This is a genomic window from Nostoc sp. LPT (assembly GCF_017115165.1).
In the GTDB taxonomy this organism is placed as follows: Bacteria; Cyanobacteriota; Cyanobacteriia; order Cyanobacteriales; family Nostocaceae; genus Nostoc.
This window is the reverse complement of record NZ_JABXKF010000112.1, coordinates 1-41,688: the sequence shown is the minus strand read 5'-3', so window position 1 is coordinate 41,688 and position 41,688 is coordinate 1. Positions and strand designations below refer to the sequence as shown.

The following is a 41,688-nucleotide window of genomic DNA, read 5'->3' as shown; positions in this document are numbered from 1 at the left end:
GTACCGTCAAGTGATGCCGTAGCGATGGTTTTGCCGTCCGGGCTGAAACTCACACCCCTGACTAAGCCTTGATGCCCTTTGAATTCTTGCAGCAGTTGCCCTTGCAGGTTCCACAACCGCGCTGTACCGTCAAGTGATGCCGTAGCGATGGTTTTGCCGTCCGGGCTGAAACTCACACTTGAGACAGGAGCTTGATGCCCTTGGAACTGGTTACGTTCTTTAATTTTATCGAGAATACTATCCAAAGCAAAAATAGGGCTAATAGCTGGATATTTTTCTAAAGGGCGACCATCTTTTACCAAAGTTTTTAACTCTTTCCCACTCTGCACTGCTGCCACCAGCGATTCTAACTCGCCCGCATACTCAAACTGTCTTAAGACGTTAGTACTTGCCCGTTCTAATTCCGTTCCCTTTTGTGCTTCTTTACGTGCTGCTTCTGCTGCTGCTGTTGCTTTCTGTGCTTGTGCAAGTTTTGCTTGCGCTTGGTTAAGGGTGGTTTGGGCTTGTTGAGCTTGAGATTCTGCTTGCTGTTGTTTTGTCGCTGCTTGTTGTAATTTTACTTCAGCAGTTTTTACTTTTTCGCTTACCGTTTTAATTCTTTCCTGTGCTTGGGCATTTTTCTCTTGTAATTCTGAGGCTTTCTGGTTTACCTCTTCCAAGTCTGCTTTAGCAGCCAGTAAGTTTTGGTTCGCCTGTTGAGTTTTCTGTTTTGCTAATTTTGATTCTCCTTCTGCGGCTTTCTGATTCTTCTGCGCTGCTTGAAATTTTTGCTCTGCAACTTTCTTCTTAGTTTCTAATTCATCCGCTTTATTTTGTATTACTACCTGTTGCTTTTGTGTAGCTTGCAAGCGTTGAGTTACTTGATTGTACTTGGCTTGAGCAGTTGTAAAGTTTTTTTCTGCCTGTTGCTTTTTATTACCAGCATCTTCAGCCACTTGAATTTGACTCAATGCATATCTTGATGATATACCTGCCAATAATAATAGACACACCGCTAAACCAGAACTCACCGTCAACTGCATCCGTCCTTGGCGAATTTGTCGCTTGGCTTCTTGTTGAGCATCAACTAATATCTGCCTCGCATCTTGTTCACGCTTCAGCTTCTCTTCTGCTTGCAGGCGTTGTTCTCGCTCTCTAGCTAGTTCTGCTAATATTTCATTGCCCTGTTGTTGGCGAATAAACGACACGAGGTAATCATGCACCAGTTGATAACGGTCAGCCGGAGATTCTGGTAACTGCAATACTAACCTTGAGTCCACGAAAATCTCTAACACCAAATCTAGTTTCTCAACTTCTGCTGGCAAATCTGCTGCTAACTCAGCACGAGTCTTCAGGGGACGAGTACCATTTTCATCTGTGAGTAAATATAAAACCAGTCGTGCAACCTGTTCATTCTCCGCCCCACAATCATCGATGACTTCTTCTAAAAATCGCTCAACCAGTTTTTCTTTAGTGCCAAACTGACGATACTTTTCTAAAGTTGTAATTTTATCAGTTTGCAATTGCGTCCCCACAATTTGTAACTCAATCGGGCGAACTTCCCCCAAATCACCTGCTAAATCCTGGACTAATTGCTCAATCAGTGCAGGCTCTAAATAAAAATGAGAGCGTGCTGTTAAACTTTGCACAACAGCTTTAGCATCATCGGGCGAAAAGTTACCCAAATAATAGCGAATATTTTTATCGAGAATATTATTATTAATTGCAGTCAAATTAAACAGACGCTCTAACTCTAATAAATTAGGTAAATAATCTTCCCGTAAAGATAGAATTACCTTGACAAAAGGAATATCCAGACAAATTCGTAAAAACTCATAAAATTCTCGTCGTTGACCCTGGTCTGGATAAACAAAGAAAAACTCCTCAAACTGGTCAAACATTAAAACCGTCAACAAATTTCGGTCAGCATTTCTCTGCAATTGTTCTAAAATAGCGGCTGAAGAATCAAGATTAACAGATAATTGAATACCTCTAACTTCCTCAAAAGCCTTAGCTAAACTCTGCCCCAACACTCCCACCCAATCTGTATAAACTCGCAACAAAATGGGTAAAGCATCTCGCTCACCAATTGCTTGCTGTTGCAGTGCTGGTATTAATCCACCCTGCAAAATCGAACTTTTTCCCACTCCTGACTGACCATGAATTACAGTCAATTTATGCTCAGTCCCGCCAATTCTTTCTCGCAACCGCTTCACATCTTGTCCCCGACCAGAAGCGGCAATTTCTTCAGCAATGGTTTCAGGATTTTCAACTTGTAACTGTGTAGAATTAATTGCCTGTCGCTGAGGATTTAAATATGATGCCCCAACAAAGGCGCGAAAACCATACTGCTGTTCAATTTGTAATTGCTCTTGTTTAATATGAAAAGCTTTGAGATATTCACCTTGTTCAAAGTAGAGTAAACGCAACCTTTCTAATATAGATATATATAATTGTGGGTTGTACTGATGATTGCTTTCCAGTTTTGCAGCTTTTAAACTATTAATTGCTACTTGATATTCACCTAATCCCTGTTGAGATTTGGCTAAAATAAACCGATATAATCCCAATTCATCTGATTGAAGATTAGGGATATCAGCTAATATTTGCAATGCTTGTCCAGCAAGTTGATTAGCTTCTTGCCAGCGTGACTGTTCTAAGGCTACTTCTGCCAAAAAACCATAATCTTTACCCAACTGCAACGGCGTGCCATAATTTTGATGTAGCGGCAGAGATTTTTCCACAAGGCTTTGCAACTCTGACCATGCTTGTAAACGTCGTAGCACTTCACCCAGTTTAGTAATATGTTTTGCAACTAAATCTGAACGTTGTGCTTGTTCAAAAATCTCAATAGCTTGCTGAAAGTAATTTCTCGACTCTTGCCAATAGCGTTGATTTTCTGTCTGATTTTTTTCCGATTGGCGGTTATAAGCTGAAGCAATATTAACGAGTAATATACCTTGTCGCTCTAAATAATTACTTTGTCGCCAGAACTCTAAACTTTGTTGATAATGTGATAGAGCAGAATCTATCTGGTCATGTAGATAATCATTTAAACCAAGCAAAAACTCTAAACTTGCTTGAAGTGCTGCTTCTAATACTTCTCCTCGATTTTGCAAATCTTCACGGGCGGTTTCTAGTTCCCGGCACATTTGGGAATTGGGCGTGATATTACCAGCAAAGATTTCATCAGTTTTTTGCTGAAGGAAGTTGACTAACTCATCAGTAGGGTTTTCAAACTCAATAATAGTTGCCCAATTCTCTAAATCAGTTGCTAATCGAATAAATTTTTGCAGAACTTGGTCATTAACCCACAACAATATCGGAAACGGGAAGTTCTTTCTAAACTCCTCCCGTACTTGGTTAGCTGAAGTCAGAACTGTATCAATATCTTTAACCGACTCTAAACCAAAAATCATCAATGCAGGTGGCTGTTCATCTCCCAGTTGTTCGCGTATATTTGTGTAAAGCGTTTTGACTGATGCAGGTAAGGTAATTTCGCAAATGTGTACAGGAGATAATTGGCGCAGGCGTTCTACCATACGCTGACGTAAATCAGCATAGTTACAGCGCAGTAAAATCAGCGAAAATGTTTCCTGAGAAAGGGTAATTGTTCGCACCAGAGTTTGCAATGAATGCTCATTGTCAAAGGCTAAATTTTCTGGCTCTTGCTGATTACTCATAACATAAAGCAGTTTTCTTTTGCATGAAGTATAAAGCTACGGGTTTTGAGGCAGGAGGCAGCAGGCAGGAGGCAGAAAGGACGATTTCTGCTAGTTGTAAAAAGCTGTAGTTGTGAAGATGACAACTGACACGGCTCCCGCACTTGCTGATGTAGCTCCCACACTTGCTGATATAGCTTCCACACTTGCTGATATAGCTCCCGCACTTGTTGATGTAGCTCCCGCACTTGTTGATGTAGCTCCCGCACTTGCTGATGCAGCTCCCGCACTTGTTGATGTAGCTCCCGCACTTGCTGATATAGCTCCCGCACTTGCTGATGTAGCTCCCGCACTTGTTGATACGGTTCCCGTAATTGCTGACCAGAAAGAAAAAGGTACAAGCCCCGAAATTTATTTATGGGATTCAAAATTTTTGACTTTTGACTTTTGACTTTTGACTTCCCCAAAGGGGCTGACGCCTCTACTGCCGATTTATAACCTAAATTCTTTGGCTTCTGCCAAAATCGGATTGATATCAAACCACGAACCATCCTCATTCCGGTATTCAAATACAAACATACTGCGGAGCAAAAGTTCGTATCTTTCGTGACCTCTCAAGTTTTTCTCTTGCGCTACCTCACGTAGTAATTCCCATTCATCAGGCGTAATTGCCAAAGTTAGCTCATTGCGGCGTTGTTTAATCACCCTATCCACACACTCTTGCGACAAAGGTGGGTCTTCTTGCTGAAGACAACGAAACAATAACATTAACAAGTTACGCAAATGACCACCGCTAACTTGGCAAAGTCGCTCTAAAGTATCAGGATTATCAAAAACTTCAGTAATTAAATTCCGACTTTGTTCCCAACTGACACCAGGAAAAGCCCTGGCCATAACCATCTGTTGCAGCAGTACAATTCCCTGTGAAAATTGCGAACCATCTTGTAATTCCACAGGAACCATCGGCAAAACCTTGGGGTCTACGCCAAAGCGATTTGTTAACCTTCCTAAAGCGTTGGAAAAAATCAACACTAACGGAATGGTATAAACAACATGACAATTTAGCTGGTTTAACTGTTCGCCCCGTTCCACAAAGAGATATTCTGGCTGATAATGACCGGAAGGTTTTTGAGAATTATCCACTCTGTCGAGATTATCTATAATTACCACTAGTCCTTTTTTCCCCTGCTGCTTGAGTTTTTCTCTAGCAGGCTTGAGCAATTCTTTGTTAATTGATTCTAAAATGCCATTGGTGCGCGGTTCTAAATATTGCCGTAACTGAGAGCGAAGTTTGGGACTATCTTTAGTTTTGGCGGTAATCTTGGCAATACCTACAGATAATTCCGCCTCAACGCCTATATCTAGCGGCGTTTGCAAAAACTCAGAAATTTCTGTAAACAGATTTTTAAAGTATCCTGGTTTGAGGTTAATTTTGATTGCTTCCAGACTTTGACTAACTTCACGAGCTACTGCTAATAAAATATCTGTAACATCAATATCAGCCATATCCAGGCTTTGGCTAGACTCGAAATAAACCACATGAAATCCCTGCTGCTCTAACTCTGCCTTTAGCCGCAGTAATTCAGTGGATTTGCCACAACCGATATGTCCGGTAAACAATTGACAAGTGGGTTGCTCAGGTGAAAGGCGGGTGATAGTTCGCCCAAGTTCTTCAATAATCTTGGCACCACGCACTTTGGAGAAATCAATATAATATTGTCTATCCTCCGGTTTGCTCACGACCAGAGTTTTACTGGGGTTGCAAGCTTGAAAAAACCTGACTAAATCTAGTTTCATCACAAATTACCCAAAATCAGCTTAACGCTCTTGCCCATTTCAGTGATTATACAGACGATAAAGCGGCTATTTCGGAAAAAACTTCTTCAGATTGAGTGATTATTTTTGTCTGTTTAGTTTCGCGTTAGTAATCTTAGTCTCCAAACCCTTACTAGCTTGGGTTTAGGCTTGCGATCGCAACCGTTTCAGGGATTAATTTTACGCGCAGACTACGCAATTCCACTGTTTGAAGTAGATAATAAAGGTGACTCACTGCAAGATAATGGATTTAATTTCTCAGTGCGCTATCAACATTTTTAAGTGTTTGAAGTTTTAAAGAAATTGTCAGACTATTTATTGTTATTAAATATAGATGTGCATAAAGTTGCAGTCTAAGTAGTAAACTTATGCACATCAATAAGCAGAAATGGTGCATGAATTCAGTTATCAATAACTGTAATATACAAGTAAAGCAAAAGTAATTGAGTTACTCATTAAATTACTCGAATTGAAAATAAAGAAATGCCAATTCAAAAAGCTAGTCTGTAACTTGGAGTAATTATTGTTTTCCAAGTAGTACTAAGTGCGATCGCATGTTTTTAAAACGCGCATTTACTAGATTTTTGCATAGTGCGATCGCTCGCATTCAATAATTAGAAAAAATCCTTGGAGTCGAAATATGGGTTCTGTTAAGCGATTTCTCCCAATTGTAATGTTTAGCTTTAGTTTTTTTACTGCATTTATCCTACTTGGCGTTCTAGTAAATAACAGCCTGACGGATGAAGTACAACTTTTCGAGGGAATTCTAATATCCGTTATTAGCAGTCTGTCATTTGTAGCTGGAAAATGGTTTGTTAGCAAGATTGAAACTGGTGATTATTTATCAGATAAAATGGATGATAACCTAGCACAATCAGTCCTCAATCTTTGGATTATCACTGGAGCAGCAGCGTTATATATCAGCTTTAATGCTCACAGAAATTTAGAAGATTTTGTATTGCTAGAAGTAATTGTCTTCTCTCTAATTATATGGAAAACTTCAACTAAACAATTGAAGTTGACTGACAACGATCTTAAAAGAATCAAGAGTGAGTTAGAAGTAACTGAGAGCAAGCTGAAAGCAAACGAGGATGAGTTAGAAGCAACTAAGAGTAAGTTGCAAGCCGCTGAGGCGGAACTGAAAACATCTGAGACTGAACTGAAAGCAACTAAGAGTAAGTTGAAAGCTGCTGAGGCTGAATTAAAAACAACTGACAGTAATCTGAAAACAACCAAGATTGAACTGAAAACAATTGAGAGTAATCTGAAAGCTACTGAGGCTGAACTCAATGCAGCAAAGGAACAACTCAAAGAAGCTAGTTTCGATAAAGAATACAGCCTCTAAAAGTATGTTTTCAGCGAACTAATTGCAAGCTTGAATGAAAATAGGAACGCAACATGATAGAAAATTTAACTGATTTCGTTAATACGTCTGTACACTGGCTGATCGGTGCGTTGGTAAGTATATTGAGTTGGAGTATTATTTGTGTACAGGCGATCGCTTCTGTAGTTTACTTTCTATATATTGCTGTAGTGAGAGTAGCGATCGCAGGATTTCACTGGTTAATTACCTCCTCAGAGTGGTTATTCAATGTCATCGCTACATTCTGTGACTGGCTGATCACATCTTTGGGAATTGCGGAGAATGGGCTTCCGTACATTTTAGGTCTGATAATAGTTGCGATGATAATTATGCTTTCCCAACTGATAGGTAAGATAGCTTATCTAAAATTGGAGAACGATCAACTTAAAAAAGATAGACAGGAACAAATAGAGCAAGAGAATAGAAAAGCAATAATCAACGGTGCTATGAAGCTTATACATTGGTTTGTACAACAGTAGTACGAAGACACATGCAATGAAACTCGAAGAAATTAGCTTTAGGCGGCTACTGTAAAATAATTTCACGTAATAATAAAATCCTTGCAGAGACGTTATATGTAATGTCTCTGCATACTAATTTATGCTGTGGAATAATTGGACATTGATATATCACCGAGATAGTTGGGTAAAGCACCTCCACCTGTAATGGTGATGTAGCACCTTATTATAAGTCGCTCGAAACAGCAGTCATAAGGCTTTCGTTTGTTTGGCTTGCGCTCCATTTTAGCCAATCATCAAACAGTTTTCTGACTTGCGATCGCAATTATTCGCATGGACGACTCATTACCAGTCGTCCGTCGGAGAGTCGATATACACCAGTTGGTTCGACAATTGGATCGCCTTTTTTCCAAGGACGTAATGTAATTTCATTATTGACACCACGCACTCTATCTGTGGAATAGTTAGACATTAATACATCACCGGGACGGTTGGGTAAAGCACCTCCACCTGTGATGATGAAGCTATTTTCTTGTTTTTTATTTGCACGAGCTATGCAGCTATTAGCAATGAGCGTGTTGGTGTCAATCGCATTTGTGGGGAATGAGGTGAGGCTATTTTGAATTGAACTGTTATCAGGGGAGTTAACATCAACATTTCCCGATAAACCAACTCCCGAAGTGGCTGTGATGTATTGCGAGACATCGCTGGGCTGAGTGCCAACAAATACACCTTGGGCGTTGATTCTCACTTGACCACCGCGAGAGTTATCTGAGTTAGCACTGATGCGGCTATTTTCTGGAGCAATTAAAAATTTTGTATTGATGTTGATGTTACCACCAATGACATTCTCGCCTGTGGCATCGGTAGTAATGCTGCTACCTTGACGGAGAGTTAAATTTTGAGTGTTGAGGTTGATGGTGGCTTGTTCGCGGTTGGGGTCTTTATTTGGACTGCGGGTGTTGGCGTTGAGAGAGGCTTTATTGTCTAGGCGGATGGTGTTAGCGTTAATGGACATAATACCTGCATTACCTGTTCCTCTGGCATTGACCGATACTTCTGCACCATTGCGTACAAGTAATTGAGGAGTGTTAATTCTCATATCTCCAGCATTTCCTGTTGAGTTGGGTTCAGCTGAAGCTAACAAGCCACTAGGAAAACGACCATCAGCAGACCTACCAATCAACTCAACTTGGCGTGAAGCATTAACAGTTAAATTTCCAGCTTTTCCAGTACCAAATGTGCCAGTAAATACTTGTGCCCCATCTCGCACCAGTAAGTTTTGGGTATCAACCTGCAAATTTCCTGCATCTCCAGTTGACCCTGCATAGGCAGAAGCACTCAAACCACTTAAAAAACGACCATCAATAGATGTACCAGTTAGTTCCACGCTATTGGCAGCATTGACAGTTAAATTTCCTCCCTTACCTGCACCAAATGTAGCAGTGCTAATTGCTGCCCCATTTCGCACAAGTAAATCTTGGGTGGTAATCGTCAATTTTCCCGCATCGCCTGTCGAATCTTGGTTAGTGGAAGCACTCAAACCACTAACAAAACTACTATCAGCAGAGATACCAATTAGTTCTACCTTACCAGAAGCGTTTATAGTTAAATTACCTGCTTTACCTCTACCAGATGTTGAAGCAATTATCTGTGCCCCATCCCGTACAAATAAATCTTGGGCGTTAATTGCCAAATCACCTGCATCCCCAGTTAAACCTGCTTCAGCAGAAGTAGCCAAAGTAGTAAAAAGACTAACATCTGCTGATGTACCAATCAGTTCTACTTTACCTGTGGCATTAACAGTTAAATTTCCCCCTTTACCCTGACCAAATGTGGCTGCATCCACCTGTCCACCATCGCGCACAAGTAAATTTTGGGCGTTAATCGTTAAGCCTCCCGCGTTTCCTGTTAAGCCTTGGTTCGCAGATGTACTCAATCTACTGTTAAAAAGACGATTAGCAGACGCGCCAATTACTTCTACGCTACCGCTTGCATTGACTGTCAAATTTCCTCCATTGCCTGTACCAAATGTAGCAGTGATAACTGTTGCTCCATCTCGTATAAATAAATCTTGAGTTTCAATAGTCAAATTTCCTGCATTTCCACTTGAGCCTGTCTGAGCAGAAGCACCCAAGGCGCTAATAGTTCGACCATCCGCAGAGATACCAATCAGTTCTACTTTATTTGAGGCATTTACAAATAAATTTCCTCCCTTACCTGTACCAAATGTACCAGTACTAACCTGTGCCCCATCTCGCACAAGTAAATCTGGGGTGGTAATCGTCAAATCTCCTGCATTCCCAGATGAACGCGATTCAGCAGAAGCAGCCAAAGCACTAAAAAAACGACCGTCAATAGATGTACCAATGAGTTCCACGCTACGGTCAGCATTAACAGTCAAATTTCCTCCCTTTCCTTTACCTAAGGTAGAAGTACTGACTTGTCCTCCATCACGAATGCTTAAACGACCTGCGTTAATCCTCATACTCCCTGCATCTCCAGACCCTAAAGCACTAGTAGAGATAGCGCTGCGACCAGTGGGTGAACCACCTAAAACCTCTACATAGTCTTTGGCATTGATTATCAAATCTCCTCCGTGGCCAAGGTTACTACTTCTAGTTGTAATATCTCCACCATCGCTAATGCTTAATCGTTGCGTATTAATAGTTAATTGCCCACTATTTCCAGTACCCAAAGCGCTAGTTGTTAGCCTACTTCCTGTAGTACTTGTCTCTCCAGTTTGTGGATCAATAAATGTTGTTATGCCGCTCAAAGTTACGGAGTTTGAAGTGTTCACTAATAGATTGCCACTATTACCACGTCCTGACGATTGCGTACCAATGTTTCCACCGTTAGTAAGTGTAAGCAATCGCGTTTCAAGCTGAATATTTCCAGCATCGCCTTGACCATTACTAGAAGATAAAATGAACGCAAGACCATTTAATAAAATTGAGTCCTCAGCGAAAATCTGAATATTGCCACCCCTTCCCTCATCAAGATTTGAAGAATCGATCAAGGTATTGCTACCATCAAGTGTGAGGTTTCTCGTGTTGATTTCAATATCACCGCTAGGCAGATCGTTAACCTGACCAAAAGCAGACGCAGTAGAACTGCTTGAAATATTACTTCCACTATTCAGCAAAATGGCTTCTTGAGCTTTTAGGGCTATTTTTCCACCTTGCCCTTGTCCAGTATTGGCAGAACTAATTCCAGATTGATTGCTTAAATTAATTTTTCCAGTTGTGATTGTAATGTCACCAGCTTTACCTATCGGATTGAAGATTCCACTGGTAGTAATAAAACTATTGCCATTGAGGCTAACATTATTTTTGGCATTTAAAATAATATCTCCCCGATTTTTCGGGCCATTACTATCGATTAGACTTCCGTTTGTGAGGCGAATAGATTGGGCATCAATTGCAATATTTCCGGTATCACCGAAAGAGTTTTCCGCACCCCGACTTGTAATATTACTAAGATTATCCAGCGTGACATTGCCAGTGGCATTAACTACAACATCTCCCGCAGCAACACTTGGTTGACCTTCCCCATTTTGAAGTAATGAACCAATAAAACTATTCCCAGATAGGCTTATGTTACGAGCGTTAACAGTAATTGCACTCCCTCCACTTGTCAAAGCAAAGGCGTTATTTTGCAGAACAATATCCGCTTTTGGTACATTTTCTGGGAAGGCTAACTGTATTTGATTACCGCTACCAATCAACTCAACATTTCCTGTTCCTGCAACTGCACCCAATTCCAAACTATTTCCTAACGAACTTGCAACACCACCATCAAATGTAATATCTCCACCTATTAAATAAAAACTTCCCAGTGTCGCAACTTGACGACTACGGTTAATTATTTCTCCTTGATTAATCTGATTAAACAGCAACGCTGAAGGATTCACCGATAACAAAGGTGCTGCTTGGGGATTTGTGGCACTAAAATTTCCCTGATTCTCAAACTGCACCCCATTTGCAGTTGTCGCAACGAACGAACCCTGCACATCTAAACTGGCTTTTTCTCCAAAAATAATCCCATTAGGATTTATTAGAAATAAATTCGGCTGCGAGTTGCCAGAAGTACCCAGCTTACCTAATATCTCAGAGCGGTTTCCACCCGTCACCCTCGCCAAAATATTCTGAATATCTGCACTAGGACTTAAAAAATAAGCTTCCCGTCCCTCGCTGATGTTAAATTCTTGGAAACTATGAAACAAGTTAATTCCGCGAGTTGCACCACCAGTAATTACTTCAACTGGTAAACCATTAAAATTAGTTACAACTTGGGAACTTTCAGCCCCTAATGTGTTGTCAGGCGCGATCGCACTTTGGGCAAAAACAGGAGTTGGAACAAATGCGACTATTCCAAATAAACTCCACGCACTTGCTATTTTCCAACACAGATTGAAGAATTTTTTATCGCTCGCAGCAGTTTGATTAAAAGATTGTGTTGTTGAGGATAGTTGCACAATAATAGCTTGATGCTGTGGCGATCGCGTAACCATAAGCTCTGATGAAAATAATTAATTTGATTTGTAGTATACCGCTATTTAGATAATAAACTTATGATTTTCTCTTGATAAGCGTTCATGACAGAAATGTTTTGCAAATTGGTGATTGCAGTTTTATGCAGTCTGCTTGGTTGAAATCTGCAACTAGATGAGCAACGAGTTGAAATATTTATTTTGAAAATCAGTTTAATCTAAAAACTATCAGGAACGATTAATTAACAAAAAAAACTAACTTACATATTAAATAGCAAAGAATTTAATCGTTTTTAATTTTTTCTATTTATTGGAGTTTTTCCTTTAATTTTGATTTCGTTTCATACTTGAATTTCAATGGAATGCTCACAAGAGATTCACCAAAAAATCAGTAGTTTTAAATATGTCTGCGTCTGAATATGTTATGCACAATATATTTAACAAAATTGTTAGTGAGTACCATCCTTTTGCGGAGTATCAGGGTTATGCAGAAGGAGAGAATGGATTCATAGTCTACTATCAAGGAACAAATGGTCAGCAACATATGGTAGTAAACACAGAGGGCAATATCATCTCTGATTCGACGATGGGAACCACTCGTTCTCTAGGCATATTAGCTGTGGGTGCAGCTTTTGTTTCGGCGTTGATGGGTGGTGAGTAGATTATTAATTGCTTGCCAAAGGAGTCAAAGGCGATCGCACTTATTATTCTGAGTATTTGAAATGCGATCGCTTTAGTGCCTCAGTAAAGAAAATGGATGCCTATTACAGTAAACAAAGGTGCGAAAAAATGAAAAAAATTTCTGGAAAATTGGTAGCAAGTTTATTTGTTGTCCCACTTACTGTTTTCAGCTTTTCACTTAAAAGTAATGCTCAAGCCTTTGATCCAGAAACGCTTACAACTATTCAAATTTGTAATACCATTATGAATTTGCAAGATGCCGATCCTGATAATTACGAATTGAGAATCGGACGTAGGGAATGTGACGTGCGTGCTTATTATGTTCAGCTTTGTACAGCTTCAGGCTACGATTTTGCAGCTTGTTGGGATGAAAATTATACTCAGGCTGTGAATGTTAGTACTCAAGAGCTTGAAGAGATTATTGCTAACAATCAATAAGCTGATTTTTCATCTCCATAATTATTACGGAGACTTTTGGTAAAAACTATAGCATTAAGAAAAAACGGTAGAATACGCCCAAATAACGAATGATGCTGCGATCGCTTAACTAGATTGCCGCCAATTTGTCGGTGCTTCGATATAATCAGGTAGACGAGTAGTGCGATCGCCAAGCGCCTTTCTAATCTGCTGCAACTCTAAGTTTTTCGCTCCTGTCAAAATAGTCCCTTCCAGTTTGACATCATTGAGATTAGCTTGTAAAAAGTTAGCTCCCATCAGGTTTGCCTGAGTCAGGTTAGCTTGATAAAAAGTTGCCCTATACAGGTTTGCTCCAATCAGATTAGCCTGATACAGGTCAGCTTCCGTTAAGCTAGCTTCCGAAAGGTTGGCAAAATAGACTTCTGTTTGGTGAAGTTTGGCTGCATTCAAATTAGCCCCAGAAAGGTTAGCTCCATTTAAGTTAGCCCCACAGAGGTTAGCACCAATCAAACCCGTTTGGTGCAGATTGGCTTTACCCAATTTTGCTCCTTGCAAGTTAGCTAAAAACAACTTTGCTCCAGAGAGGTTAGCAACTTTTAAGGTCGCTTGTTGCAAGTTAGCTTTATAAAGGTTCGCCCCCTGTAAATTAGCTGCACGCAGACTTGCACCAGAGAGGTTGGCTGAACGCAGGTTTGCTCCAGAGAGGTCAGTACGATTCAGGTTAGCCCAACAAAGGTTGGCTCCATACAAACTAGCTTTTAGTAATTTGGTTTCATAAAGAATCGACTTAATAAGTTTAGCGCCAGTAAGGTCTGCTCCACTCAAGTCAGCCCCACGTAAGTCAGCCCCACTCAAGTCAGCTCCACGCAGGTCAGCTTGTTGCAGGTTAGTTTTTAGCAGGTCTGCTTGTCTAATATCGGTGTTACGTAAATCAAGTTTCTGATCTTTTGGGTCTTCAAGTAAATTACGCCTGCCGATAACAGTCAGGGCTGCTTGAATATCGGTGCGTATTTTTGGGAATTCTTCATCGAGATTTTGCTCCAACTGCGGTGTCGGATGCGACCCACCTCTACGCCGACTTGAGTAAACTGCTCCTTGATATTCTGGCTGTTGTTGCTCCCCTTTTACCTGCTGGATAGGTGTATTCTCTCGCACAAAGGCAGTGAGGATTTCCATAATTGTCCAGTGTTCTTGAGGAAAATCCTGAGCAACCCTTTCCAATGCATAAATTGCGCCTGTCCGGGTTTCAACCTTTTCGTGGCCAAGCTGGGCAATTGCGCCCATAAAGCGCTCTGCAATCAATCTGTCTTGATTGAGTTTTGCATTTTGCAGGCCAATTTCTAAGTTTTTCTCAGATGCGATGGCACTCTTCTGCATCGCTTGGGCACGCCTTGCTGCATAATAAGTATTAAACATTGCTGCCGATGCCAGAAAAACTATAGCAGTAGTTGTTAAAGCTTGGTTTCTATACTGGATTTTTTCTTGAATTGACAATTCTTTAATACTGGACAAGGCGAAGAAAATTACAGTCAACGAGCAGCCAAATATAACTGTTAAAGTTATCAACCAATTCAACAGAGCGTCTGTCTTTTTAGAAGACATGGTAAAAATTTTCCTTACAACCTAGAATTATTACTTAGCTGTTGAGGAAAAATAGTATAGCATTTAGCAGAAAATTATAATAGGTGTCAAAACACTCATTGAACTAGGGAATGATATCGAATATAATTTTACGTCACTACATCAAGAAACCACCATTCCAAATCAATGAAACGCTTGTGGTACAAAAATTACGAATTCCACTGAAAATAGGGAATGGGGAATAGGGAAAAAATTTTCATTGCTTGCATCCTACTCCTTAATCCCGTCCTTTTACTAAGAGGATGGGAGACAAAGCTACGCTTTGGCAGGGTGAAGTTTTTAGGGTTGAATCAATAATCAAGCGAATATGATATTACTCAGAGAATTTAGTTTCTCTGAGGTTTGCGCCATTGAGTATGGTGTTATTGAGAATTGCCCCATGCAAGCCAGCTAGATATAAACTAGCACGATGCAGGTTAGCTCCAGAAAGGTTAGCTTCAGAAAGGTTGGCTGCACTGAGGATTGCTCCTTCTAAGTTCGCTAGATATAAATTAGCTCCTTCTAGATTAGCTGCACTAAGTATTGCCCCCGCTAGATTAGCTTTTCTGAGATTAGCCCCAGCTAGATTAGCTTGATAGAGATTTATCTGTTGTAGATTCGCCCCTTTCAAGTTTGCTCCTCTCATATCCGTGAAGCTCAAATCAAGTTGCTCATTTACTGGGTCTTTGTTTGCATCTCTTCTGGCGATAACAGTCAGCGCGGCTTGAATATCCACACGAACTTTTGTTGATAGGTTGCTCGTTACTTCTTCTTGAGGCATATAAGGAGCATTTTTTCGTACAAAAGTAGTAAGAATGTCTACGATCGTCCAGTGGTATTGTGGATGACTATGAGCAATTTGTTCTAAATCATTAATTACAGCTACACTGGTTTCTATAGTATTATTTCCAAGTTGTTCACTTGCTATTCTTAAACGTCGTTTTAGCGACTGATGCTGATTTTGTTTAACTTGTTCCTGGAAAGCAGGTATCCACAGGAATATTTTCGATAGCTGGATGTGATTTTTTGATAAAATGTTTTTCATGGCATTAAAAGCATTAATAATTAATGAAAATAAATTCAAACACTAATCTATTTTTTGAATGATTTATTTGTGTCTGCTATTGTTTCATACATAGTTAGTACTTAAATCTCCTAATGTAACCAACAAAATCGAAAATATAACTTTGGAGTAAATAGATATAAGCATATACAGACTCTTGCCATTTTCAACCATTTAGTCTTCACTGACAATTAACCATCATCATGATAATTTTGATTTGTTTATAATCATTGATTAACTAAAAATGACTATTAAAATTCAACAAAGTATACAACCAATAGTTAAAAATCTGGTGTTAGTTGGTGGCGGTCACAGCCATGCTATTGTTATGAAAATGTTCGGCATCAAACCATTGACAGGAGTACGTTTGATACTGATTACCACAGCATCAGAGACAGCCTACTCTGGGATGTTACCAGGACATATTGCCGGATTTTACAGCCACAATGAATGCCATATTGACTTGCGACCCTTGGCGAACTTTGCTCAAGCACAATTGTATATTGATACGGTAGTTGCCCTTGACTTGAGAAACAACAAAGTTCTCTGTGCTAACGGACTTGTGGTAGATTTTGATGTGCTGTCTATTGATATTGGCAGCACTCCGGCTACAATATCTGTATCAGGTGCGGCAGAATATGCGATCGCAGCTAAACCAGTATCGCAGCTATTAGAGCATTGGCATGAATTAGTTGAAACCGTAGGTAAAAATCCTCAAGAACCAATTAGGATTGCGATCGCAGGTGGAGGCGCTGGCGGTGTAGAATTAGCGCTATCAATGCAATCTCGTTTACATCGGATTTTCGATGAAAGTCAACAACCTATTCAAAACCGAGAAATTCATTTATTCCAGCGTGGACAAGAACTGATGCCCAATTATCATCAATCAGTACGGCATCAACTTCAGCACATTTTAACTGACCGAGGTATTAAGTTACATCTTGGGGAAACTGTATGTAAAGTCGCATCTATAACGCCCAAGGAAACTAAAGAAGTATTTGAAATAAAATGTGAATCTGGTTTGACAGTAGAGTGCAATAAAATCTTTTGGGTAACACAAGCATCAGCACCCGAATGGTTAAAAAACGCTGGACTAGGAACTGATGAGCAAGGTTTTATTTTGGTAGAAGACACGTTGCAATCTCAAACGCACCCGCAGGTATTTGCATCTGGTGACATTGCCACAATGGTAAATCATCCACGTCCGAAAGCTGGGGTATTTGCTGTTAGGCAAGGTAAACCTTTGTTTGAGAATTTGCAGCGAATTTTATTAGGTAAGTCACTCAAACCTTATAGACCACAGAAACAATATTTGAGTTTAATTGGTACAGGAGACAAACGAGCTAGCGCAACCAGAGGCACTTTTACTTTACCACCCCACAAACTCTTGTGGTATTACAAAGATTGGATTGACCGCCGCTTCATGGAACGCTTTCGCTTTGAATAATATCATGTCTGTATAATTTAGTTGCGATTCCCACAGTCATTGCACCCCACCCCTTAATCCCCTGCCTGCAAGCGGGGAGTGGAGACAAAGCACAGCTTTGGCGGGGTGGGGTTCTTCAAAGCTGTTCAATTAGTTCAATAATTTGTTGGTAATACTGAATATTCCCTTCTTGGTAATATAAGTCTGCGGATTTCTGAAAATCTCTAATTGCTCCTTGAGAATCTCCCAGATTCCGATATACATCTGCCCGAAGAATGTAAGCTGAAGCCCAATTAGGCTGACGCTGTAAGGCTTGGTTTAAGTCTGCAAGCGCTCCTTGTAAGTCTCCCAACAGAGAACGGCTACGACCACGATTATACCAGTCTTCGGCAAAGCTGGGGTCTATGGCGATCGCTCGACTGTAATCTTCTATTGCCCCTTGATAATCTTCTAGGGCATAGCTAGCATTAGCGCGATCGCTGTAAAATGCAGCAGATTGGGGATTTATTTGCAAAGCTTGGGTGTAATCTGCGATCGCACTTTCATATTCTTCTAAAGCATAATGGGTTGAACCTCGGTTGTAATATGCTTCAATTAAATCAGGATTAATTTTTAATGCTTGGTTATAATCTGCGATCGCTCCTTGTTCATCCCCTAAAAGACGACGAGCATTTCCCCGATTGCAATACGCTTGGGAAAATTCAGGAACAAGCTCTATAGCTTGAGTGTTGTCATCAATTGCTCCCTGTAAATCTTGCAGAGCTTCACGAGCAATACTTCGACCATAATAAGCTGCGGCTAAATTATCATCAATCTGCAATGCTTGATCGTAATCTTTAATTGCTCCTTTATGATCTCCTAAAGAACGACGAGCCGCGGCGCGATCGCAATATCCTTCAGCTAAATTAGGATTGAGTTGTAAAAGGCGATTGCTATCTTCAATTGCACCTTGATAGTCTCCCAATCGCCGACGAGCATTAGCGCGAAAGCCATATACTAAAGCTAGAGTCGGATTTTCTTGTAACGCTTGGTCATAATCTGCGATCGCACCCTGATAATCTTCAAGAGTACTACGAACCAGACCCCGCTCACAATAAGCTTGCACATCATCAGGATTCAGCTTTAATGCTTGGTTAAAATCTTCAATTGCTCCGTGATAGTTTTTCAGGTGAGCAAGCACCAGACCCCGATTATAGTACGCTCCAGCAAAGTTTGGATTGATTTTTAGGGCGTGGTTGTAATCTGCGATCGCCCTTTGATAATCTGCTAAAGCGTAGTGAGCATTACCTCGATTATGATAAGCCTCCGCCAAGTTAGGATCTAATTGTAATGCCTGGTTGTGGTCAGCGATCGCTTCCTGATAATTTCCTAAAATATGGTGGATGTTACCCCGATTGCTGTAAGCTGCGGCAAAATGGGGATGCCATTGTAAAGCTTGCTGAAAATCTGCAATCGCTTCTTGACGCTCGCCACGTTCAAAACGATTTACGCCCCGATTATGATAAGCATTAGCAATATCAATATTGATATTATCAGCTAATTGGGTACTCATTTCTATTGTTTGGATATAATCTGCGATCGCTTTGTCGTAGTTTTCCAAAGCAAAGTAGGCATTCCCCCGGCTGTGGTAAGATTGCGCCAGATTGGGATCTAATTGTAATGCTACGTTATGATCTGCGATCGCGCCTTGATAATCGACTAAAAAGTAACGAGTATTAGCCCGGTTGTAATAGGCTGTGGCAAAATTGGGATTGATTTCGATGGCGCGATTGAAGTTAGCGATCGCATTGCGATAATCTTGGAGCTGACCACTTAAAATCAGCCCTCGATTATGGTAAGCTTCGGCATAATCAGGATTTAGCTTGATTGCTTGGGTATAAGCTGCGATCGCTGCTTGATAGTTACCTTGCAAATTGTGGTTTAATCCTTGGTTGAAAAAATCTTCAGCATTCATATAATTTTTAAGCTTTTGACATTCTCTAGCCTAAAGCATCGCGATTGTTAACGATATATTTTGAAAATCATTCTAACTACTATTGTACCTGTTGCAACGAGGTTTATTTAAAAGCAGAGACTAACCAATCATCACTATATGTTCTTTGTAACTTTCATATTTAATTATCTTCTGTAATGATTAATTAGCAGTTAACTATCAACTATTTAAAGCGTGTTTGGGTCAATTCCTTGCTGTTGTAATCTGGCTAACAGATTTTGCAATTGTTCTTCAGGCGTTGAGTATCTGTTACCATGCTCATCATACCAATATAACCATTCCCGCGTCTTTCCTTGATAAGTACCCTGTTCGCGCCCAATACCTAAACCAATTTCTGGCATCCAAATTTTATCACCTGGTTGTAAAATGTATTTACCTTCAACTAAGCGATAAACTTCTAAGCGTTGACGTTTCCGCCGGAGGCGAGTTGGTGCATAAATGACATAATACAAAATACCTAATTCGGCATAATCAATTTTTTTCTGTTCGTATTCGCCGTTGTAACTTTGAGAAACAACTTCTAAAGCTAAAATTGGTGCAATGCTTTCTTCTTCCCACAAAACATAACTAGAACGTCCATTTTCTCCAACAAAACGTTCTACACCTAAACTCAAGAAACCATCAGGAACTATAGCTCCAATACTTGGTGTATGATAAACACCCATGTTAATACCGAAAAACCAGTCATCGCGGTTTTGCCAAATCGAGGCTAAGATGGCTAACAATAAGTTAGGAATTAATATTTGGAGTTCGTTATCCACAGGGGTATTATCTGAATCTGGTAATTCTGCCGATGAAGGTAGGCAGTCTAACGGATTGTAGTTGAACATAACTAGTCCTCAATCCTCAATATCTAAATTTAAACTTATTTGCCCATAATTTAACGATAGCTCAGGTTGCATAATTGAAACAAATTTTATAATGGTATAAGGTCTACTGGAATACTACAAACTTTCAAATAAATGATTACCAATAACTTTTACAAAGTTGGTTATTTGCGGTTCACAATACTTAAAAATAAGTTATAATTCCTATATCTTGGATAATGTAAAAGTAGACGTAGATAACCTTTGGTCTACCTTTTCAGACTTCGTTTGTAGAATTTCAAACTTCCAGTCTGAAGAATAATCAGGCAACTCATAACCAACACTCTTAACATAAGCCAACATCAACTCATCTCGTTGATGCCAAACAGCAAATATTTTCTCTCTGCCATCATATAGCGTTTCTAAATCAATTTGATAAACCTCATTAACTCGCTTAAGCTTCAAACCCAATAAATTTAGCAGTCGGCTGAGTATTTTTATTGCTGAAACTTGCTCCTTCTCGCCGACTAAATTAATCCCAAGCGCTCTTTTAATATGTTTACTATGCTGAAAAGCAATATTTTTCAGCAATATCAAATCTGGATCGTTCTCAGTAAATTCTCGTTTCGATTCGAGAAACTGAAGGATTCCTAAAGCTCTCATAGCTTCAACTTTGAGCGTATAAGTTTTTAAATCTGGGAGAAAAACTTTTCCTTCACCCCAAGACAATTGCTGATGCCACTCTTGCTCGTCTTTAACGTGAAAGTACTCACTCTCGTGAGTTAAATAATAGTGAATTAACAGTTGACGATAATATCCTTGCTCATCCTGCAATTTCAGCCAAGGAGTAATTTCTACACCATATCTTTGTCTAAGAATATATTTGTTAATTTGGTTACGTTCTCCATCAGTTAGGGAATGCTTAACTAACATCTGCTCATATTCTATATAATCGATATCTTTGGCATTAGCTACAGCAGTTGCTAACGATAGTTGATTTTGCTGCTTAATTTCTTTTATTTTACGTTTAATTTCTTTAGCTTTTTGACGACTTTGTGCCCAATCTTTTTGAACCTTAACAATTTCTAAAATTAATCTTTTGCGGGTAGCTAAATCATCAGCATCAGTTGCTAAAAAAGCCAGACGTAAATCTCGAATAATATTATTGTGAACCGCATTACTCCGCACCTGAATTTGATGCCCATCAGCAATTAAACCATCTTGCATAGATTGCCGATAGAGGCGAATAGAAGCATTTACTCTTGCAGATAACTTTGCCCAGGTTCGCAAATGAATCGGATCGTAAACTAAGGGTAAATCTACATCTATTTTATGTAGGGGACTCAGCAAAGCTAAGTTTTCTTTTTGATTTTCTTGATACCAATCAGATAACAAGCGATAATTTGTACTCCCACTACCAATTAGACCAATACCTCGTTTAGCACACCAGATAACACGCGGTACATCATCCCTGACTCTTGCTAGCGCTTGTCTTGCTTCCGAGTCAGGAATTACCCCTTGAAAAATTCCATAAACTCGATCAAAATGTTGGACATCAATACTAATTCCTGTACCAAGGCTAGGGGTAACAAAAACGCCATCATATTCAGATATTTTTTGATTAATCGCAGCGATAAAATCAACCGCCGCATGGCCAGGTGTGTTTGTAGTGTGACTACTAACTACCAGAGTTTTAGGAAATTGTCGCCGTAATTTTTGTAGCCTCTCTTTCAGATATCCTTCAATTGTTTCACAACTATAACGCCCAGCTCGACTATCGGTAGTAACATAACATTTACGTCCGGCAAGTAAATCCAATTCTAGTTGGTGAATTAGCGGTGTTGGGTTTGGCGAATCATAAAAAGTCACGTCCCAACCTTGTTGAGGCTTCCACTGATTGAGAATTACCCAAGGTGTTAATTTAATTCCTGCCAATCCTTGTAAATATTCAAGAGAAACATCTGATAAATCAGCATCTTGGGCAATTACTAACCCCCCGCTTGTTAAAACTGTCGCAATGAGTTGCTGGAATAACTTTAATATTTTTACCCGTTTATGCTTACAAGTATTACTATTTAACAGATGCCATAAAGATTGCTCTACTTCATCTAAAATTACTATTGCCCCTCGCCAATTTTCCGGGTTAAGTTTCCAAATCGAATCAACGCACAAGCCGAGGGATTGCTGAGGAAATAGAGAGCGGAGGATAGGAGGAGCGGGGGTAAGTGTTTTATCAATCCTTTTTTCTCCATCTTCTTTATGTGTTCCCCATTGAATACCAATTTTTTCACACAAGAATCGTCCAAGTAAGATTCTGTGAGTAATTAATAAAACAGGTTTATTTTTAGTTTTCGCTTGCCGAACAACGCCTTGTAGTGCTGTCGTTTTTCCTGTTCCTTTTGCTGATTTGACTCCTACTAATCCAGAGGTGGGGAAAGGTATTTCACCTATATATGGACGGTTGAAGGTGAATGCAGCAGGAATGCTTAACTCAGTGTGGGGTTTGGTTTGAGCAAGATAAATTTCTAAATCAACACCTTGGCGATAAACTTTCTCGAAACTACTTGCACCTTTAGCAACAATAAATTCATCAACCCCTTTTTCTATTCCTGGAAGTTCGATGACTTTTACAGGGCAATTTTTTTGCTGGAATAAACAACCAAGTTGAGAAATAGCATTATTTACAGCAGCAATTGTCTTGGGTTGAGTTTCAAAATCAAAGCAAATGTAAAAGCTACGTTTTGTAATTGCAAACGCTGCTAAATCGGGAATTAGCTGACGACGGGTAACTTTACCAAATTCATCTTTCACAACCCGATAACCACTGGTAATTCCGGGAATGGCGATCGCTACATATCCTTGTGTCAACAACGTGGCTGCTTTTTTTACACCCTCGCAGATGATCAGGGGGATATTCTGTTGCATCACCCATTGCCAAAAGCCTCCAACTTCGCCATCAGGAGTAATGGTGATATTATCAGGCATGACCAGATTGTAACGCCCAGCGACTTGCTGCCAGACTTGCAAAGTTACCCGCAAACAAAACACTCGCGTTGGTGTGCTTGGGGGATGCTCGTACTTGATGGACTTGCCATTGTGATTTTGTCGGGGTTGGTTTGGCTTAAAGCATCCCCATTCCATCATTTGCCAATTATTCAGAGGGTCTAGTCCCGAACACCACCAACCACCTTCTGTGATGTGAGCATAACGCTGCAACCAACTACTTTTCACCATTCCAGTATTGGTGCGAGGGAGTAGCTCAGAAATCAACAGGTACTCATAAGCTGTTACACCTTGAAGCGACCTAAAATTGAGATGCACTAAGTGTAAGTCTATACCACTACTCTTGACTAATTCTTCAAGGTGTTGGGGGTGTAAATAGTGCAGATGCATAGGGAAAGTCCCGAAGGGAAGACAATGAAATTAAAACAGTAACATGCATCTGCTTTTTTTTAATACGCGAAATTGCGATGCTTTTTTGATGCTTTTATTACTTCGTTGCCGGAGACACATCGGTTAAAGCTGTAGTGGGTTATTCTCCCTATTAGATTCCCGAAGTAATAATTTTGTATTGTGATATTTGTTCGCTTTGAATTTTTATTTATCAGTAAATTTCTACGTTAAGGAATGCGATCGCTGCATGTATCGCTATAAAGTAATATATTTATCAAGTTCAACAAAGGCTTAACACTGAGCCTCCACCTGTACCACACCTCATCTGTGAGATGTGACCTCTCTGAATGAATAAAGACAAAAACGCTCGCACTACAGAACCCTTTAACCTCGCTCCAAAGGTTTGAGATAGCCTTGAGTGTTAACTTCTCTTTGCGATCGCACCTAGTACAGATAACTTGACGTAACACTTTTACTCAAGTAGTACGGTAACTCCAAAAGCTGATTGGAGGTAAAATAAATAACAACTTTCCAAATGAGTTCAATCTGCTTTATAAACAGCACCTATTCTATAAATAAAACTGCACACAGAGAAATTAAATCGATGACGCACTGATGACATCTATGCCAACTTCTGCTTTTGCACTAACAATTTCATGTCATCATAGACTTGAGGCTTAGTAATATGTAATACCAACAAAGAGCCTCGTGATGATCGCACATCCTCGACTATTGCCTAGCGAACTCAATACTGCTTGATTATGCGATCGCTATAAATTATCACCATTTTACGAAATACCTCATACAGATACTTTGAGAAATGGTATTAATATATGGCTTTGTCAAGATTCCTAGACGCACAAATAATGTTAAAAAATAAGAACATCTTCCGTAAACTATTGTTGACAAAGTTGATTTTCTATATGAGTGGAGTGGAACTTCCTTCGTAAAAGAGGGATTTAGTTAGTTTGATTCTTAACTATTCACTCCTTGGGGAGGCGGTTAGTTTCCAGAAATAGACAACATATTTTTAACCTGTAAAATTATGTGGAAATCAAAGTTAGTATTTAGATTTATACTGTCGGCTGCGGCGATCGTTACTAGCGTGCAGCTAAGTTCAGCGAGTCACTATGCTATTGCTCAAAGTGCATCTTCCAATGCGACTGTCAAATCTGGGCAACAAAATCAAGCTTTAGAAGACGCCAAAGTTGCTATTACAGGAGTTGGCATAGGAGCGATCGCAGGCTTACTCATTTCTGGTTTATGGTATCAGAAACGTCGTTACCGCAAAATCCAGTCACTTGCCAAAATAAACCGCTTTCGTGAAGAGTTTCTCTGCGGCTCTTTAGCAGATTATTACTTATCTAATTCTAAAGCAAATTCTTCACCTACAAATTCTCGGAAAACTTTACCAACACCAACTAAAGAAGAATCCCCTAGTTCTGAGGAAACTTTCGTAACGCCAACTAAAGAAGAAATATCCGATCCCTCTACTTCTGAAACAAATAATCTAGCAGAACCTACGCCGGCCCCACTATCTGATTCCTTATCTGACTGCTACCACAAGTTAATCGAGGAAATTGTTAATACTGATATCAATAGTCAAATCAGTTCTAAAGACTATATATATCGCCAATTAGTAGAAAATGTGAGCAGTGGTAATGGTGAAGTCTTTGAACGCTGTTTGAGCGATCGCTTGCATTCCACCCAATCTGAACTACATAAAGTAATAAATTCTCCGAGTTTATTCCAAAAAGAGACTCCTGAGTTAAAAAAAGCTCGTTTAAATCGCACCTTGAAGGCATTACAAAGTATTCAAGGGCAATGGGAACAAATCCAAAAACAAAAACTAAATTAAGTCCCAGTTACCGCAGTTGTGCAACAAATTATCACGGACTGAAAAGCTTCTTGCTTTTCAGTCTTATTACAAAACCGAACTAACATTATTAAATTTATTGGTGTGAACAGTTATAATTACTTGCCACAATTGCGAGAAAAATACAAGCGATCGCACTAAGTTTTTGTAATAGTTCGAGGTACGTAGCCGCAGTCCGCCGTAGGCATTATTTTTTAAGCAATGTAACAAAACTAACTAAAATTATCTGTAAAGTCATATCTAATTCAAAACTGACAAAAAAGCCTATTCTGAAAGATAGAACCTATAAGTTACACTGTTCAGTAAACATCGTGGCTGCAAGCATGGATTCTCTCAAAGAAAAGATTTTGAAAAAACTAGAATGCCTTCCAGACAATGCACAGCAGGAAGTTCTAGATTTCGTACAGTTTCTAGAATGGCGAAAGGAGAATTATCAAAAATCTCAGTTATCTGTAGTCAGTGAAGAATTAGATGAAGAATCTGATGCAGGATGGCTAGAGACTGACTTATCAAATTTGGGTAGCTATGAACCTTATGATTGGCAACCTGGCGAACTAAATAAAGGTTTGCCTATTAAGTATATTCCTGGGATGGGAGTAGTGATTGTTGAAGAATGACAACTCGTTCTTTACAGTTTGGGGATGTTGTAACAGCACGTTTTCTTCAACAAAACCCTCAAGGTCGTGAGCAAGAAGGTTATAGACCTGCAATTGTTGTAGGGTTCCCAAACCGCTTGGGGATACCTCGCTTTTCGTTAATAGTTGTAATTCCCATGACTACTGATAGAGGGCAAACGTGGGCAATCGCCTCACCAGATTTATATCCACGTTTTGCAGCAGGAGTTGCTGGATTAAGTTCGCCATCTATTGCTTTATTAGATCAAGTCAGAGTTTTAGATGTTAACCGTATTGTTGATTATCGCAGGAGTTTGACACCTGACGAGTATGAACCTGTTTTGACTGGACTTCAGCGCATAATTAGTCCTTGATTTTATCAGATGACAATAATCATCCATAAGTTTAATCTTTATTAGTAGAATCACTTTAAACTGCCATGTATATATCATATATTAATAAACTTTAAACCGTATAATTTATGAGGCTACCCAATAAATCTAAAACATAAAATGTAGATGTGTATTTAGAGGGTGTAGCCATGCCAGAGAGTTCAGCTTTTGCTCATTTTTTTAACTTAGGAGTAGACCTTCTTCAGAATGGAGATAAGCAAGGAGCAATTATGGCTTTGAATGAAGCATTAAGTCTGAATCCTAATAGTTCCCATGCTTATTACTATAGAGGCATCACCAAAGCTGAAATAGGCAATTATGATGGTGCAGTTGAAGACTTAAAGCAGGCACTCTGTATAACTCCTAAATATTTAAATGCTAATCGTCAGCTAGAAAAAATTCGTCAATATTTATTAGGAGTAGATAGTACAGTTTTACCTCTACAATCCAATAACGCTACTCAGCATTATCAGTGTGGAAGAGTTCGTTTACACTTTAGAGAGTATCAAGAAGCAATCAAAGAATTTAACCAAGCATTACAGATTAATCCTAACCTAGTTGCAGCATACTACAGTCGAGGAAAGAGTTACTATAAATTAAAAAAAAAGGAAGAAGCTATTAAAGATTTTCAAACATCTGCAAAACTTTTTTGTGAAAATAACCAACCTGATAAGCTGGCTAAATGGACTCCATTTGAGTTAGGGGAATCAAATCGAGAAGAAGCGATTTTCTATCTTATTCCATATCTCTCTAAAAAAAGCTCCTATGACGAAAAAAGATTAGCTGCTTCAGCGATACACAAGCTTGCCAATAGTTACAAAAATATCTCCGCTTTAGTTATTCGTCTTTTATTAGATAATCTAACTTACCCTGCACCACAGGTTAGGCAATACGCTTTAAAAGCTCTTTCTCTAATCAACCTGCCTAAATATGCATTTCCAATAATTCAAGAAATTGCTAATAGCGATCCAAAAATCTATAACAGAAATTTAGCAAAAACTATATTAGAAAATATTAACTCTGTTCCTAATGGAGAATTTAAACACTCTGATAAATCTAAACCTGATAATAGGTATTTATCAGAACTAAAATTTTTTGATGCTGAGGAAATTGATAATTCTTATAACCAAGGCTATTTTACTGAAGAAGCTTATGATAAATCTATGGATTACGGCTATGTGGATGACCTCAGCAATCCTGAGGATTATCTTTACAATTATTGATAATAGTAAGGGCGTTATGTCTAAGTAACGCCACTAATCAAAATTTGCTAATCCCGAAACTAAGCCCTTACAGCTTCCTTGGCGGCGTACAACACCTCAGCGTTGATTTCTTTGAAACCGCGATCGCAATGAAATTTCTTGGTGCTGCACTAGATTTATATTATAAAGATTGAGAAAATATATAATTAACACTATGAAAAGTGTTGTTTCTGTATGAATGAATGTAGATAATTTAGTCATAATACCAATTTTTATACTGCTTCTAGAGGTGGTCTTGGTGGTGGTGGTACTATATCCACTAATTTTTGATTATTAAAGTAATCTTTGATATCTTGGGCTATTTGCCCAGAAAACTCAAGACGCTCTTGAGTAGAATTTGCTAATAGCATAGTAATCTTATCTTCAGAAAGCTCAATAATGGCTATGGCACTTAAGTTAATAAGCCGATCACCAACTTGAATAAACTTCATAAATGTAGAAAGAAGGTATAAGGTATCAAGTTTTATTATACATATTTCGTCTATTAAGTATATGTAAAATTATTTGTGAATTTAAATAATGCTTTATAAACAGTGAGGAGTATTTTTGACTCCTCACTTTAAAGCAATATAAGCTAACCCGCTAAACTAAGCCCCGACAGCTTCTTTCGCGGCGTACAATACCTCAGCATTGATTTCCTTGAAACCGCGATCGCGGGCAAATTTCTCAGTATTACGCTTCACTTTGCCGCGAACAAATCCAGGAATCTTATTCAATTCTGCTTGACCATCTTTTGTCCAATTCAAATCAGAATCAGCAGAAATTCCCCTAGTAATAACTTCTTTGGTATCATGACCACCGAAGATTTCTAATAGGTGATCTTCCATTCCCAAAGTGAAGGAATTGTAGATCAAATCTGTAATCTGATTCGTGCCTTCGTAACCCATAAATGGTTTATAACCAATGGGGAAGTTTTGGACGTGGATTGGTGCAGCAATTACGCCGCAAGGAATATCCAAGCGCTTACCAACGTGGCGTTCCATTTGCGTGCCGAAAATGGCAGAGGGTTCGACACGAGCGATCGCATCCCCAATTGCACCATGATCTTCGGAAATTAGCACTTCATCGCAATACTCGCTAACTTGTTCGCGGAACCAATCTGCATCATATTTACAGTAGGTTCCAGCCCAAACAACATGAATCCCCATTTCTCGCGCCAGAATCTTGGTAATGGCGGCGGCGTGGGTATTGTCACCAAACACCACAGCTTTTTTGCCAGTCAAGTTTTGACAGTCAATCGAACGGGAGAACCAAGCAGCCTGAGAGACATGGAGGGTTTGCTCATTAATGAAGTTTTCGTAGTCAACTTCTGCACCTTGAGCATTAATTACCTGCTGAATCTTGCGAATACAACGGGCAGTTTCCACTACACCCATTGGAGTAATGTCTATATAAGGTGTGCCAAATTGTTCTTCCAGGTAACGGGCTGTGGTCAAACCGAGTTCGCGGTAAGGTACTAGGTTAAACCAGGCTTGGGACATCTTTTTCAAGTCTTTCACCGAAGCACCTTCGGGAATTAAGGTATTTACCTCAATTCCCAAGTCAGCCATCAGTCGTTTCAGTTCGGTGCAGTCGTGATTGTTGTGGAAACCAAGGGTGGTAGTACCGATAATGTTAACCGAGGGCTTTGCTGTTTTGCCCTCAGCCAATTCGCCCCGCTTCCGGGCTTTTTCGATGTAATATTGGACAATTTGATCCAAAGTGCGATCGGCGGCTTGCAGTTCGTTGTAGCGGTAGTGGTTCACATCCGCCAGCATTACGTCTCCTTTTGCTTCCAACTGCGACCGTTCGACAAAGTTGTGTAAATCCTCTTGCAAAATGCTGGAGGTGCAGGTGGGAGTTAACACAATCAAATCTGGGTGTTCCTCGGCATCCTTGCGGACGATGTTATCTACCACCTTCTCTTGAGAGCCGCGTGCTAAAACGTTGCGATCGACGACACTGGTTGTCACCGGAGTAAAATCCCTCTCCCGTGATAGCATCGAGCGCATGACGTTAAAGTAGTCATCGCCAATGGGGGCGTGCATGATCGCATGAACATTTTTAAAAGAACTAGCGATTCGCAGAGTGCCGATGTGGGCTGGGCCAGCATACATCCAGTAAGCCAATTTCATGTCTGTGTCTCCCTTTTAAACTCAAATAACTAAGTAAGTGGGCGTAAAAAATATAAGATAGAGCTTACCATCAACCCCTTCTGTGCGTAGTTTACCGCCGTAGGCATCGCCCAGCGTGCCGTTGGTAAAGAAGGGGAGAGGTTTGGAGAGAGGTATTATCTTTGAATTCAGCCCATCTACTTATAGCTGCTTGATTATTAAATCGTTTCTGATTTTCTCAAACCTGCTGGCTGAAAAAAAATAAGGTTTGTTGCGGGTTTTAGGGGAGGCGATATGGGTGAAACCTATTTACTGCTTGAGATGCGGCTATCTTTTTAAACAACATTCCTGTTAGTTTTGTAAAAAAATCTTAATATTTCGGTAAATTAGACCTAACCCCCAGTCCCTTCCCTACTAGCGTTGGGGAGTAAAATTCAAAGCCTCTCTCCTTTTAGGAGAGAGGTCAAAGTGTATTGCATCTAAACGAGAACCGCTATAATCTCTCATTCCTTAGTCAGTTGCGTTTTTATCTAATTCGCTAACATGTACACAAGCTCATTTTCACAACAATTATGGTGAAAACACCCTCTCAGCCTTGGACAATTCCTCCTTTGGAAAATGGCGACAAGCTCACCCGCTATGAATTTGAGCGTCGCTATAATGCCACTCCTAACCTGAAAAAAGCTGAATTAACCGAAGGAATTGTCTATATTATGCCTGCTGCTCTGCGTTTCCGAAGTCACGGTCAACCGCATGGTTGGATTTTGACATGGCTTGGTACTTACGAAGCTGCGACTTCTGGTGTAGCATTGGGAGTTGAACCTACCGTCCGCTTAGACTTAGATAACGAACCTCAACCCGATGCTGTTCTGTTGATTGTACCGGAAGCAGGTGGTCAAACGCGGCTGAGTGAAGATGATTATATTGAAGGTGCGCCAGAGTTAGTTGTGGAAATTGCTGCTAGTAGTGCGGCTATTGATCTTCATGGCAAAAAACAGGCTTATCGTCGCAACGGTGTCAAAGAATATATTGTTTGGCAAGTTTTAGACCAAAAATTGACTTGGTTTTCTCTTGAACAGGGTGAATATCTGGAATTAATACTTGACAATGAAGGCGTTTTGCGAAGTCGGGTATTTCCAGGGTTGTGGTTAGCGGCGACGGAGTTATTAGCAGGTAATATGCAGGGTGTGTTGAAGGTTTTACAAACAGGTTTGCAGTCTGCTGAACATGGAGATTTTATCAAGAAATTAGGTAGCGATTAACCAGTTATAAATGGGGAAAGTCTCTTAAGCAATTATGTTTGCACACCAAATTCTTCTGGATCTACTCCCCAATTAACCCAGCGAATCGCTTCACGTGCTGAGTTCATACTTGGTGGAACTCGCAAGGCATGAATAAAGCTTGTGCTAGGACAAGTCATTTTTAATAAATAAATCGGCTCGATATCCACATTGTTATCAATTTTTAATACTGTATATTCTTGCCAATTATCTAATTCAATAGCTTGTAGTTCTTGGCAAATTCTGGCGTAACCAATACCTTGAATTAGTACTCGCCGTAGTTCGGCATTTTCCTCTGATAAAAGCCATTGAGATTGCCATTGCTGCGGGTGGCTTTTACCGTATTTTTCAGGCAAGGTTACGCCGTGGTAGGAGTATAGGCTATATCCATCAATAAATTCAATGGCGGGTTCACCTTCAGCGTGGAGGCGATTTTGATTGTCGAAGCGCAGGTGAAGGGGGCGATCGCAGACAATACAAATATTTTCGTAAGGCAGAATCCAACTACAATACTTTAGTAGCGACTGTAAAGCTTGCCATTGTATTTGGTTGTAAGAGCAATTTAATACCGAAATATAAAAATCTACCCAACTGCACGTGCTTGAATATAACTGAGCTTTGAACCAAGGACTACGAAGATTTGTTGTGAGTAGAAGTTGAGTTTTTAATTCAACTCTCAATGTGTCTTCTAATATAGTTAAATCTGGTAGTACGACAGTAAGTATTTCTGCCATTAGTTGGCTTTGTAGCTGCCATGCAACTTGGCTACGTAATTCATTTCTAAACTTGTACAAAAGTTGGTTATTAAATTCAATATTTAATCGATGTTTTAGTCGCTTCTGAATTACAATTTTAAGACCAGCATACGGGCTATCACAAAATATAATTTTAGGCTCTTGTTTACGAATTGCTATATACCCAATTTTTACCGCTTCTACCACCTTTTCTTTATCAATCCGCTCAGTTGAAAGCGCGATCGCTCTCCACTTTTCCCGATAAACTCGAATCAAAGCCTCTTGCTCAGGCGTTAACTTTTCAATCAGCGACATAACGCCAACCTTCAGGCTCGTATTCCCGTTGAATTTTCACCATCCAGTCACCTTGGGGAATAGAAATAGCTTTATGCTCCTCATGAGCTAGCAATGCCAACTCTGAAATAACACGTAAATATAGGGTGCTATATTTTTCAGATAATTCTGCATTTCCCTCAGTAATATGATGCTTGTGACCTGTAACTTCGCCTTCTGCCAAAGTTAAATGGGGTATTTTTTGTCCTTCAACCTGCTGCACAGGTAGTAAGATAACATCACCCTGACGAATTGGTTGCATGATTTTGCTTTCCTGACATGGGTACAAATCCCACTTCGCTTTTGCTCTCAAGTTTGATTTAATTTTGGCACAAGCTCTATTAGAGTGGGGCATTGAGCATTGATTGGGCACAAGAGGCAGAAGTGCAAAGGGGCAGAGGGGAAAAACTTACTGCAACTTACTTCTTTTCTGCTCCCCCGCTCCCCTGCTCCCCACTCTCCATTCCCCATGCCCCATACCCAATTAAAGAATATTTTGAAAACTGTAGTCGCCAATTATGCGTTAGATAAGTTAAAGATTGAAATAGCTGGAAATTCAGACCCAGCGTACCCTCATTTATCCTCTGGGACAGACTGGGCCCTAAGTTCAGCGGATTTTCTCCCAAGCAGGCAGTTTATGTGAGGATTAAATCACCGCCCTAAGCGTGACCATTTATCTTGACAATTTGCAAAAGTTACTTCAATTTGACTGTTTAGCTTAGTAGCTCTTCTTTTTATTGAAATTTCCATGTCAACCCTCGTCATCGTCGAATCTCCAACCAAAGCTCGTACCATTCGCAACTACCTGCCATCAGGCTATCGGGTGGAGGCGTCTATGGGTCATGTGCGTGACCTACCCCAGTCGGCTAGTGAAATTCCCGCTGCCGTCAAGGGGGAAACATGGGCGCAGCTAGGGGTAAATGTGGACGCCGACTTTGAACCGGTATATGTTGTCCCGAAAGACAAAAAGAAAATTGTTACCCAGCTCAAAGATGCCCTCAAGGATGTAGATGAACTGATTCTGGCAACGGACGAAGACCGGGAAGGTGAAAGCATTAGTTGGCATTTATACCAATTGCTGAAGCCAAAAGTTCCGACTAAGCGGATGGTGTTTCACGAAATTACCCAAGACGCGATTAAAAAAGCTCTGAAAAACTGCCGCAATATTGATGAGCAGTTGGTTCGTGCTCAAGAAACCCGGCGGATTTTAGATCGACTGGTGGGCTATACCCTGTCTCCCTTGCTATGGAAAAAAATCGCCTGGGGATTATCTGCTGGCCGAGTGCAATCTGTAGCTGTGCGGCTTTTAGTCACTAGGGAACGCCAACGCCGCGCCTTCCATGAGGGTACGTACTGGGATTTGAAAGCTAGTTTGTCAAAGGAAAAAACCCCCTTTGCTGCCCAATTGGTAACATTGGCAGGAACCAAAATCGCTAACGGCAGTGATTTTGACGCCACGACTGGACAAATTACCGCAGGTCGTAATGTCTTGCTGCTCAACGAAGAACAAGCGGTAGCGCTCAAGGAACGCCTAACTGGGAAAACCTGGAGTGTTAACGATATTGAGGAACGCCCAGTGACGCGCAAACCGTCGCCACCGTTCACCACCTCGACGTTGCAACAAGAATCTAACCGGAAACTGCGCCTCTCAGCCCGTGACACAATGCGGGTTGCCCAGAATTTGTACGAGCAAGGGTATATTACTTATATGCGGACAGATTCGGTGCATTTGTCAGATCAAGCGATCGCAGCTGCTCGCAGTTGTGTAGAAAAGCTTTACGGTCAACAATACCTCAGTCCCCAACCCCGGCAATACACTACCAAATCCAAAGGCGCACAAGAAGCGCACGAAGCAATTCGTCCAGCGGGTAGCAGCTTCCGCACTCCCCAAGAAACTGGTTTGGGCGGTCGAGAACTTGCCGTTTACGATTTGATTTGGAAGCGGACTGTCGCCTGTCAAATGGCTGATTCCCGCCAAACTCAAATTACCGTGCAATTGCAAGTGGAGGACGCTGGATTTCGTTCTTCTGGCAAACGGATTGAATTTCCAGGATACTTACGTGCATACGTTGAAGGTTCAGACGACCCGGAAGCAGCACTGGAAGACCAGGAAGTAATTTTGCCGAATCTGAAAGTGGGAGATCGTCCAAATTGTACAGAGCTAGAAGCTGTTGGGCACGAAACCCAACCGCCAGCTAGGTACACAGAAGCAACTTTAGTGAAAACCTTAGAAAGCGAAGGTATCGGTCGTCCCAGTACCTACGCCAGCATCATTGGCACAATCATCGACAAGGGTTATGCCCATTTGGTGACTAACGCTCTCATTCCCACTTTCACCGCTTTCGCCGTCACCGACTTGCTGGAAAAACATTTTCCAGACATTGTTGACCCCAGTTTTACCTCGAAGATGGAGCAAACCCTCGATGACATTGCCACAGGTGAAGCGAAATGGTTGCCCTACTTGCAGCAATTTTATCTGGGAGATAAAGGGCTAGAAACCCTGGTAAAAGAACGGGAAAGTCAAATTGATGCCACCAAAGCTAGGACTGTAGAACTTGAGAATCTAGATGCCAAAGTCCGCATTGGTAAATATGGCCCTTATATTGAAGTCGAAAATGGTGAAGGAGTTATCACCGCTTCAATTCCCAAAGACCTGACACCAGCTGACCTCGACCCCAAACAGGTAGAAGTATTGCTGCGACAAAAAATCACTGGCCCTGACCAAGTAGGTCGCCATCCCGAAACTGGCGAACCAATTTATGTGAAAATTGGTGCTTATGGGCCTTATGTCCAATTGGGTGACAAAACCGACGAAAACCCCAAACCGAAACAAGCCTCCCTACTCAAAGGTGTCACCCCAGAAACCGTTACCCTGGAAATGGCTGTTGGTCTGTTGGCACTACCCAGGACATTAGGAGTTCATCCAGTTACTAGCGGCAAAATTCAAGCAAGTTTGGGACGCTTTGGCCCTTATGTGGTTCATGACCAGGGTAAGGAGGGGAAAGACTACCGCTCTCTGAAAGCTGCTGACAATGTGTTGACAATTAGCTTAGAACGTGCACTGGAATTGTTATCCGAACCAAAAAAGGGACGCAGTTCCACCAACAGCAAGTCCAAAGCAGCCTTGCGCGAATTGGGTACGCATCCAGAGGACGGGGAAACAATTAATATCTACGATGGCCCTTATGGCCCTTATATCAAGCATGGCAAAACTAATGTCAGTATCCCAGAAGGTCAAACGGTAGAAGATGTAACCTTAGCGGCGGCGCTGAATTTGTTGGCAGCTAAGGCATCGACCGGGAAATCGACTCGCAAAACGAGTAAATCAACGACTTCCAAATCTAAGTCAACTGCTAAATCATCAACAACCGCTACAAAGAAAAAGGGCACAGAAGGCTAGTACCGCAAGGCGGAATTCAAAAGTCAAAAGTCAAAACTCAAAAGTCACGCATAATTGTATTCCAAGCTCTTGCGCCATTTGAAATGGTATGTTTATTTCCGCCAAGCTGTACTAGTGACAAGTCAAGCAATTTTTGATTTTAGATTTACGATAGCGTAGCGTTAGCGACGACCGAGCGTCTTTGAGATTTTAGATTTATTTCGCCCATAATGGACGAGGCATAAATCTCAAAATTCTCTTAATCCAAAATCTAAAATCTAAAATTCCTACTCAAGAGTCTATCTAAAGTGCGATTTTTAACTCTTGACCCTTGATATCCATCCTTGATAGGATACAGTTCAGTAGGTTTAAGTGTGATACTCTAAAAAGTAAGGGAAAACACAACACTAAATTTTAGAAGTGGCTTATTTCCCAAATACGGGATTGTGTATCAGCCCGATTGGAAGCCAGAGGTGCGAAAGTATGTCATTTTCTGCGTACCTGTTAATCAAAAATTGAGGTAGTATCTCAGGAGCGATCAGTTCATGGACTATATAGAAAAGGTGCTGGAAAAGCTTAAGGAATTAGCTCGTAGGCTAATCGAAAGCCTATTAGGGCCAGAGGCTGAACCGGAACCGGAACTGATTCCGATTCCTGTGAACGATCGCTCGCGCCGTCGCCACTAACCCCACAGTGGTAAACTCGACGTTGCAACCCTTAAGTATTCTGGCACTGCATGGGCCAAACTTAAATTTGCTAGGACAGCGAGAACCAGGAATTTATGGTTCGTTGACACTAGCTGAAATTAACCGCCTGTTAGAAGAAGAAGCATTCAAATTACAGGCGAAAGTTTTTCCTTTGCAGTCAAATCATGAAGGAATTTTGGTAGATGCTATTCATGGTGCGTTAGGGCAACATCAGGGAATTTTGATTAATGCAGGAGCATACACCCACACAAGTGTGGCCTTGCGAGATGCGATCGCTGCTGTTAATTTGCCCACAGTGGAAGTACATCTGAGTAACATTTACCGCCGGGAAGAATTTCGCCATCATTCGTACATCGCCCCAGTTGCGATCGGGCAAATAAGTGGTTTTGGCGTTCAAAGTTACTTATTGGGCTTACAAGCTTTGATAGATCATTTAAGAGTTAGGAGTTAGGAGTTAGAAATTGGTAGTTGGTAGTAAAGTTGGGAATTAGTAATATTTCATTAACTCTCATTCCTCACTTTTAACTACATAATTTATGCGTTACTCTCCTATAAGTCGGTTTAAAGGAACTTTACTCGGAGCATTCTTGGGGGGAAGTTTAGCTTCCGATGGTAAAGTAGAGTTTGAGAGTTACCTAGATTTAGGCAGAATGCCAGTTCTGGGTATCCAGAGTTTGATTGCGTTGGGTAGATTAGATTTAGATGATTGGATAGAGCGTCAGCAAGAAGAATCTCCTCATTTAGTAGCAACTGATGACATCTCAATAAAAATAATTATTGCAACATTACCAGTAGCACTTTTTTTTCACGAAAATCCGATTAAGCTCCGACAAAACTTGCTGCGTGTGTTGAAAATCTGGGAGGATGACCCAGTAATCAAGGATGGAACGCTAGCAGTAGGATATGCGATCGCTCTTGCCCTAACTGAAAAACTTGATCCTCTAACTCTTATCCCACAGACAATTTCTTTTATCGGAGAAACACCGACATCAATACCAAAAAAATTATTAAGAGTCCAGAACTTACTAGAGCAAGGGGCTGGATTATCAACGACGCAAGCTGAGTTTGCTAAGGAAGAAAAACTCAGTAACACTATTGCTATGGCATTTTACTGCTTTTTGAGTACCTTGGAAGACTTTCGCCTGACAGTTTTGCAGGCTAAAGTGCAAGATGCTACGCTTCTAAGCTCACAGGCTACAGGTGCAATTACTGGTGCTTTGTCGGGAGCATATAACGGTACAGGCGGAATTCCTGTAAATTGGCAAGTCCTGCTCTTGCAGAGGAATTCTCCAGCATGGGGACTAACTAGCTTTTCCCAAATGTTAGAATTGACCGATGCATTTGTGGGGGTGTGGTCAGGAGTGTATAATCTTACCTTAAACCCAAAAGAGTTAACAGAGGAGGGATGTGAGGTGGCTTTGCTTTCAGTTTACGCAGCTCCTCGCGTTATTCGGTCGCGTTAATCTTAAATTAACCAGATAAGGGGTTAAAGGTTGGCAAACTTCCGCCAGAGTGTATTAGTCTCATATACTAGAATTTTTCAGTAAACCCTTGGACTGATTCTGTAGTTAGCTATTGTGGCAAATCAGCAATAAAAAAGCCCCGCCACCGAGTTGCAGCCGCCGCAGATCGAACTTTCCTGATGATTGTCTTTTTTTGAACTATCAAAGTCGGCAATTGCAGGTAGAGATAATGAAAATGCATCAATTTTTGCAGTTCTTGAACCAGCAATTGACTCACTGGCGGCGACAGTACAAAACACTACGCCGTAAGGGAAAGTTAATCAGAAGTCCCAAAGGTAAAACCCATAGAAGGGAACTACTAAGGACTATGCTCAAGAATGTATTCCTGTTTTTATCAAAAACTAATGAGAAAAGCGAACGCCGAAAACAAGAAAGAGCGCTAAACTCAAAGGCAAAATCTGTCAAAATTAAGAGTAGCATTTATGTAGTCGCTTTAAATTGGGCATATAAACAGCGTTACTCGGTGATTTTGGTGATCGCTGTAGTGTCTCTCACAGGTATTATTGGGCATAAATTATACAATCAGACTCAACTCCAAATAGGACATCCCGCGCCCCAAACGATTACAGCACCTTACACAGCTAGCATCGAAGATCAGAAAAAAACAGAAGCCGAGCGCAAAGCTGTCAGTACAAGCTCCTTACAGGTGTTAATGCTTGATGCGCGAATCAACGAAAAGATTAACGAAAATTTGCAACAACTTCTAAATGATGGCAATGAAATTCGCGCTGTTGCTGGAGCTTTTCCTTTTTTTGATTCTGTCGTTTTATCCATCTCTACCCAACGTTACCTCCGTTCTTGTTCTGAGTTGGAATGGCAAGCATTGCTATCGGCTGTAGAAAATAGTAAAAATCAGCAGCAGAAGGGAATCGGACAAACCACCCCTGCATCCCGTCCATCATCCATAGCTGCACCCAATCAGAAACGCCAGCCACGCATCACATCTAAATCTGATACCCAGAGTCTAGAAAAGACACAGCCAGTAGATTTTTCTCAAAACACTGATTTTACTCAAGCTGTAGCAGAACTAGAATCTTACCGCCTGATAACTTCTGAGAAAAGCTTGTCTTTACTAATTGCCCAAATTTCCCAAACACGCCAAAAATATACCCAAGCTACTGCCAAACTTTTACAGTTAAAGACTCTTACCCCAGAAGCAGTATACGAGGAATCTCTACTTTTGGATTTATCAGATGTGGAATGGGAAAAAACACAAATGGGAATCCATCAAAGTCTAAAGCGGATTCTCACCCAAGGCATCCCACAGGGACTGCCAAAAAATATCTTGCAAGATGCGGTGAGTTTACAATTACAGACCTTTGTACCAGAATCGGCTGAAACTTTGGCAAAAAACCTGTTGTTAGCTGTACTCAAGCCGAATCTGCAAAAAGATGAAGAACAAACTAGACAAAACGCTCAAAAGGCTGCGGCTGATGTGCCACGTGCGATGGTGAAGGTACGGCATGGTGAGGTGATTGTCAAAAAAGGAGAGCAGATTACTGCATGGAACTTTGAGGTACTGGAGCATTATCACCTGGTTCGCCGGCAGGTAAAGTGGCAGGAGTTGGTGAAGTTAGGAGGCGTTATTGCGATCGCTATTGGCATTTTTGTCTGGGTAGAACGCCATATTGATTACGAATTGCGACAACGCGATCGCCTACTGGTGTTATTGCTAACTCTGAGTGTGCCAGGAGTGATTATGATCGGATTGCCCTATACCACCTGGAGCGCTCTTGGTTTATTGTTGGGAAGCTTTTACGGCCCGACTTTAGGGTTAACAGTTGTCGGCTTGCTGTTGCCAATATTAGTCATTAGCTTGGATATGAGCAAGGCTGCGCTTTTAGCTGGTGTAGGAGGAGGAATATTAGGTAGTTACATTGCCCAACGATTGCGATCGCGTGAAGAGTTGGCATTATTAGGCGTTGCGATCGCTTTAACTCAGGGTGGCATTTACCTGATTGTTAAAATCTTAATTGGTCAAGTATTTGGTTCAACCTGGTATATTGTCTTCCAAGAAGCAGGATTATTTGCTTTATCCGGCTTAGGCTGGAGTGTTATCGCCTTGGGTTTGAGTCCTTATCTAGAAAAAGTTTTTGATTTAGTTACCCCAATTCGCCTAGCAGAACTGGCGAACCCTAACCGCCCTTTATTAAAACGACTCGCTACTGAAACTCCGGGAACTTTTCAACATACGCTGCTTGTAGCCACTCTTGCTGAAGCTGCTGCCAAAGAATTAGGATGCAATGTTGAACTAGTCAGGGCTGGAACACTATATCACGATATTGGCAAAATGCACGACCCTCTTGGCTTTATTGAAAATCAAATGGGCGGGCCGAATAAACACGATACAGAGATTAAAGATCCTTGGAAGAGTGCAGAAATTATCAAAAAGCACGTAACTGAAGGGTTGGTAATGGCACGTAAACACCTTTTACCTACGGCGATTCAAGCTTTTATTCCAGAACATCAGGGAACGATGCTGATTGCTTATTTCCATCACCAAGCCCAGCAAATGGCTCAGTCAGATCCAAGTTTAACTGTAGACGACGCAGATTTTCGCTACGATGGCCCAATTCCCCAATCACGGGAAACCGGAATTGTTATGTTAGCAGATTCTTGTGAAGCAGCGCTGCGATCGCTGCAAGTATCGGCTAAATCTGTGGGAGAGAAGCGATCGCTCAAAGATGTTTCCAGCGAACAAGCTTTAGCAATGCTAAATAATATTCTGCGTGCCAAATGGCAAGACAATCAACTCGTTGATTCAGGACTAAAACGAGAAGAAATGTCACAAATTGCCCAGATATTTGTGGATGTTTGGCAGCAATTTCATCACAAACGGATTGCTTATCCTAAGTTGAAGGTTAGTAGTACTGGGCGGAATTCGTAATTCTGATATAGCAAAGGTTTCGTTGATTTAGCTTGTATTTACTTTACCTGTTGTTGCTACTACCATTTGTTCCGGTTTCTTTCATGCTTAACCAACGAAGGACTATATACAAAACTTGTTCACTTGAATAATAGACTTCTTGCATAAATTAAAAATAAGAACCAATACAGTTCAGTTAAGCATTTCTTTCTTGTCTCTGCGTTCTCTGGGTATTGGCGGTTCGTTAAAAAATTGACTTTGATAACAGAGTTTTAGCCTTAACTGAACCGTATTGATCTATATCTATCCGAGTTTGTGCAAAATGGTATTAAAGTTTGCTGTTCTCAACTCGAAGGTTGCTGTTCTCAACTCAAAGCTTGCTGTTCCAAACTCGAAGTTTGATGTTCTTAACTCAAAGTTTGCTGTTTGGAACTCGAAGTTTGCTGTTCCAAACTCGAAGTTTGCTGTTCTCAACTCAAAGTTTGCTGTTTGGAACTCGAAGTTTGCTGTTCCAAACTCGAAGTTTGCTGTTCTCAACTCAAAGTTTGCTGTTTGGAACTCAAAGTTTGGTGTTCCAAGCGAATTACGCAAGGCCGATAAAATCAGATGCCGAGAGATTTGGCGCACCAACCAGAGTCGCAAATTGACCGCCATTGCCGAAACCATCTGCACTGCGATTTTGGTTGTAAAACAATTGCCCACTCATAGGGTTGTAGACAATTTTGGCTGTGCTGGCTTGGCCTAAATTAGTGACTTGAAAATTACTTGGATAACTGAAAAAACCTGTTCCGGCAGTAAAATCGATCGCACTAAAGGTAGTCTTATTCAGTACAATCTTGTCACCTTCAGAACTGTTGAAGTCACTAATGGTATCTACACTAGAATTGTTGTCGTAAAGGAATCTGTCAGCACCCGCACCGCCAACGAGAGTATCATCGCCAAAATTACCGATGAGGGTATCATTACCAGTACCACCGCGCAGCAAATCATTGCCCCTCTTACCGTCGATGATGTCATCACCTCCCTGACCATTAATCACATCGTTGGAGTAGTCAAAACCCGTGATGTTATTGTTCAGGTCATTGAGGAAAGTCACCCTGCTCTTGTTAAACAAGTTAGTTTGAGTGGAGTTGGCATCGAAGACATCAAAACTGTCAACGATGCTCGTCTCATTATCAAACAGGATATTGCTGATAGCTTGTCTGGTATCAGATGCTGGGAGGTTATCCAAATTTTCTAATTTTAAGTTTTGCAGAATGACTTTGGTATTGCTTGTATCTTCAAAAGTAACTTCTAGATTGTTGCCATTTTGAGTTAATTGCAGATTTTTCGCAGTCAATCCACTACCTGTAAATTCCAGCGTGTCAACTTGAGAAATCACCCCTGCTGAAGGATTTGTGCCTTTACTCACATCTTGCACCTGGAAATATGAATGTCAAAACCACAACTAAGTGCAAGGAG

Annotated in this window: 32 protein-coding genes; 17 read left to right on the top strand and 15 right to left on the bottom strand. The window is 40.7% G+C overall.

Features of this window, described 5'->3' with window-relative positions; translation table 11 throughout:
• A partial coding sequence (locus tag HWQ58_RS21605) for a hypothetical protein (RefSeq protein ID WP_292866981.1) occupies positions 1–3,662 on the bottom strand: 3,662 nt, incomplete at its 3' end.
• A gap of 118 nt (positions 3,663–3,780) precedes the next feature.
• Here HWQ58_RS21605 and HWQ58_RS21600 point away from each other — a divergent pair.
• Positions 3,781–4,092, top strand: a complete 312-nt coding sequence (locus HWQ58_RS21600; protein WP_292866979.1) for a hypothetical protein — start codon at positions 3,781–3,783, stop codon at positions 4,090–4,092.
• Positions 4,093–4,133: 41 nt separating this feature from the next.
• Here HWQ58_RS21600 and HWQ58_RS21595 read toward each other — a convergent pair whose 3' ends face one another.
• Positions 4,134–5,438 (bottom strand): P-loop NTPase fold protein, encoded by a 1,305-nt coding sequence (locus tag HWQ58_RS21595; RefSeq protein WP_292866977.1) that lies wholly within the window; start codon positions 5,436–5,438, stop codon positions 4,134–4,136.
• A 658-nt stretch (positions 5,439–6,096) separates the two neighbouring features.
• On the opposite strand from HWQ58_RS21595, the gene HWQ58_RS21590 reads away from it, so the two are divergent.
• Complete coding sequence (locus HWQ58_RS21590; protein ID WP_292866975.1) at positions 6,097–6,801, top strand: DUF4097 family beta strand repeat-containing protein; 705 nt, start codon at positions 6,097–6,099, stop codon at positions 6,799–6,801.
• Positions 6,802–6,854: 53 nt separating this feature from the next.
• A complete protein-coding gene (locus HWQ58_RS21585) occupies positions 6,855–7,298 on the top strand; it encodes a hypothetical protein (protein WP_292866973.1) in 444 nt (147 codons plus the stop codon).
• Positions 7,299–7,602: 304 nt separating this feature from the next.
• On the opposite strand, the gene HWQ58_RS21580 is transcribed toward HWQ58_RS21585, so the two are convergent.
• Positions 7,603–11,790, bottom strand: coding sequence for a filamentous hemagglutinin N-terminal domain-containing protein (locus HWQ58_RS21580; RefSeq protein WP_292866971.1), 4,188 nt, complete (start codon positions 11,788–11,790; stop codon positions 7,603–7,605).
• A gap of 382 nt (positions 11,791–12,172) precedes the next feature.
• Between HWQ58_RS21580 and HWQ58_RS21575 the strand changes: the two genes are divergently transcribed.
• Both HWQ58_RS21575 and HWQ58_RS21570 read left to right on the top strand, forming a co-directional pair.
• Positions 12,173–12,430 carry a hypothetical protein gene (locus tag HWQ58_RS21575; RefSeq protein WP_292866969.1) on the top strand — a complete coding sequence of 86 codons (258 nt, stop codon included), beginning with the start codon at positions 12,173–12,175 and terminating at the stop codon, positions 12,428–12,430.
• An 8-nt stretch (positions 12,431–12,438) separates the two neighbouring features.
• Complete coding sequence (locus tag HWQ58_RS21570; RefSeq protein WP_292866967.1) at positions 12,439–12,888, top strand: hypothetical protein; 450 nt, start codon at positions 12,439–12,441, stop codon at positions 12,886–12,888.
• A gap of 105 nt (positions 12,889–12,993) precedes the next feature.
• Here HWQ58_RS21570 and HWQ58_RS21565 read toward each other — a convergent pair whose 3' ends face one another.
• Both HWQ58_RS21565 and HWQ58_RS21560 read right to left on the bottom strand, forming a co-directional pair.
• Complete coding sequence (locus tag HWQ58_RS21565) at positions 12,994–14,469, bottom strand: pentapeptide repeat-containing protein (RefSeq protein WP_292866966.1); 1,476 nt, start codon at positions 14,467–14,469, stop codon at positions 12,994–12,996.
• A gap of 352 nt (positions 14,470–14,821) precedes the next feature.
• A complete protein-coding gene (locus HWQ58_RS21560) occupies positions 14,822–15,532 on the bottom strand; it encodes a pentapeptide repeat-containing protein (RefSeq protein WP_292866964.1) in 711 nt (236 codons plus the stop codon).
• Positions 15,533–15,806: 274 nt separating this feature from the next.
• Between HWQ58_RS21560 and HWQ58_RS21555 the strand changes: the two genes are divergently transcribed.
• Positions 15,807–16,997 (top strand): FAD-dependent oxidoreductase, encoded by a 1,191-nt coding sequence (locus HWQ58_RS21555; RefSeq protein WP_292866985.1) that lies wholly within the window; start codon positions 15,807–15,809, stop codon positions 16,995–16,997.
• A gap of 115 nt (positions 16,998–17,112) precedes the next feature.
• On the opposite strand, the gene HWQ58_RS21550 is transcribed toward HWQ58_RS21555, so the two are convergent.
• The 3 genes from HWQ58_RS21550 to HWQ58_RS21540 form a co-directional block, all read right to left on the bottom strand.
• The gene (locus tag HWQ58_RS21550) at positions 17,113–18,930 is read right to left on the bottom strand and encodes a tetratricopeptide repeat protein (RefSeq protein ID WP_292866962.1); all 1,818 of its coding nucleotides are present in this window, start codon (positions 18,928–18,930) and stop codon (positions 17,113–17,115) included.
• A gap of 206 nt (positions 18,931–19,136) precedes the next feature.
• On the bottom strand, positions 19,137–19,799 hold the full coding sequence (locus tag HWQ58_RS21545) for a Uma2 family endonuclease (protein ID WP_292866960.1): 663 nt from the start codon (positions 19,797–19,799) through the stop codon (positions 19,137–19,139).
• A gap of 201 nt (positions 19,800–20,000) precedes the next feature.
• Entirely contained in the window at positions 20,001–23,168 is a 3,168-nt protein-coding gene (locus HWQ58_RS21540) for a plasmid replication protein, CyRepA1 family (RefSeq protein WP_292866958.1), read from the bottom strand.
• A 1,045-nt stretch (positions 23,169–24,213) separates the two neighbouring features.
• On the opposite strand from HWQ58_RS21540, the gene HWQ58_RS21535 reads away from it, so the two are divergent.
• The gene (locus tag HWQ58_RS21535) at positions 24,214–25,026 is read left to right on the top strand and encodes a hypothetical protein (protein WP_292866956.1); all 813 of its coding nucleotides are present in this window, start codon (positions 24,214–24,216) and stop codon (positions 25,024–25,026) included.
• A 66-nt stretch (positions 25,027–25,092) separates the two neighbouring features.
• On the opposite strand, the gene HWQ58_RS21530 is transcribed toward HWQ58_RS21535, so the two are convergent.
• The gene (locus HWQ58_RS21530; RefSeq protein ID WP_292866954.1) at positions 25,093–25,254 is read right to left on the bottom strand and encodes a hypothetical protein; all 162 of its coding nucleotides are present in this window, start codon (positions 25,252–25,254) and stop codon (positions 25,093–25,095) included.
• Positions 25,255–25,355: 101 nt separating this feature from the next.
• Between HWQ58_RS21530 and HWQ58_RS21525 the strand changes: the two genes are divergently transcribed.
• The 4 genes from HWQ58_RS21525 (at position 25,356) to HWQ58_RS21510 (ending at position 27,446) form a co-directional block, all read left to right on the top strand.
• Positions 25,356–25,661, top strand: coding sequence for a DUF2281 domain-containing protein (locus tag HWQ58_RS21525; RefSeq protein ID WP_292866952.1), 306 nt, complete (start codon positions 25,356–25,358; stop codon positions 25,659–25,661).
• Positions 25,658–26,032 carry a type II toxin-antitoxin system PemK/MazF family toxin gene (locus HWQ58_RS21520; RefSeq protein WP_292866950.1) on the top strand — a complete coding sequence of 125 codons (375 nt, stop codon included), beginning with the start codon at positions 25,658–25,660 and terminating at the stop codon, positions 26,030–26,032. Before HWQ58_RS21525 ends, HWQ58_RS21520 begins: the two co-directional genes overlap by 4 nt.
• Before the next feature lie 167 nt (positions 26,033–26,199).
• On the top strand, positions 26,200–27,273 hold the full coding sequence (locus HWQ58_RS21515) for a tetratricopeptide repeat protein (protein WP_292866948.1): 1,074 nt from the start codon (positions 26,200–26,202) through the stop codon (positions 27,271–27,273).
• Positions 27,274–27,317: 44 nt separating this feature from the next.
• On the top strand, positions 27,318–27,446 hold the full coding sequence (locus tag HWQ58_RS21510; RefSeq protein ID WP_292866946.1) for a hypothetical protein: 129 nt from the start codon (positions 27,318–27,320) through the stop codon (positions 27,444–27,446).
• 78 nt (positions 27,447–27,524) lie between these two features.
• Here the strand turns inward: HWQ58_RS21510 and HWQ58_RS21505 are convergent, their stop codons facing one another.
• Complete coding sequence (locus tag HWQ58_RS21505; RefSeq protein WP_292866944.1) at positions 27,525–27,743, bottom strand: hypothetical protein; 219 nt, start codon at positions 27,741–27,743, stop codon at positions 27,525–27,527.
• A gap of 156 nt (positions 27,744–27,899) precedes the next feature.
• Positions 27,900–29,426, bottom strand: coding sequence for a ferredoxin:protochlorophyllide reductase (ATP-dependent) subunit B (gene bchB / locus HWQ58_RS21500; protein WP_292866942.1), 1,527 nt, complete (start codon positions 29,424–29,426; stop codon positions 27,900–27,902).
• Positions 29,427–29,977: 551 nt separating this feature from the next.
• On the opposite strand from bchB, the gene HWQ58_RS21495 reads away from it, so the two are divergent.
• Positions 29,978–30,667, top strand: coding sequence for a Uma2 family endonuclease (locus HWQ58_RS21495; protein ID WP_292866940.1), 690 nt, complete (start codon positions 29,978–29,980; stop codon positions 30,665–30,667).
• A 32-nt stretch (positions 30,668–30,699) separates the two neighbouring features.
• On the opposite strand, the gene HWQ58_RS21490 is transcribed toward HWQ58_RS21495, so the two are convergent.
• Together HWQ58_RS21490 and HWQ58_RS21485 are read right to left on the bottom strand one after the other, a co-directional pair.
• Positions 30,700–31,734 (bottom strand): DUF6745 domain-containing protein, encoded by a 1,035-nt coding sequence (locus HWQ58_RS21490; RefSeq protein ID WP_292866938.1) that lies wholly within the window; start codon positions 31,732–31,734, stop codon positions 30,700–30,702.
• On the bottom strand, positions 31,721–32,014 hold the full coding sequence (locus HWQ58_RS21485) for a hypothetical protein (RefSeq protein WP_292866936.1): 294 nt from the start codon (positions 32,012–32,014) through the stop codon (positions 31,721–31,723). The genes HWQ58_RS21490 and HWQ58_RS21485 overlap by 14 nt, the downstream gene beginning before the upstream one ends.
• Positions 32,015–32,500: 486 nt before the next feature.
• Between HWQ58_RS21485 and topA the strand changes: the two genes are divergently transcribed.
• The 5 genes from topA (at position 32,501) to HWQ58_RS21460 (ending at position 40,248) form a co-directional block, all read left to right on the top strand.
• Complete coding sequence (topA, locus tag HWQ58_RS21480; protein WP_292866934.1) at positions 32,501–35,152, top strand: type I DNA topoisomerase; 2,652 nt, start codon at positions 32,501–32,503, stop codon at positions 35,150–35,152.
• 524 nt (positions 35,153–35,676) lie between these two features.
• Complete coding sequence (locus tag HWQ58_RS21475; protein WP_012410890.1) at positions 35,677–35,817, top strand: hypothetical protein; 141 nt, start codon at positions 35,677–35,679, stop codon at positions 35,815–35,817.
• Between the two features lie 22 nt (positions 35,818–35,839).
• Positions 35,840–36,289, top strand: a complete 450-nt coding sequence (gene aroQ / locus HWQ58_RS21470) for a type II 3-dehydroquinate dehydratase (protein WP_292866983.1) — start codon at positions 35,840–35,842, stop codon at positions 36,287–36,289.
• Between the two features lie 85 nt (positions 36,290–36,374).
• Positions 36,375–37,301, top strand: coding sequence for an ADP-ribosylglycohydrolase family protein (locus HWQ58_RS21465; RefSeq protein ID WP_292866932.1), 927 nt, complete (start codon positions 36,375–36,377; stop codon positions 37,299–37,301).
• 229 nt (positions 37,302–37,530) lie between these two features.
• On the top strand, positions 37,531–40,248 hold the full coding sequence (locus HWQ58_RS21460; protein WP_292866930.1) for an HD family phosphohydrolase: 2,718 nt from the start codon (positions 37,531–37,533) through the stop codon (positions 40,246–40,248).
• Positions 40,249–40,530: 282 nt separating this feature from the next.
• Here HWQ58_RS21460 and HWQ58_RS21455 read toward each other — a convergent pair whose 3' ends face one another.
• Together HWQ58_RS21455 and HWQ58_RS21450 are read right to left on the bottom strand one after the other, a co-directional pair.
• Positions 40,531–40,818 carry a hypothetical protein gene (locus tag HWQ58_RS21455; protein ID WP_292866928.1) on the bottom strand — a complete coding sequence of 96 codons (288 nt, stop codon included), beginning with the start codon at positions 40,816–40,818 and terminating at the stop codon, positions 40,531–40,533.
• Complete coding sequence (locus HWQ58_RS21450; protein WP_366838370.1) at positions 40,811–41,638, bottom strand: calcium-binding protein; 828 nt, start codon at positions 41,636–41,638, stop codon at positions 40,811–40,813. The genes HWQ58_RS21455 and HWQ58_RS21450 overlap by 8 nt, the downstream gene beginning before the upstream one ends.
• Between the last annotated feature and the right edge of the window lie 50 nt (positions 41,639–41,688).

Excerpts from the sequence above, each read along its gene's own strand:
- HWQ58_RS21600 (WP_292866979.1), top strand. The coding sequence starts at position 3,781 with ATGACAACTGACACGGCTCCCGCACTTGCTGATGTAGCTCCCACACTT.
- HWQ58_RS21595 (WP_292866977.1), bottom strand. The coding sequence starts at position 5,438 with ATGAAACTAGATTTAGTCAGGTTTTTTCAAGCTTGCAACCCCAGTAAA.
- HWQ58_RS21590 (WP_292866975.1), top strand. The coding sequence starts at position 6,097 with ATGGGTTCTGTTAAGCGATTTCTCCCAATTGTAATGTTTAGCTTTAGT.
- HWQ58_RS21585 (WP_292866973.1), top strand. The coding sequence starts at position 6,855 with ATGATAGAAAATTTAACTGATTTCGTTAATACGTCTGTACACTGGCTG.
- HWQ58_RS21580 (WP_292866971.1), bottom strand. The coding sequence starts at position 11,790 with ATGGTTACGCGATCGCCACAGCATCAAGCTATTATTGTGCAACTATCC.
- HWQ58_RS21575 (WP_292866969.1), top strand. The coding sequence starts at position 12,173 with ATGTCTGCGTCTGAATATGTTATGCACAATATATTTAACAAAATTGTT.
- HWQ58_RS21565 (WP_292866966.1), bottom strand. The coding sequence starts at position 14,469 with ATGTCTTCTAAAAAGACAGACGCTCTGTTGAATTGGTTGATAACTTTA.
- HWQ58_RS21560 (WP_292866964.1), bottom strand. The coding sequence starts at position 15,532 with ATGAAAAACATTTTATCAAAAAATCACATCCAGCTATCGAAAATATTC.
- HWQ58_RS21550 (WP_292866962.1), bottom strand. The coding sequence starts at position 18,930 with ATGAATGCTGAAGATTTTTTCAACCAAGGATTAAACCACAATTTGCAA.
- HWQ58_RS21545 (WP_292866960.1), bottom strand. The coding sequence starts at position 19,799 with ATGTTCAACTACAATCCGTTAGACTGCCTACCTTCATCGGCAGAATTA.
- HWQ58_RS21540 (WP_292866958.1), bottom strand. The coding sequence starts at position 23,168 with ATGCATCTGCACTATTTACACCCCCAACACCTTGAAGAATTAGTCAAG.
- HWQ58_RS21535 (WP_292866956.1), top strand. The coding sequence starts at position 24,214 with ATGTGGAAATCAAAGTTAGTATTTAGATTTATACTGTCGGCTGCGGCG.
- HWQ58_RS21520 (WP_292866950.1), top strand. The coding sequence starts at position 25,658 with ATGACAACTCGTTCTTTACAGTTTGGGGATGTTGTAACAGCACGTTTT.
- HWQ58_RS21515 (WP_292866948.1), top strand. The coding sequence starts at position 26,200 with ATGCCAGAGAGTTCAGCTTTTGCTCATTTTTTTAACTTAGGAGTAGAC.
- HWQ58_RS21505 (WP_292866944.1), bottom strand. The coding sequence starts at position 27,743 with ATGAAGTTTATTCAAGTTGGTGATCGGCTTATTAACTTAAGTGCCATA.
- bchB (WP_292866942.1), bottom strand. The coding sequence starts at position 29,426 with ATGAAATTGGCTTACTGGATGTATGCTGGCCCAGCCCACATCGGCACT.
- HWQ58_RS21495 (WP_292866940.1), top strand. The coding sequence starts at position 29,978 with ATGGTGAAAACACCCTCTCAGCCTTGGACAATTCCTCCTTTGGAAAAT.
- HWQ58_RS21490 (WP_292866938.1), bottom strand. The coding sequence starts at position 31,734 with ATGTCGCTGATTGAAAAGTTAACGCCTGAGCAAGAGGCTTTGATTCGA.
- HWQ58_RS21485 (WP_292866936.1), bottom strand. The coding sequence starts at position 32,014 with ATGCAACCAATTCGTCAGGGTGATGTTATCTTACTACCTGTGCAGCAG.
- topA (WP_292866934.1), top strand. The coding sequence starts at position 32,501 with ATGTCAACCCTCGTCATCGTCGAATCTCCAACCAAAGCTCGTACCATT.
- HWQ58_RS21475 (WP_012410890.1), top strand. The coding sequence starts at position 35,677 with ATGGACTATATAGAAAAGGTGCTGGAAAAGCTTAAGGAATTAGCTCGT.
- HWQ58_RS21465 (WP_292866932.1), top strand. The coding sequence starts at position 36,375 with ATGCGTTACTCTCCTATAAGTCGGTTTAAAGGAACTTTACTCGGAGCA.
- HWQ58_RS21460 (WP_292866930.1), top strand. The coding sequence starts at position 37,531 with ATGAAAATGCATCAATTTTTGCAGTTCTTGAACCAGCAATTGACTCAC.